Source organism: Chitinophaga niabensis (assembly GCF_039545795.1).
Taxonomy (GTDB): domain Bacteria; phylum Bacteroidota; class Bacteroidia; order Chitinophagales; family Chitinophagaceae; genus Chitinophaga; species Chitinophaga niabensis_B.
This window is the reverse complement of the sequence record NZ_CP154260.1, coordinates 2,311,860-2,369,530: the sequence shown is the minus strand read 5'-3', so window position 1 is coordinate 2,369,530 and position 57,671 is coordinate 2,311,860. Positions and strand designations below refer to the sequence as shown.

General features: G+C 46.6%; 41 protein-coding genes (2 of these 41 cut by a window edge). 20 read left to right on the top strand and 21 right to left on the bottom strand.

Translation table 11 applies throughout. From position 1 onward, the window contains the following. The 3 genes from AAHN97_RS09370 to AAHN97_RS09360 form a co-directional block, all read right to left on the bottom strand. Positions 1-1,399, bottom strand: the 5' end (the start) of a protein-coding gene (locus AAHN97_RS09370) for a SusC/RagA family TonB-linked outer membrane protein (RefSeq protein WP_343307325.1). 2,390 nt of this gene lie to the left of the window's left edge; only the first 1,399 of its 3,789 coding nucleotides appear in the window; the start codon lies at positions 1,397-1,399; its stop codon lies off the left edge, out of view. 197 nt (positions 1,400-1,596) lie between these two features. Then, positions 1,597-2,658, bottom strand: coding sequence for a FecR family protein (locus AAHN97_RS09365; RefSeq protein ID WP_343307324.1), 1,062 nt, complete (start codon positions 2,656-2,658; stop codon positions 1,597-1,599). A 70-nt stretch (positions 2,659-2,728) separates the two neighbouring features. Next, positions 2,729-3,292, bottom strand: a complete 564-nt coding sequence (locus AAHN97_RS09360) for an RNA polymerase sigma factor (RefSeq protein WP_343307323.1) — start codon at positions 3,290-3,292, stop codon at positions 2,729-2,731. Between the two features lie 135 nt (positions 3,293-3,427). Here AAHN97_RS09360 and AAHN97_RS09355 point away from each other — a divergent pair, with 135 nt between their 5' ends. From AAHN97_RS09355 to AAHN97_RS09340, 4 genes are all read left to right on the top strand, one after another. Beyond that, positions 3,428-3,982, top strand: coding sequence for an RNA polymerase sigma-70 factor (locus AAHN97_RS09355; protein WP_343307322.1), 555 nt, complete (start codon positions 3,428-3,430; stop codon positions 3,980-3,982). A gap of 87 nt (positions 3,983-4,069) precedes the next feature. Beyond that, positions 4,070-5,071 carry a FecR family protein gene (locus AAHN97_RS09350; protein WP_343307321.1) on the top strand — a complete coding sequence of 334 codons (1,002 nt, stop codon included), beginning with the start codon at positions 4,070-4,072 and terminating at the stop codon, positions 5,069-5,071. 110 nt (positions 5,072-5,181) lie between these two features. Continuing rightward, on the top strand, positions 5,182-8,463 hold the full coding sequence (locus AAHN97_RS09345) for a TonB-dependent receptor domain-containing protein (RefSeq protein ID WP_343307320.1): 3,282 nt from the start codon (positions 5,182-5,184) through the stop codon (positions 8,461-8,463). A 5-nt stretch (positions 8,464-8,468) separates the two neighbouring features. Next, on the top strand, positions 8,469-9,260 hold the full coding sequence (locus AAHN97_RS09340; RefSeq protein WP_343307319.1) for a hypothetical protein: 792 nt from the start codon (positions 8,469-8,471) through the stop codon (positions 9,258-9,260). A gap of 85 nt (positions 9,261-9,345) precedes the next feature. Here the strand turns inward: AAHN97_RS09340 and AAHN97_RS09335 are convergent, their stop codons facing one another. Genes AAHN97_RS09335 through AAHN97_RS09325 form a run of 3 tightly spaced genes read right to left on the bottom strand, consistent with a single transcriptional unit; the run spans position 9,346 to position 14,919 of the window. Next, positions 9,346-12,384 (bottom strand): glycosyl hydrolase, encoded by a 3,039-nt coding sequence (locus tag AAHN97_RS09335; protein ID WP_343307317.1) that lies wholly within the window; start codon positions 12,382-12,384, stop codon positions 9,346-9,348. Between the two features lie 48 nt (positions 12,385-12,432). Continuing rightward, positions 12,433-12,942, bottom strand: a complete 510-nt coding sequence (locus AAHN97_RS09330) for a GNAT family N-acetyltransferase (protein WP_343307316.1) — start codon at positions 12,940-12,942, stop codon at positions 12,433-12,435. 33 nt (positions 12,943-12,975) lie between these two features. After that, positions 12,976-14,919 (bottom strand): lectin-like domain-containing protein, encoded by a 1,944-nt coding sequence (locus tag AAHN97_RS09325; RefSeq protein ID WP_343307315.1) that lies wholly within the window; start codon positions 14,917-14,919, stop codon positions 12,976-12,978. Between the two features lie 113 nt (positions 14,920-15,032). On the opposite strand from AAHN97_RS09325, the gene AAHN97_RS09320 reads away from it, so the two are divergent. After that, positions 15,033-16,181: a putative sensor domain DACNV-containing protein gene (locus tag AAHN97_RS09320; RefSeq protein WP_343307314.1), complete on the top strand. Its 1,149-nt coding sequence runs from the start codon at positions 15,033-15,035 to the stop codon at positions 16,179-16,181. A gap of 196 nt (positions 16,182-16,377) precedes the next feature. Here the strand turns inward: AAHN97_RS09320 and AAHN97_RS09315 are convergent, their stop codons facing one another. Both AAHN97_RS09315 and AAHN97_RS09310 read right to left on the bottom strand, forming a co-directional pair. Then, complete coding sequence (locus tag AAHN97_RS09315) at positions 16,378-16,914, bottom strand: hypothetical protein (protein WP_343307313.1); 537 nt, start codon at positions 16,912-16,914, stop codon at positions 16,378-16,380. After that, positions 16,902-17,381: an RNA polymerase sigma factor gene (locus AAHN97_RS09310; protein ID WP_343307312.1), complete on the bottom strand. Its 480-nt coding sequence runs from the start codon at positions 17,379-17,381 to the stop codon at positions 16,902-16,904. The genes AAHN97_RS09315 and AAHN97_RS09310 overlap by 13 nt, the downstream gene beginning before the upstream one ends. A 75-nt stretch (positions 17,382-17,456) precedes the next feature. Here AAHN97_RS09310 and AAHN97_RS09305 point away from each other — a divergent pair, with 75 nt between their 5' ends. From AAHN97_RS09305 to AAHN97_RS09290, 4 genes are read left to right on the top strand one after another with little or no spacing between them, the layout of a single operon-like run. After that, positions 17,457-18,770 (top strand): AAA family ATPase, encoded by a 1,314-nt coding sequence (locus AAHN97_RS09305; RefSeq protein ID WP_343307310.1) that lies wholly within the window; start codon positions 17,457-17,459, stop codon positions 18,768-18,770. A 1-nt stretch (position 18,771) separates the two neighbouring features. Beyond that, positions 18,772-20,025 carry a tetratricopeptide repeat protein gene (locus AAHN97_RS09300; protein WP_343307309.1) on the top strand — a complete coding sequence of 418 codons (1,254 nt, stop codon included), beginning with the start codon at positions 18,772-18,774 and terminating at the stop codon, positions 20,023-20,025. After that, positions 20,026-20,346 carry a cupin domain-containing protein gene (locus AAHN97_RS09295; RefSeq protein ID WP_343307308.1) on the top strand — a complete coding sequence of 107 codons (321 nt, stop codon included), beginning with the start codon at positions 20,026-20,028 and terminating at the stop codon, positions 20,344-20,346. It begins immediately after the preceding gene. After that, a complete protein-coding gene (locus AAHN97_RS09290; protein WP_343307307.1) occupies positions 20,343-22,184 on the top strand; it encodes a PQQ-binding-like beta-propeller repeat protein in 1,842 nt (613 codons plus the stop codon). Before AAHN97_RS09295 ends, AAHN97_RS09290 begins: the two co-directional genes overlap by 4 nt. 178 nt (positions 22,185-22,362) lie before the next feature. Here AAHN97_RS09290 and AAHN97_RS09285 read toward each other — a convergent pair whose 3' ends face one another. Next, positions 22,363-23,982 carry a DUF4139 domain-containing protein gene (locus AAHN97_RS09285; RefSeq protein ID WP_343307306.1) on the bottom strand — a complete coding sequence of 540 codons (1,620 nt, stop codon included), beginning with the start codon at positions 23,980-23,982 and terminating at the stop codon, positions 22,363-22,365. A 97-nt stretch (positions 23,983-24,079) separates the two neighbouring features. Between AAHN97_RS09285 and AAHN97_RS09280 the strand changes: the two genes are divergently transcribed. After that, complete coding sequence (locus AAHN97_RS09280; protein ID WP_343307305.1) at positions 24,080-26,257, top strand: DUF5916 domain-containing protein; 2,178 nt, start codon at positions 24,080-24,082, stop codon at positions 26,255-26,257. Between the two features lie 66 nt (positions 26,258-26,323). Here the strand turns inward: AAHN97_RS09280 and AAHN97_RS09275 are convergent, their stop codons facing one another. Further along, entirely contained in the window at positions 26,324-27,769 is a 1,446-nt protein-coding gene (locus AAHN97_RS09275; protein WP_343307303.1) for a glycoside hydrolase family 30 protein, read from the bottom strand. 147 nt (positions 27,770-27,916) lie between these two features. On the opposite strand from AAHN97_RS09275, the gene AAHN97_RS09270 reads away from it, so the two are divergent. Together AAHN97_RS09270 and AAHN97_RS09265 are read left to right on the top strand one after the other, a co-directional pair. Beyond that, positions 27,917-28,903 (top strand): LLM class flavin-dependent oxidoreductase, encoded by a 987-nt coding sequence (locus AAHN97_RS09270; protein ID WP_343307302.1) that lies wholly within the window; start codon positions 27,917-27,919, stop codon positions 28,901-28,903. Positions 28,904-28,959: 56 nt separating this feature from the next. Next, positions 28,960-29,814, top strand: coding sequence for a DUF4349 domain-containing protein (locus tag AAHN97_RS09265; RefSeq protein ID WP_343307301.1), 855 nt, complete (start codon positions 28,960-28,962; stop codon positions 29,812-29,814). On the opposite strand, the gene AAHN97_RS09260 is transcribed toward AAHN97_RS09265, so the two are convergent. Next, positions 29,797-31,992: a glycosyl hydrolase family 95 catalytic domain-containing protein gene (locus AAHN97_RS09260; RefSeq protein WP_343307300.1), complete on the bottom strand. Its 2,196-nt coding sequence runs from the start codon at positions 31,990-31,992 to the stop codon at positions 29,797-29,799. The two genes, AAHN97_RS09265 and AAHN97_RS09260, sit on opposite strands and share 18 nt — an antisense overlap. A gap of 131 nt (positions 31,993-32,123) precedes the next feature. Here AAHN97_RS09260 and AAHN97_RS09255 point away from each other — a divergent pair, with 131 nt between their 5' ends. Then, positions 32,124-32,687, top strand: a complete 564-nt coding sequence (locus AAHN97_RS09255) for a hypothetical protein (protein ID WP_343307299.1) — start codon at positions 32,124-32,126, stop codon at positions 32,685-32,687. Between the two features lie 118 nt (positions 32,688-32,805). Next, positions 32,806-35,187: an ABC transporter permease gene (locus tag AAHN97_RS09250; protein WP_343307297.1), complete on the top strand. Its 2,382-nt coding sequence runs from the start codon at positions 32,806-32,808 to the stop codon at positions 35,185-35,187. 76 nt (positions 35,188-35,263) lie between these two features. On the opposite strand, the gene AAHN97_RS09245 is transcribed toward AAHN97_RS09250, so the two are convergent. The 5 genes from AAHN97_RS09245 to AAHN97_RS09225 form a co-directional block, all read right to left on the bottom strand. Then, positions 35,264-37,468 carry a hypothetical protein gene (locus AAHN97_RS09245; protein ID WP_343307296.1) on the bottom strand — a complete coding sequence of 735 codons (2,205 nt, stop codon included), beginning with the start codon at positions 37,466-37,468 and terminating at the stop codon, positions 35,264-35,266. A 331-nt stretch (positions 37,469-37,799) separates the two neighbouring features. Next, positions 37,800-38,045: a hypothetical protein gene (locus tag AAHN97_RS09240; protein WP_343307295.1), complete on the bottom strand. Its 246-nt coding sequence runs from the start codon at positions 38,043-38,045 to the stop codon at positions 37,800-37,802. Between the two features lie 97 nt (positions 38,046-38,142). Next, positions 38,143-38,589 (bottom strand): hypothetical protein, encoded by a 447-nt coding sequence (locus AAHN97_RS09235; protein ID WP_343307294.1) that lies wholly within the window; start codon positions 38,587-38,589, stop codon positions 38,143-38,145. 38 nt (positions 38,590-38,627) lie between these two features. Then, positions 38,628-40,946, bottom strand: a complete 2,319-nt coding sequence (locus tag AAHN97_RS09230; RefSeq protein ID WP_343307293.1) for an ABC transporter permease — start codon at positions 40,944-40,946, stop codon at positions 38,628-38,630. Between the two features lie 125 nt (positions 40,947-41,071). Next, positions 41,072-41,938 (bottom strand): helix-turn-helix domain-containing protein, encoded by an 867-nt coding sequence (locus AAHN97_RS09225; RefSeq protein WP_343307292.1) that lies wholly within the window; start codon positions 41,936-41,938, stop codon positions 41,072-41,074. 114 nt (positions 41,939-42,052) lie between these two features. Here AAHN97_RS09225 and AAHN97_RS09220 point away from each other — a divergent pair, with 114 nt between their 5' ends. Genes AAHN97_RS09220 through AAHN97_RS09210 form a run of 3 tightly spaced genes read left to right on the top strand, consistent with a single transcriptional unit; the run spans position 42,053 to position 47,977 of the window. Then, complete coding sequence (locus AAHN97_RS09220) at positions 42,053-45,235, top strand: DUF1553 domain-containing protein (RefSeq protein ID WP_343307291.1); 3,183 nt, start codon at positions 42,053-42,055, stop codon at positions 45,233-45,235. Positions 45,236-45,239: 4 nt separating this feature from the next. Beyond that, positions 45,240-46,730 (top strand): DUF1501 domain-containing protein, encoded by a 1,491-nt coding sequence (locus AAHN97_RS09215; RefSeq protein ID WP_343307290.1) that lies wholly within the window; start codon positions 45,240-45,242, stop codon positions 46,728-46,730. Next, positions 46,727-47,977 carry a c-type cytochrome domain-containing protein gene (locus AAHN97_RS09210; RefSeq protein ID WP_343307289.1) on the top strand — a complete coding sequence of 417 codons (1,251 nt, stop codon included), beginning with the start codon at positions 46,727-46,729 and terminating at the stop codon, positions 47,975-47,977. Before AAHN97_RS09215 ends, AAHN97_RS09210 begins: the two co-directional genes overlap by 4 nt. A gap of 35 nt (positions 47,978-48,012) precedes the next feature. On the opposite strand, the gene AAHN97_RS09205 is transcribed toward AAHN97_RS09210, so the two are convergent. Both AAHN97_RS09205 and AAHN97_RS09200 read right to left on the bottom strand, forming a co-directional pair. Continuing rightward, the gene (locus tag AAHN97_RS09205) at positions 48,013-49,974 is read right to left on the bottom strand and encodes a hypothetical protein (protein ID WP_343307288.1); all 1,962 of its coding nucleotides are present in this window, start codon (positions 49,972-49,974) and stop codon (positions 48,013-48,015) included. A gap of 20 nt (positions 49,975-49,994) precedes the next feature. Then, positions 49,995-51,836: a family 16 glycoside hydrolase gene (locus tag AAHN97_RS09200; RefSeq protein WP_343307287.1), complete on the bottom strand. Its 1,842-nt coding sequence runs from the start codon at positions 51,834-51,836 to the stop codon at positions 49,995-49,997. 292 nt (positions 51,837-52,128) lie between these two features. Between AAHN97_RS09200 and AAHN97_RS09195 the strand changes: the two genes are divergently transcribed. Continuing rightward, on the top strand, positions 52,129-52,764 hold the full coding sequence (locus AAHN97_RS09195) for a pseudouridine synthase (RefSeq protein WP_343307286.1): 636 nt from the start codon (positions 52,129-52,131) through the stop codon (positions 52,762-52,764). Here the strand turns inward: AAHN97_RS09195 and AAHN97_RS09190 are convergent. Next, the gene (locus tag AAHN97_RS09190; protein ID WP_343307285.1) at positions 52,664-53,878 is read right to left on the bottom strand and encodes an MFS transporter; all 1,215 of its coding nucleotides are present in this window, start codon (positions 53,876-53,878) and stop codon (positions 52,664-52,666) included. The two genes, AAHN97_RS09195 and AAHN97_RS09190, sit on opposite strands and share 101 nt — an antisense overlap. Continuing rightward, positions 53,878-55,047, bottom strand: coding sequence for an MFS transporter (locus AAHN97_RS09185; RefSeq protein WP_343307284.1), 1,170 nt, complete (start codon positions 55,045-55,047; stop codon positions 53,878-53,880). Before AAHN97_RS09185 ends, AAHN97_RS09190 begins: the two co-directional genes overlap by 1 nt. A gap of 96 nt (positions 55,048-55,143) precedes the next feature. On the opposite strand from AAHN97_RS09185, the gene AAHN97_RS09180 reads away from it, so the two are divergent. Beyond that, on the top strand, positions 55,144-55,980 hold the full coding sequence (locus AAHN97_RS09180; RefSeq protein ID WP_343307283.1) for an AraC family transcriptional regulator: 837 nt from the start codon (positions 55,144-55,146) through the stop codon (positions 55,978-55,980). Beyond that, positions 55,977-56,321: a DHCW motif cupin fold protein gene (locus tag AAHN97_RS09175; RefSeq protein ID WP_343307282.1), complete on the top strand. Its 345-nt coding sequence runs from the start codon at positions 55,977-55,979 to the stop codon at positions 56,319-56,321. Before AAHN97_RS09180 ends, AAHN97_RS09175 begins: the two co-directional genes overlap by 4 nt. Here the strand turns inward: AAHN97_RS09175 and AAHN97_RS09170 are convergent. Then, positions 56,313-57,671, bottom strand: the 3' portion of a protein-coding gene (locus AAHN97_RS09170) for an alpha-L-rhamnosidase (protein ID WP_343307281.1). It continues 1,269 nt past the right edge of the window; 1,359 of the gene's 2,628 nt are visible here — the last part of the coding sequence; its start codon lies beyond the right edge, outside the window — the gene reads right to left on this strand; its stop codon occupies positions 56,313-56,315. The two genes, AAHN97_RS09175 and AAHN97_RS09170, sit on opposite strands and share 9 nt — an antisense overlap.

The following is a 57,671-nucleotide window of genomic DNA, read 5'->3' as shown; positions in this document are numbered from 1 at the left end:
GGTCCCATGCCTGCGTGCTGTTATCATAAGGCAGCATGCCGTAAGCACCTGTTTTGTAATCACCTGCAGCATAACTGCCGGAATAAGTGCCTATCTGATAACGTTTACCAGCACCGTTCACAGGGAATTGTTTTCCCTGATCTGCTGTCCACAAAGCGCCCACCAGGCCGGAACCAAAGTCATTCTGGAAATCCAGGTATTCATACACTTTTGTTGCGCGGCTGGAATAAGAGTAATCCACGCCCAGGCCTTTTCTTCTCTCCCCTTTCTTACGGGTAACGAGGATCACACCGTTTGCACCCCTGGCGCCATACAAAGCAGCTGCTGCGGGTCCTTTCAACACCGTAACATTTTCAATATCTTCCGGGTTGATGAAATTCAGACCGGTACCCCAGTCGTTATAACCAGAGACGTCAGCACCCTGCTGGGTACCAACGGCTCCACCGCCACCATTGTTCGCATTGTTATTAACAGGGTCATTATTAAGTGCCACACCATCTACAATAATGAGTGCGCGGTTATCACCTGTAAGTGTAGTATTACCACGGATCACGAGACGGGAAGAACCGCCTTCCACCCCACCGGATGCCTGGCTGATATTCAGACCGGCTACTTTTCCCATCAGCCCCTGGGCAATGGTAGGTGCCTGTGCGATGGTAATGTTACTGCCATCCACTTTCTGTACCGAATAACCGAGTGAACGCGGGGAACGTTTAACGCCCATCGCCGTTACCACTACTTCGCTTAGAGCTTTTTCATCGGTTTCCAGTACCACGGAGTACGAGCTTTCGCTCCCAACTTTCATTTCAATGCGTTTAAAGCCTATAGCAGAGAATACCAGCACATCTCCTTCATTCGCCTCTATCTGAAAATCACCATTCCCATCTGTGTTAGTACCTTTTGTAGTTCCTTTAATGCTCACTGTTACACCAGGAATGGGGCTGCCGCTAACATCTTTGATGGTGCCTCTTACCTGTTTGAAATTGATCTCTGTGGCAATGCTTCCTTGTGCCTGGTTCATCAGTACACTCATGAGCTTTTGCTTCCGCAATACTACCTGGCTGCCAATGGCTTCAAAGTCGATATCGAAGGGATCAAACAGGTTGGTAAATACTTTCTCCAGGGTTTCATCTTTTGCCAGCACGCTTACTTTTTCCTTTTCAGGAAGTGTATTGCGTGTATAGGAAAATTTCACGCCGGCTTTGAGGCTTATTTTCTGTAATACGGTTTTGAAGGATTCGCGCTCCACAGTGATGGAGATGCGTTTATCCAGGATGCCCTGCCCGTTTGCAGGCGCGGCCTGTACCCCTACGAAGAATGCAAGGGTCAGGAAATAATGTATGAGGGCTGCTTTCATAAAAAAAGAAGCTGAGTAAGTACACAATCCAATTTTCTTCATAACATAAAACGATTTAGTAGCGTGATTTAATAAGGTGCGGGAACACCTATGGAATAGTGCATAGGAGGCCCTTTCAAGAGCGGGCGCCCTGATTTTGGTTGTTAATCCATACTTGTTGTTTAGTTTCTGAGTTTGTTAACGTTAGCTGTTACTGATGTTTAATAAACGTGCTCATTCCTGTCTGTAAAACTAAATTCTTAGCGGCATCCTTTTCCCTTTAACGTTATGCCATAGCCGCTGTAACTATAAGATGCGTCCACTGTTCTTGTAATAACTTTTAAGATCTCTTCGAGGCTTTCATCGCCCAATGATATTGTTATAAAGCAGCCTGCAAAGGTATCTGCATTATATTGTATGGGGATAGCATACATTTTCTCCAGGGTATTGATAACGGAGTCCAGCGGGGCATCTTCAAAATTATAGCTCCTGGCTTTTTCCAGCCCGCCGGCAATCTGCAATTTATCTGTAAATGTTTCTGTGATCAGTTCCTTACCGCTTCCCGGGTACCTGCATACCTGCTGTGGCAGTACAATCCGGGCGGCAGACTGCTCAAGGTCCTGCCCTTTGAGGTAAACGGATACTTTACCTGTTTTAACTGCTACTGACTCCTGGTTGCCGGATGCCGTTACTTTAAAACTGGTACCGAGTACCTTTACCACAACGTTCTGTGTATAGATATAAAAAGGTTGTTCTGCATTTTTAGCCACATCAAAGAATGCTTCGCCGGACAGGGTTACTTCCCTTTTGCTGCCATTCATGAGCATATTATAAGAGATCCTTGCGCCTTTTGCCAGCACTACTTTGGAACCATCCGGCAGAAAGAGCAGTTCATCTTCTTTGTTGCCATTGTACCGGATCACATCTGTGGAATAGGCCTCTTTTTTATCTGTGCCTGTGATGGTGTTCTGTTTGGGAGCATACATAAACAGGGTCAATGCAATGGCTCCTGCCAGCATAGCCGCGGCCATGTACCAGTATTTTGCGATGTTTCTCTTTTGAGGGGCCGGCCTTATCTCTTCACGGATACGGTCCAGCATTTGTTCCAGCTGTACCTCACTCAGTTCCTGCTGCCCCTCTTCTTCTGCCAGCCTCATTTCCAGGAGAAAATGTTTTGCTTCTTCCAGCAACCATGCATGTTCCGGGTCCGTTGCAGCCCAGTGCAGCCAGTAGCCGGCATAGGGGCTTTGCGGATTGATCACCCAGTCTACGAACCGGTTATCCAGTAATAATGCATGTATTTTCTCCTCCTGATGGTCCATGAAATAGCAAGGTCTATATAAGGTAATGTCTGTTTTCTTACCTGGATACTCACTTTTGGAAAAGTTTTTTTTAGTCTTTGGAGGAACGGGGGGTATATTCTTTCCTTAAAGCCCTCAGGGCCCGCTGCATGAGGTTTAAAACGGACTGGTAATTCATACTCATCAGTTCCGCAATGCGTTCGTAGGGGATGTTCTGGTAAAAGCGGAGATAAACGGCTTCCTGCTGCCGCTGGGGTAGTTTATGTAACAATTGTTTCAGGGCCTGCCGGTTCTCGGCCTCTGTTTCCCTGGCGGTGATGGTTAATTCCACATATTCTTCCAGGAGACTGTCTGAAGCAAGACGCAGCTCATTTTCGCTCACAAAGGATTGCTTTGTTTGCGCTTTGGATAGTTTGTTCCGTAAAGCCCTGAAAAGATAGAATTTAGGATGGGAAGTATCTGCGAGGTTCTCCCGGTTGCGCCAGATCTCCAGGAAGAGGTCCTGGATACTATCCCTGATCAGGTCAAGATCATGAGTGAGTTTTAAGCCATACCGCACCAACGATCTGATGTGAGCCCTGTAAATAGCTTCAAGGGCGGCTGGATCACCGTTTTTCATACGGCTCCATTCCATATCGTGTTCACTGTTGATCAAAAAGTTGGTATTTATTGATACAAGGTATAGTTTTCCTTAAATCCAACCAAATAGTATAATATCAGGATAACGTTCTTTTTTGCCAGGATATAATAAAAGTTCTTTTCTTTGCGCAGTTAATAGTGTAACCGCAATATGCTTCAAGAGGGTATTTCAGGTTTTGTTGAGCGATGGCTGCAAGGGGATGACACTGCTTTTGAAGCGGTGTTTTATTATTTCCAGCCAAGATTGCTGCGTTATACTTTCCGCTATCTCAAAAATGAAGCTGCAGCAGAAGATATTACCACAGAAGTGTTGGTAAAAGTCTGGCAAAACAAACGTTCCATTACTAACCCTGCCACGTTTGAAAATTACCTGTTTACCATTGCCCGTCACCGTTTGATAAAAGCCTGGTACAAAAAGATGGATGGTTTGCTTGGCCTGGATGCAGCGGGAGAACTCTCCGACCCAACCGGGGCTAATGATCCTGTTTTATACAAGGAATTAGTGCAGCATTACCAGGAAAGCCTCAGCAAGCTGCCGGAACAACGCCGCCGGATCTTCCTGCTCCACCGGGAGCAAAATCTTAGCTACCGGGAAATAGCCGAACAACTAAATATCTCCCCGAAAACAGTTGAAAACCAGATTGCCGCCACACTAAAACAATTACGCGCTCAACTCGCCCAATACCTGGCCTCCCTTATTTTATAACCGGTTCCGTATTAACAAATTGTTACGCCATAGGGGTGTTTTACAAAAACAGGATATGTATAGGTAAGTGTTATAAACTTTACCTGTATGCAATCATTACCTGTAGATAAACAATTACTCCGGTTATATGTAGACGGTCACTGCACCAAAGAGCAATTGGATCTTATCCGGCAGTATTTGCACAACCCTGCTTACCAGGAAAGTCTTGATGAGTGGCTTCATGCAGACTGGCAGCAGGTTTCCGCGGAAACCTTTGAACCGGAACCTGGAGCCGCCGGTAAATACCGGCAATTTCTGACACTCGTTCAGCCTGCTGCACCGGCTCCTGTAAAACGGATCATAAGCCCCCGCTGGTGGCAGGCAGCAGCTGCTGCTATATTCGTTGGGGCCATAGCCTGGGCAGGCTGGCAACACCAGCAACAGGTAAAGCTGGAAAATGAATGGGTGTACCTGCATAATGAAGCCGGGAAAAGAACGGAAATTGTATTGCCGGACAGCTCTCAGGTATACCTCAACGCAGCCAGCGATCTCCGGTACAATAAAAATTATGGTATTACTAACCGGAACATTATCCTGGAAGGTGAAGCCTATTTTATCGTAAAACACGGCGGAGCACATCCGTTCAATGTTCAGACCGGCTCCCTTACCACGGTGGATATAGGTACCGTGTTTAATGTCCGCTACCGTATCACTGAACCAGTTGTCAAAGTAGCTGTTGCCGAAGGAGCAGTAAATGTAGTAGAACATGACCATCCAAAGGATAGTGTTATCGCTTCCCTCACTCAGCAGCAGGAGTTAAACTTTACTATTGCTGACAAAAGATCAAACGTTCAAACGCTCCCTGATACAGCACCGATCGGTGGATGGCGGCAAGGCATCCTTACATTCCATAAGCAAAGGTTAGGAGATGTTGCAAGGGAGTTAGAGCAGTATTATGGCATCACCATCCGGTTTTCCCAACCACAAACAGCCGATATATTGATCACTACTGTTATCGATAATGCAACGGCAGCAGAAGCGCTGGACATTATTTCCATCACTGCGGGTGTTACGCTAAAAAATTCAGGAAAAGAAGTATTGATAAAATAAAAAATCCGCTCCTGTAACAGAAGCGGAAATAAAGTATGTATTAGATCAAAACCACCGGGGACGGGAATCCAAAGGTGGTTATTTCAATAACACAAACAACAATTAAAAGTATGAAAAAAAAGCGAAAGAGGTATTGTGGCATCCCATTGCCTGAAAAAATGATCTATGCCCTCTGCCTGGGATGTCTGCTGTTATTCAGCACTGGCCTCTGGGCGCAGCAAGTAAACAAAAAAATATCTGTACAATTTAAAAACACACCTCTCCGGGAAGCCTGCAACAGCATTGAAAAACAAACGGGCTTAAATTTTTCCTATTCAGAAAACACGCTACTGGCTTATGGTAAAAACATTACATTCTCCTTACAGGATGCTGCATTAACCACTGTGCTGAACCAGATCTTTGAGAAAAGCCCGCTGGTTTACAGCATCAAAGGAAACCTGATCTTTCTTTCTCTGCATCCGGATTATAAACCAGCCAGCTCCAGCCCTGCTCAAAAAAACGGCATGGTAACCGGTAAGATCATCGATGGAGAAAACGGACAGCCTGTTGCCGGCGCTACTGTAAGGATCGCTGACAAGGGAACCACTACAAACATAAACGGCGCTTTCACTGTTCCGCTTCCCGCAGGTAACTATACAGCTACTGTCAGTTACGTTGGATATGGCACCAAGGTGATCACGGATGTGGTAGTGAAGAGCAACCAGACCTTTCAGCTGAATGCCACGCTGGAATGGAAAAAAGGACAACTGGAAACCGTAGTGGTAACGGCCTCAGCCAAAAAGGAAAGCGCAACCGCCTTGTATCTCAGGCAGAAAAATAATGCTGCTGTGAGCGATGGCATCAGCGCCGAGCAGATCAGGGCTACACCGGATAACAACGCAGCGCAGGTATTGAAACGTGTAAGCGGCCTCACGGTGCAGGACGACAAATTCGTTACGGTGCGTGGCCTGAGTGAACGGTACAACAGCATGATCCTGAATGGATCCAACCTGCCCAGTACAGAACCCAACCGCAGAAACTTTTCATTCGACATTATTCCAAGCAGCCTTATCGACAACGTTATTGTAAATAAAACGGCTACCCCGGATATGCCGGCAGAATTTGCAGGAGGATTAGTACAGGTGAACACAAAAGATATTCCTGCAGAAAACTTTGCCACCATTACCGTAGGAAGTGGAATAAATACCAATAGTACGGGAAAGTCCCTGTATTCAACACAGAGAGGGAATAAAGAATATCTTGGCATGGACGACGGCAGGCGCACATGGTGGGAAAAAGACTGGTCCCGCGATGCGTACAGGAAAGCTTTTTCAGCAGGAGATAATGTGAGCACCAGCGCAATGAACGCCCGCATTCCCAATAACTGGGGATTGAATAAATATGGTTATTCTCCGGTACAGAACTACCAGCTGGCAATTGGCAGAAAGATCCATCTCAGGGATGCCGCTTCCCTGGGTGTGACATTGGCCGGGACTTACCGGCATGAGGAAAACGTAATAGACGATCAGCGCTATCAACCTTCTTATTACTATTATGACAGTGCGAATACATATACTTTTAATACCGCGGTAGGCGCCCTGGCAAACATAGGATTTCAAAACAAAAACCATAAAGTAGTGCTGAAGAATCTTTTTAACAGGAGATTCAGCCATGAATCTGCCGTCAGCTATGGAAAGGAATTCAACTTCAAGGTAACTACTAATATAGAAGGCGATGATGTATTGTATTATTCAGACATGGTGCTGATCAATGATCTGTGGCAGAGCAGGCTGGAAGGTGAACATCAGCTGCACAAGCACCTGAAAATGGATTGGTCTGCTGATTATATCTCCGTGCACAGGGACCAGCCGGATACCCGTTCCGTACTGGGATACCAGGCGTATGGCCCCAAAGGGTACCATGAGTATATGTTGAATGAAGTAACTGGTTTTATTAACAGGGGTAACGCAATCTTTAACTCCGCCCTTGAAGAAAAAAGACAAAACGTAGCAGCGAATTTTACGGTTCCGTTCAAGGTAGGAGAAGCCAGTCAGCTGATCAAAGCGGGTTATGCGGGCGCTTTCCGTAAGGCGGACTTCAAGTCCTTAGCCATGAGGATGTTCTATGATCAGAAGGGTAACAGAGCTGCTATTGATGAGGCGGTATTTGGAATGCCAGATTACGAACTACAAAGCTTACTGAAACCAGGGTACCTCACGTACCGTTTTGTTTCCATTAGCGCCGGCGATGACGGAGAGGATTACCAGGGTGATCAGCAGTTGCATGCCGCTTATGTAATGGCAGACATCAATTTCCTGAAAAAATTCCGCTTTATTGGTGGTTTGCGTATGGAAAATAATGCCATGGATGTGAACGGTATTTCTTACAATAAAGCAACAGGTAATCCGGTGGATACTTTGGTGAAATACCGTAAAACAGATTGGCTGCCCTCCTTCAACCTGGTCTATAGCCTCACTAAAAAAATGAACCTGAGAGCAGCATATTCAAACACAGTTGCCAGGTCTGATTTCAGGGAAAGAGCTCCTTTTATCTACTATGATTTCAGGGACAGAACTTCTTACAGGGGAGCGGGTAATTTAAAAGATGCCGGCATCACCAATATGGATATCAGGTATGAGTATTATCCAGGGCCTGGAGAGGTTATCTCCGTATCCGGATTCTACAAAAAATTCAAACATCCTGTAGAAGTAGTGGCTTCGCCTGCCGGGGGGCAATTAAACTTATTCTATTTCAACCTGGAAAAGTCAACGAACATAGGGGTTGAAGTAGACTTCAGGAAGTCGCTTGGTTTTATGAAGCCTTCCGCAGCCTGGTTAAAAAAGTTATATATCAGCGGGAATGGCTCATGGATGAAAGCGAATGTAGTGTATGATGCACAGTCTTTGTTAAAGGCCGCAGCAGATGCAGGGTCAGCTCCGGGGCAGGCACCATCGGGAAACCGCGACCGTCCGTTACAGGGGCTTTCTCCCTATGTCGTAAACGGAGGGATCGGTTATTTCGATAACCTGCTCAGTATAAATGTAACATACAACCGCTTCGGGAAGAGAATATCGAACGCCGGTTTTAATCCCTGGCAGGATCAGTACGAAAATGCACGCGATGTAATAGACCTGCAGTTAAGTACCACATTGCTGAAGAATAAAATGCAGATCAGGCTCAATATCAGTGATCTGCTTCAGCAGGACTTCATCATCTATCAAAACGTAAAAGCAACCCCATCAGCAGGTTACGAGGGAGGGCGTTTTCTGTTTGATTCCGCGGAAGATCAGGCAAAAAATCCAAACCCCAACCATGATCCCAAAGGAACGTCCTTCAATAAAGATCTGGACTTCGTTTATCATAAATGGTTCAAAGGCAGAAATGTGAGCTTAAACATCACTTACAATTTTTAATGATCATGAATAAGATATTTTTTACACTCTTCTTTTTCGCTTTTGTTGTCACGTCATTCTATGCATGTAAGAAAGATGGTGAGCTTACAATAGCTACAGCAGTAATTAACTTTACTATTACCAGCTTTTCCACGAATGCCGGATCCGCTTTTGAAGTTGTAGTGAATAATGACCTGGTGGAAGACAGTTTGTTCAACGGGAATACCGCTACAAAATTGATCCCAAAGGCGAAGGATATGCAGCATGTGCTGATAAAAGATCGTGCTACCGGTACCGTTCTTATAGATACTTTGCTGAACATGCCCGGAAAGAAAGCTGCGCTTACCCTGTTGCAGCTGGATGCGGATAGGGATCCTGTTCTGGTAGGGCAAACTGATGAAAATATCCCTGATAATCACCGCCTGCAAGCCTTTTTTCATACCAATGATGTATTACCTGATGCTATTGGCGTTCAGATATACGCATGTCATTACGATCCTGTTTCCTTTACACTGGTGAAAACCGATACACTGGCAACGTTCAAAAACATAAAGAAGGGAGTGCTTTCTGAATTTCTGCTGATAAAAGACAATGCTGACCCCGCAACCATAGTCTATTTTTATCAGCCCTTGGATGTGAATACCCTGCAGCCATTGGCGAATATGGGCAAGTCATTCGATCCGGCGAATTATTCAGGTTATCAGTTTTCCTTTGACCCTGGTTCTAAAGGGACAGAGAAACATTACATCAACAATTTTACGACATGGGGCAACCAGGATCTTTTTGACGTATTTTCTGACAGGTTAATTTCATACTGAGATATTTATACCGCTATACCTATGCAACAGCCCCGTGATATGTGTTATCCGGGGCTGTTTAACACTTTCACCTTCTTAGGCACTTTTAGTAAGGTATTGATTCCAGTTTCACCGGGCCTAAAAGACCGGCAGATTGATATTTACTTTCAGATTTATAAGGGTTTACATTAGACCAGTATTTCCGCTCTTTAACAGGGAGTTTACTATCTCCTATAAGGCCGTTCACCCAGGTGTTCACTACTTCCACTTCCAGTTTATTTTCACCTTTCTTCAGTGCCGCTGTTACGTCTACTTTCCAGGGGGCTGTCCAGAGCGTACCAAGGTCTTTGCCATTCAGTTTCACTTTCGCCATTACCATTACGAGGCCCAGGTTGATATAGTAACGTTCTTTGCCGGGTGCGGCAGAAAAGGTGGTGCTGTAATAAGCGGTGCCGGAGAAGTTCTTTATGCGTTCATCAGGGTGCTGGCTCCAGTCTGTTAAGGTATTAAATGTCCAGGTGGAATCGAATTCCACCTGCCAGGGGCCTTTGAGTTCCTGCAATGTTTGCGGCTGTGGAAAATTGCTGCGGCCAGATGGTGTTTTAGTGGCGGGCTTGCGGAATACAATGAATGCACTTTCATATGCTTCCAGCTGCAAAGGAACAGTAGTACCATTTGCAGTAAATGTAAAAGAAGGCAGATCTCTTATTTTACCTGTTACTGCATCCCATAGTTCCGGCTGTTTTTCTTTGATGCGAAATGCAGGAGAAATATTAACCGTTTTATCGGATTGATTGGAGAGGAAATAGTAATCTGCATCTTTAGCCGTACGGTGCGTGTATAACACATCCTTGTCCAGTTGTACATCAGGAGGGAACTTCAATACTTCTTCCATGCTCTTCCCGGATACTACATTGGGGAGCTTCCACATCTCTGCTGAAAGTTTTTGAACCTGTGCATCTGCTTCCGGAAAACCCTGCAAGCTGGGAGAACGTTTGGGAGCAGGGCCTAAGATCAGCCCTCCCTGTTTCGCTAAAGCAAATAATTTTTTCAGCAACTCCGGCCGCATGGTTTCCAGCTCTGGCAATACCAGCAGGCGGTAACGAACGCCATCCGGCAATACAAACGAGCCATCTTTAACGCTCAGCCTTTGAAGGATCACTTCTGCATTGATATAATCGTATGAATAACCATGCGGTAATTCAGGATTTCTGATACCCGTCATTTTAGGCGCATCTTCTCCTATAAAATAGGCGATATCGTTCACCGGTTTACCCTGCTGCAAAATGAAATTACATCTGCGGAGATAATCCACAAATGCCCTGCCCTGGTAAAACCAGGTATTCTTGCGGTTAAACTCTGTGCCGAAACCTACGTTCACACCGGGGTTACGGTCTTCATAAGGTTGATGGATGAATACATGCAACAAAGTATGATTGATACCTTCTGTGAAAGACCAGTCGCCCCGTTTTTTGAGTAATGCGGGGTAACGCACGTAAGCCTGTCCGCCTGCGGTAAAGGATTCTGCGGCCACCCTGTTCTTACCGTAGATATGTGCAGCAGAAGAAGCTGCGCGGCATTCAATATTACCCAGTGTTCCTTCATTCCAGAATTCGCCGCCTACTTCATCTGCCTGCCCGCCGTATTTGAGAAATTCAGAAGGGAAGCCCCAGTGGCCATAATTCTCCAGCCACAAGCGCATCCCGTCTTTATGACTGATATCCCGCAAACCAGCTACATATTCATATGCCACCCGGTCCGCCACCAGTCTCCGCAGGTCCCAGAGGAAGCGGTCGCTTTGATCTGCGGTGCCTACTACCCTGCCGGAAAGAACTGGCAGCCAGGGTAAGGGATCGTAGCCGTATTGTTTTGAAAAGGACGCTGCCATATCATCCGTCCAGTTCTGGGAACCTGTTTCATAGCTATCTGCCACTACCCATTTGAGTGCGCTGCGTTCATTAGCAGGAATGCTGCTGCGGATCTTCCCCACGAATGCATCATAGTGATGCTGCATGGGAACGCGGTTGATCTTATCCACTTCGAGGCCTGCTCCTTCTTTGGATGCGGGCGCATTCATCACACCAGTGGTGAGCATGCCGTAACGGGTGATGATCCAGTTGCCGGCGGGTACATTCCAGCGCAGGATGCCATCCTTCCCGAAATATTGTGTGATATCTTTTACCTGTGATGGAGGAATAGTAAGTGTTGTATCCGTTGCCGTGGGATGTTGCGGCCATTGGTATTCATTCCACAAAGGCAGTGGCTGCTGGAACATCTTGGACAATTGTTTCTCTTCATAACGCTCAATGCGCGGGGCTTTCAGCAGATGTACTTCTGTAAGTCCTTCTTTGGAATTATTCTTTAAAAGCAGGCGGAAGCTTTTGCCTTTTACCGGAGGAAAAGAAACACTGAAAGGTGCGAAAGGCCTGAAACCCACATTATCACTGGGATTGGTACGGTCCACCAGGAACGTTGTAATGGAGCGGTAAGTGTTTCCTTCTTTCACCTGTAGTTCACCCTCTGCGCGGAAACGCCCTTTCATATAGAGGATGAGGCTTCTTGCGGTATTTTCTGCCGGCAGTTCCAGGTCAATAGATGTTTCTACTGCTTTGATATTTACAGCAAGCAGCAGGTCTTCCGCAGGTGCAGGATAAGCGAGCACCACTACATCCTGAAAGTCTTTTCCGGCTTCTTTTAAAGGCAGGGAAATTTGTTGCGGGCCTTTTACCATTACTTCCTCCCCCGCGAGATAACGCATGGACTGTGCAGGTTTGATCCATGGACCACCGCTCTGGCTCCATCCGGGACTGTTGAACAATCCTATCTCAATGCCCTTTTCACCGGCAGTGCGGATAGCCGTACGCGTTACCTTCCACCATTCATCTGAAAACAGTTTCACTTTGCCGTAGGGTACTTCGTTTTCATTATACCCGATATTACCAATAAAGGCTCGGCCGATACCGATATCCGCCATGGCAGCCAGGTCTTTCTTTATACCTTCTTCGCTGATATTGTCACTCATCCAGTACCAGTACATACTGAGTTTAGTGCTATCAGGCAGTGTGGTAAAACCTTTCTGCACGGCAGTTTGCTGTGCGGATGCGGATAAAGAACAGACGCAGAACAGGGCAAGTAAATATCTCATATCTTCGTAAAATAAGGAGAATATCAACTCATAGCATCCTGTACCGTCCTACTTTACTTCCATTTCAAAAAAGGCCAGTGTAATGTCGCTGTAATGTTTGGGGAGCTGAGAGATATCATCTGGTGCAAATACACCGAGGAAATTAAAACCACAATTGGTGTAATATTCGATGAGGCGGGCATTATCGCCCCAGGTGTCCATCCGTATATAGGCATTGCCGGTTTCTTTTGCATGCTGCCGGGCCCATGCAACAATGGCTTTTACGTAGTTGCCGCCGCGGAAGTTGGGATTGGTAACAATACGGTGAATGTAAATAGCTTTGCCATGGCCACGCTCTCCCCAGATGAACGGATCACTGTAAGCAATCACGAAGATGCAGGCAACAGCTCCATCTTCAATGATCTTCCATTGACGGCCTTCTTTGATCTCTGCTATTACCATCTCCCTGTCGAACTGTTTCCAGTGTTTATTGGAAACAGTTTTCTGAAATGCAACAGCTTCATCATACAACCTGAAAATTTCCTCCAGGTCTTTTTCGGTGCTTTGAACGAATTCCATGATGCAAAGCAAAGGAATTTAAGGGGAATAATATCACCTGATCAAAGTAACCGTGCCCTGCCTGCTAAACAGCCTGCCTTTGTAATCCACGCCCTGTACCATCCATACATAGGTTCCCATGGAAGCAGGTTTTCCTTTAAAGGTACCATCCCATACATCTGAGAGCGAAGTAGTGGAGAAAAATTCATGGCCCCATCTGTCCCATACCTTAAAGAAATCCAGTTTAGGTACACCAGGTGCAATCACGCGGAAATAATCATTCATGCCATCGTTATTGGGCGTAAATCCGGTAGGCACATAAAATTCAGGCCCGGCATATACTTTTACATGCATGGTATCATCATCCATACATCCTTCAGGTGAGCTGACTACAAAGCGGAAGGTCTGGTCTTTCTGCAGGATAGCCACCGGATTGGGCAAATGCGCATCATTGAGCCCTGTAGCGGGCTCCCAGGCATAGGTGAGTCCTGTACCTGCAGCAAGCCCTTCCAGTTGCAGGGGTTGATCGCGGGCAATGAGCGTATCCCTTCCTGCATGTGCTTTCAGGTCTATCACTTCCACAGGTACATCAATAGGTTTAGCGGCACAGCCAAGATCAGTCACAGCATGCAATCTCGCAGGATACTTCCCGCCTGCGGCATAACGGTAACTGAGATTTTCCTGTGTACTGTTATCACCATTGCCCAGGTCCCAGTACCATTTATGAATAGGTAAATGCGGTGTTTCATTGGTGCCGGTGAATACATTGAGTTCACCGAAACAGGCATTTTTCCCCGTAGCCGAGATCACCGGTTGTTCTGCTATCTGTACCTGTGTTCCCCCTGTTGAGCTGCAGCCTTCTTTGGAGGTGACGGTCAGTTGCACATTGTAAAACCCGGGGGTAGTATAAGGTGCTATCGGATCTTTTACATTGGAAGTAATACCACCGCCCCAATCCCAGTTCCATTTCTCCAGCGTTCCTACTTCAATGGTAGTGGCATCTTTCACCTGCAGCGGCGTACCCAGGCAAAGGATGGGCGGTTCAAAATCCACTACGGGATAAGAACCAATGGTGACGGGTGCTTTGAGGGTATCTGAAATGCAGCCACTATTATCTTCTATCACCAGTTTCACTTCATAATGCCCTGCTTTGGGATAAATATGTGCCGGTGGCTGTAATGCGGTGGAAGTTGTGCCATCTCCCAGATCCCACCAGCGGCGGGTGATAACGCCGAATGAACTGGAATTATCATTCAACTGTACCGCAGTACCATCACATAAGATCTGTTGTGAATCGAAACGGAATTCCGGGCGCAGGGCAGCACAGAACTGCTGCAGGTTGGAAGAGCCGCCGGTAGAACCGGCAAAACCCCAGAATACCATGGGGTCTCCGCCGAAGATATCCGTCACCAGGTCTTTCTGGATGGAGAGCCGCACATTATTATCTACGCTCACTTCCAGTTGATGGGTAACGGCATCCCATTTAATACGGAACAGGTGCCAGTTACAATCTTCTATATTCTCCTGCCCGTCCAGCAACATAACAGGCCCCGCCAGGTTGCCGGAGCTGCTGTGATCAGATAAACCATTCATCTGGATGGCCAGGTGATCATATCCCGGATCATTTTCATTGTCGTTCTGATAAGTATCGATCAGCACACCCAGTGAAGGAGATATTCCTTTGAAACCCAGGCCCTGGCCGGTAGCGCCGAGATTGGTGCCTTTGGTTTGCAGGATGAAGCCAATGCCATCGGCCCCGCTGCCGTCTTTGCAGCCAAGGTTCACATCAAATGCATAATCGAAAGACTGGGTGAGATCTATTTTGTTCTTATTCCAGGCAGTGCCGCTGAGGTTCTGCTGATCTGGTGTAAGTACATAGCAATTACAGGTCCGCTGCGTAGCAGAACCGTTCAGAATGTAAGGCTGTAAATTTTGCTGTGCATTTACTATTCCATGGAGGCATAGTATGCTGCTTAACAGGCATATTAGTCTTTTCATGGAAAGGAATAGTAGTTGGAACGTAATGGCAAATTAATACTTCTGCAGGGATTATCCTATATAAAAAGGGATCGGTGTATCTTTGGCGGGAAGAATAGAAACCAACAGCATTTATGGAATTGACGCATGAATCAACCTACCAGGCAGCCACAAAGGTCTGCGGCATTGTTGCCGCTCATTTCGACAAACACCTGGCCTGCGCACAAAAAAACGGAGAAGAAGAACTGGCCACCGCCCCTTCAGAGAAAGCAATAGAGATCATCATTGATGTTGCATTCTGGGCCAGCCTGCGCAAGGAAGAAGGTTATGTAACCCGTATTTCCCTGGCTTTTCTGCAGCCGCAGCAGGCAGGTAAACCCCTGCTGTTTGAACACCGCATTCCGCTTACAGCCAAAACATTAACCAAACTGGCGCCGGGCGTAGAGCGGCCGGGCGTGCATGTTGGGATCTGGTATGATGAAGATGGATTGTATATCTGGGGCACAACGATCAAATTGCCTAATTATTGTTTTGTACTGGATGTTTCTGAACCCGGATTGCTGGTGATCAAACACCGCCGTCTTTCAGGATTGGGAAAATTCACCAATGTGGCCATGCTCAAGGGCGACCAGGTGCGGGTAGTGAATGAGGATATCGGTCAGCAGCCAGACAGTCCTGAGATCCTGACCAACCTTCTGGGACTGAATGCTTCTGTGGTGTGGAATGAGCCGGTGAACGTGCTCATACAGATGGCGGTTTCCATGCGCGCGCATAAACGTGGCGGCATTTTACTGGTAGTGCCTTCTGCGCACGACAACTGGCGGGAATCGATCATACATCCCCTGCAATATCCCGTATCACCTTCATTTTCCGGTGTGGCAGACCTGATCCGGAAAGATGGGAATATTGTGAGTGAAATATACTGGCAGAATGCATTGCGGCGCGAAGTAGAAAATGTAACAGGGCTTACTGCTGTAGATGGTGCCACGGTGATCAACGATGAGCATGAATTAATGGCCTTCGGTGCAAAGATCACCCGTGCTAACCGCTCTACCCCTGTGGAACTGATCCGTATGTCTGAACCGGTGATGGGTGGAAACACAGTGATCTTACATCCTTCCGGTATAGGCGGTACGCGGCATCTTTCTGCCGCACAGTTTGTTCATGATCAAAGGGATGCATTAGCGCTGGTAGCCAGTCAGGACGGCAATTTCACGGTATTCTCCTGGTCTCCGGAAGCAGAAATGGTGCAGGCCCACCGTATTGATATCCTGCTTTTGTAAAATATCATTATATGTTTTAACAAACAAATAACGGTATGTAAAGAGATATTTTGCAAAATTCGTAATGTGAAATGAATTATTCGTGTTCACCTCTTTTTGCAAAACCCTCCGTATACGCATACATTAGACATCAATATTAAAACGGGTTTTGACATTGTCTCCCCTATACTTGCATCACACCATTGGGGGAGCTTCATCACTCCCCCTCTTTTAATGATCCTACTGTTGTATTGATCGCCCGTATCCTGTTCTTCCACATAATTGCCACAATAATCACCTGTACAATCACTAAAGCCAGCAAAACAAGCACTGGCCATAACCTGATATTGAAAGGCCATGCAAAATAGATGGTTAATCCGGCAGTATAAATTACCCGGGAAAAAATGGATACTATTGCAAATGTCTTCAGATCCTGTTCATATTTTTCAAGAGAAACACGCAGGTTATCTCCTCTCACAGATCTTCTCGCGTTAAAATAACCGATCAAATTGTGGAAGATCACCAACAGCAGGGAGGCCACCAGTATAATAATTGCATACAATGGTTTTTTATGCCCATCAAAGAAATCATAAAAGACCAATCCAAATACAGTGAGCCCAATGATCTCTACGATCATTTGCCTTCTTATCTTTTTGAGCACCGGGTGTTTATTTTCTTTTAACATTTCCTTAATATCTGCGGTGCTTTTTGTGGTATTTCCTGCGCCTTTCCAGGCTTCTTTTAATGGGTCCATGTTTGTAAGATTTTAACGATCCTGTTCCTGATACGGGTTAATTTCACCCCTACATAATTTTCACTGATGCCGGTGATCTCTGCTATTTCCTCATAGCTCAGATCCTCCAGGTATAAAGCCATGAGGGCTTTATCCGCATCATCCAGCTGTTTCAAAGCCGCAAACAGCTGCTGGCGCCGCTGATCTTCTTCTTCCGTTTGCGGAAGGTCCGGGAGTTCCGGTGTGTAGATAATGGAGGGTTTCTTTTTACGGAAAGTGGCCATGGCAGTACTCAGGGCCACTCTGTACATCCAGGAACTGAACTTTGCTTTTCCCTGGAAAGTGTGTTTTGTTTTCCATAGCTGGAACACTATTTCCTGGAAAAGGTCTTCCCGGTCTTCCGGGCTATCCCGGTAAAGCCGGCAGATCTTATGAATGATCCCCTGGTGCTGGTCTATCTGCTGTAAAAATGCTGCTTCCTCCATCATGCGGTTTAAAGGTAAGTTGTACTTTTCTACAAAAACTTACAGCTGGCTTCAAAATTATCTATCTTAGTAACTGATATGACACAAAGTACTATAGACAGCTTAAGAGAAGCATTGAAATTCTCGCCTGAGAATGTGCCACTAAGACTTCACCTTGCAGAAACCCTGTACCAGCTGAACAGGTTAGACGAGGCAGAACAGGAATACCTGGCTGCACTGGGCATCGAAAATAATGAAAAAGGCCTCATAGGCCTGGCCAATGTATACTTCAAAAAGGAGGCTTACGCCACCTGTAATGTGATCCTCGAAGATCTGCTCAAAAATCATCCTGACAATCCGGAAATACTGTTATTATACGCCAAATCCTCCCTGCGTGAGAATGCCTGGGATAATGCGCGTGAAGCTTACCAGAAAATACTGGAAAACAATCCGAATTTTTCTGATGAGGAACTGGATGCCAAACTGAGGGTACGGCAGCAATTCCAGGCGGAAGAAAATGATGATGACGAGGATGGCATTTCTCTTTTTATGCAGAAGCCGGACATTGATTTCTCTGATGTGAGCGGCATGCAGCAGGTAAAGAAAGAAATTGAAATAAAGATCATCCAGCCCCTGAAACATCCTGATCTGTATAAAGCATATGGCAAAAAAACAGGTGGCAGTATTCTGCTTTACGGCCCTCCGGGTTGTGGAAAAACAATGATCGCCAAAGCCACTGCCGGCCAGGTGAATGCCCGTTTTATCAACGTAGGGCTGAATGATATACTGGATATGTGGATGGGGAACAGCGAAAAGAACCTCCACCGCATTTTTGAATATGCCAGGAAAAATACACCCTGTGTATTGTTCTTTGATGAAATAGATGCACTGGGCGCCAGCAGAAGTGATATGAAACAATCTTCCGGCAGACACCTTATCAACCAGTTCTTACAGGAGCTGGATGGTGTGGAGAATTCAAATGAAGGCGTACTGATACTGGGTGCCACCAATATTCCCTGGCACCTGGACCCTGCATTCCGCCGCCCCGGCCGGTTCGACAGGATCATATTTGTACCACCGCCAGACCAGGAAGCCCGTGCAGCCATGCTGCAACTGAAACTGAAAGGCAAACCGGCTGAAAAAATAGATTACGAAGGATTGAGTAAAAATATACCGGAGTTTTCCGGTGCGGATATCGGCGCTATTATTGATATGGCCATAGAAGAAAAACTGGAAGCCTCTTTCCAGAACGGCATTCCGCTTCCGCTGAGTACAAAAGACCTGCTGCAGGCGGCAAAGAAACACAAAGCCAGTACAAAGGAATGGTTTGCCATTGCGAAGAATTTTGCATTGTATGCCAACGATGCCGGCTTGTACGATGATATCCTTCACTATATGAAAATTAAAAAGTAAGATGTCTGATCAAATGATACAACGCGCTATCCTGCTTTTGCAACAGCGCAAGTACAAGGAGGCGGAGAACATCCTGAACAGTCTTTTTGCGCAGGACCCGAATGATGTGAATGTGATCAGCATCATTTGTGAAGTAAAGATCCAGCAGAATAAATACACAGAGGCTTTAAACCTGGTGAACACTGCAATCGGTTTAAACCCGGCACTGAGCCATCTCTTTTATGTGCGCGCACGCATTTATGTGCATGAAGATAAATACGACCTGGCAGAGAAAGACCTTCAACAGGCTATCACACTTGATCCGGACGATGCGGATTATTTTGCTTTATATGCTTTGCTGAAGCTGGACAGGAAACAGTTTGAAGCCGCGCTGCAACTGGCGGATGCTGCATTGGAACGTGACCCTGAAAACATCAATGCCCTCAATGCCCGCAGCACGGCCTTACTGAAACTGAACCGCAAAGAAGAATCCTTCAGCAGTATAGAAGGCTCCCTGCGGCAGGACCCGCACAATGCCTACACGCATGCGAATTACGGCTGGGGTTTGCTGGAAAAAGGCTCCCCGAAAGAGGCGCTGTATCATTTCACGGAAGCATTACGCATTGATCCCAGCCTGCAACTGGCACAGTCCGGCATGATAGAAGCACTGAAAGCAAAGTATTTCCTGTACAGGATCTTTTTGAAATATGCATTCTGGATGGGCAACCTCACAGCGAAGTATCAATGGGGTGTGATCATCGGTATCTTTATCGCCTCCCGTGCCCTGCGTTTTATTGCAGGCAGCTACCCGGCGTTTGAACCTTTCCTGTATCCCGTTATCATCCTCATTGCCATCTTTGCTTTCTCTACCTGGATCATTACACCACTGAGCAATCTTTTCCTGCGGTTGAATAAATACGGCAAACATCTGCTGGACAGAGATGAGATCATCTCTTCCAATTTTGTAGGCGTGAGTGCTGTAACGGCCATAGCAGGCGGCGCATTATACCTCGCCACCGGGCAGGAACATATGCTTACGATCGTGATAGTGGGTGTTTCCATGATGGTGCCCCTCAGTTCCATGTTCAATTCCGTAAAGAACAGAACACTGCTGATCGTTTATACCAGCGTACTCGCGGTATTGGGTATAGCAGGCATCATCACCGGTTTCCTCAGTAAAGAACTGATCAACGGATTCACACTGGCTTATGTTGTGGGTGTGATGTTATTTTCCTGGCTGGCAAATTATTTAGTCATAAAAGAACAAAACAGATAAATGAAACCTGTATCCTTCCAAGACCTTCCTTCCCGCCAAACATTACCGGGCATGACAGGCAGATTCATGCATGGAGAAAAACATACACTGGCCTACTGGGAGGCGAAAGCAGGCACTTTGCTGCCGGTACACCAGCATCCGCATGAGCAGATGACCTACTTACTTTCCGGCACGCTGGAAATGGAGCTGGATGGTGTTGTACATACGCTGCAGGCGCATGATGTGGTATTGATCCCTTCCCATGTGGCACATGGCGGAAAAGCCATTACTGATTGCCGTTTAATTGATTCTTTCAGTCCTGTCAGAGAAGATTACAAATGAAACATTGTCTTTTAATACTCATCTGTGCAAGCCTGGGCTTTACTGCAAAAGCACAGGACACCCTCTTCCGTTTTGCATTGGTATCGGATACGCATGTTGGAACTGAAACCGGTGCAGAAGACCTGGAACGTACGGTAGCAGATATCAACCAGCAGGCAGATATTGCATTCGTGATCTTTTCAGGAGATATAACGGAGTTTGGCTCTGATGAAGAGCTAAAACTGTCCAAAAGCATTATCAGCAAGCTCAGCAAGCCCTGGCATATCATCCCGGGCAACCATGATACCAAATGGTCTGAAAGCGGCTGTAATTCTTTCCGTACTGTTTACGGCGATGAAACCTTCTGCTTTGAGCACAAAGGTTACCTGTTCTTAGGTACCAATTGCGGGCCTAATATGCGCATGGGGCCAGGCCAGGTACCCAGGGAAAATATCGTGTGGCTGGAGGAGCAATTGAAAAAGCAAAAGAACAAACAACAGCCCATCATCTATGTGAACCATTATCCGCAGGACAGTGGATTGAATAACTGGTACGATGTGCTGGACCGCCTCCGCAGCGTGAATGTAAAAGCCATGCTTTGCGGTCACGGGCATTCCAACAGGGCATATAGCTGGGAAGGCAAACCCGGTATCATGTGCCGCTCCAACCTTCGGGCCAAAGCAGCGATCGGCGGTTACAATATTATTTCCGTAACGACAGATTCCCTGCATTTCAATGAACGCACACCGGGTATGGAAACACGCAAAGCCTGGACGCATGTAGCATTGAATGGCCAAGCCTGGATGCAAAACCCGCCCCGCCCCTCTTACAGTGTGAACAACACCTATCCTTCTGTAAAAGTGAAATGGATGGTGCAGGAAGCAGGTGATATGGGCAGTGCTGTAGCGGTTGCCGATGGGAAAGTGATCTATACCAATACCAATGGAGATATTAAAGCGGTAAACCTGCAAACAGGCAAAGCCGCCTGGAAATATCACACCCAGGGAAAAATATACGCCACACCGTTAGTGTATGAAAAATATGTGGTAGTACCTTCTACAGATGGTAAAGTGTACTGCCTGAATATACAAACGGGTAAACTGGCCTGGCAGCAGGAAACCGGCAAAGCCATTGTTTCATCCGCCGCATTATCCGGCAAACTGGCTATCATTGCCGGTTCTGACGGGCATTGCAGGGCATGGGATATTCCTACCGGTAAAGTGCAATGGGACTATGATAGTGTGAAAGGTTTTGTAGAAACGAAACCGATGGTGTACGAAGGGAAAGTATATTTCGGCTCCTGGGGAAATAAGTTCTATGCGCTGGATGCCGCTACCGGCCAGCCTGCATGGACCTGGAGCAATGGTGCCAATAACAGGATGTTCTCCCCTGCTGCCATGTGGCCTGTAGCCATTGATCAGAAAGCTTATCTCGTTTCGCCGGACAGGTATATGACGGTGTTGAACACCAATACCGGCCTAGAGTTATGGCGCTTCAGGGATACCGCCAACTGGGTGCGTGAAGCAATTGGTATTTCAGCAGACAGTAACCGGGTATATGCCAAAACAATGCAGGGGAATGTGATGGCCTTTAATGCAAGGAGCGCTGCAAGAGAGGTAGTATGGAAGTCTCCTGTGGAAATGGGTTATGAGATCTGCCCTTCTCCTATCAATGAATTTAATGGCGTGGTGTATGTAGCAGGGCAATCCGGCGTGGTGCATGCATTATCTGCTAAAGATGGTTCACTGATCTGGCAGCATAAGTTCTCTAATTGTTTAGTGAACACGGTGCAGCCGGTGAATGATAAGATGCTGATTGCTTCTTCGATGGATGGGAAGTTGTTGTGCTTAGAATATTGATGCTATATTAACCGATAGGTCAGTACAAGGTGAAGACAACCTGAACACAAGGAGAAGACAAGGTGAAGCCTATGTGAAGGAAGGTGAAAATAGTATTTAAAACTATGGGGAGGTATACCCAAAGATACGAAAAAGGGGGGTTGAAAAAGTATTGCTGCTTTTCAGCCCCCTTTTTTATTTACAGATTAGCAATGACTTTATCTTTTGGATACTTCACGGAATAACTTAACCGCACTTTCTTCGTTTCTCCCGGCTCAATGCTCAGCTTCCAGGTCAACACACCCGTTTCTGTATTCACGGCTGCATCGGAGGATTCCAGTAACTCCACTTCCATATTCTTATCCGTAGAAACGGGATACTGATCTTTCAGCAGGAGATTCACAGGTTCTTTCTTGGCGTTGCGCACACGGATCTCATAAGTGAATGTTTGTTTCTTTTGACTGCCAAGGAATTTAACACCAGCGGCTACATCCGTGATCTTCTCTCTTTTCACGATCACTTTTTTATCACGGCCCACACTGAGGTTGAGGGTATCTGATGTAGCGTTGGGATCGATGAATGATTTACCTACGTACATGTTTTCAAATATGATGTTGGCTTCTCCGGGCAAAAAGTTAAACTTCTCATAATCCGTGATCTCTGCCATCAGGAAGGCATCCGGGTCTGCTTTAGGTACTGCATAGTATTTGTAACGTGCAGGAAGCGTGTATTCTTTAAGCGTTACACTGTGTTGTTTGCCGGTGGGGGCAATATCGTATGGGATATCAATATCAAAGGTGGCGCTGAGTTGGTTTTCATTGGCTGTGGTATAAGAATCAACACCATTTGCATAACCAACGACTACGGCGTCAGCAGCAGAAGGAGGAGGTGCAGCCCGCTCCTCTAATGTTTGTATCCTGTTCTGCAACTGCGCTCCGGTTATGCGGCTACGGATCTGAGCTTCTGTTCCATAACGAAGGAACCAGGCTGATAATACCGGTGCCGTACCATTCTGTGAAGGATTCCCGGTGGACAAAGTGAGTTTTACTTTCTTCCAGTCTATTCCCGTGGATTGCATCACATTAGCTTTGTAAATGATCTTCAGCGGCTCAGTGGTTTTATCTGAACGCAGATCATAGTATACGGTCCAGTATGCATTGGGGGTGAGATAGCTGATGGAAATATCTGCGGTGGCGGCATTCTCTGCCATCACCTGTAATACCAACTGCCCGCCATTCTTATCAGGATTGGCATTCAGTTCTTCCATCTGCTGCTGGATCTTTGTCACCTGCTTTTCCTGTACCACTTCTTTCTCCTTCAATTGGGCAATACTGTTCCGGAGTTCTAATTGTTTGGTTTTATAGTAATCAGCCAGCTTGATCAGTTCAGCTACAGAAGCAGAGTTACCATGCAAGCTCTGGTTCTTATCCAGCAGCACCAGGGTATTTTCTTCCGAAGTGCGGATATTACGGGTTTTGGTCAGTTCCCGGTTGGCTGATTTCAGGCTGTCTTCCAGCTTCAGGTAGGCAGGGCTTTTATTTTCATTTTTCAGGAAGTCCCTTTCAAAAGTGGCAGACATGATGGTTACATTGGTACCCGCCGCTATCTGGAGACTGTTTTCATCCAACACATTGGCTACATTGCTGATCAGCAGCTCGCTTCTACCCTTAGGCAGGCTGATACGGGCTTTGTGATTCAATTCCGCCCCTACCCGGTAAACGGTTGCGGATTCAAGGCTGGCTTGCCCTGTCAGCGGGCTTTGGGCTAATACGCTGATACTCATCAGGCACAAAGAGAAAGAGGTCCATAAGACTTTCATAAACACGGTATTTTTGGTAAAGATGCAGTTTTCTTCATAATTGCATAAATGAAGTGATTTCTGTATTTTGTACGCTTAATCCGGAAACTACTCTAGCGTGCGATTTTACTCTTGTCTCCTTTTCTGTTGTCTGTTCAGCCTGCCCATCTTTGCGCAAAAGAAGAATGACGCCTACCAGTTACATATCCGCAGGGCCACTTCTCCCGTCAAAATTGACGGCATCGTGGATGAACCTGCCTGGGCAGCATCGGACACGGCTACCAACTTTTATATGATCCTGCCCATGGACACGAGTTATGCAAAAGTGCGTACGGATGTACAAATGACCTATGATGATAAGAACATCTACCTGCTGGTAGTGAATTATAACGGCGCGCCCGGTCCTTATATGGTAGAATCCCTCCGCCGCGACTTCGCCTTCCTGAAGAATGATAACTTCCTGCTTTTCATGGACCCTTTCGATGATCAGACGAATGGTTTCTCCTTTGGCGCCAATGCTGCAGGCGCTCAGTGGGATGGATTGATGTATGATGGCGGGAAGGTAGACCTCAGCTGGGAAAACAAATGGAGTTCGGTTGTAAAGAACTACCCTGATAAATGGATCTTTGAAGCAGCCATCCCTTTCAAATCCATCCGGTATAAAAAAGGCATTACGCAATGGGGCATCAACTTCGGCAGAAATGATCTGAAAACAACAGAGAAAAGCAGCTGGGCACCGGTACCCCGGCAATTTCCTTCTGCTTCGCTAGCCTATACTGGCGTACTCGTTTGGGATGTGCCACCACCTGATCCGGGTGTGAATGTATCACTGATCCCTTACCTGCTGGGTGGCGTGAATAAGAACTATGCGAATGGGAAAGACGCCACATTCCGCGGAGATGCAGGGCTGGATGCCAAGATTGGGATCACTTCCTCTCTCAACCTGGACCTTACCGTGAACCCTGATTTCTCGCAGGTGGATGTAGATAAACAGGTCACTAACTTAGACCGTTTTGAATTGTTCTTTCCGGAAAGAAGGCAGTTCTTCCTGGAGAATGGGGATCAGTTCACCAACTTTGGTTATTCCACTATCCGTCCTTTCTTTTCGCGGCGTATAGGCCTTGGCGTGCCTATTCATTTTGGAGCGCGGCTAAGCGGTAAACTGAATAAGGACTGGCGTTTAGGGGTGATGAATATGCAAACCGGGAAACAAACGGCTACTGCTTTACCAGCGCAGAACTTTACAGTAGCCGCCCTGCAAAGGCGTATGTTTGCACGTTCCAATGTGGGCTTCATCTTTATCAATAAGGAATCATTGAACTACAATCCGGACAAAGCATTACCGGGCCAGCCTGCTTATAATCGCTATAACCGTAACTACGGGCTGGAATACAACCTGGCCTCTGCTAATAATTTCTGGACGGGGAAAGCCATGGTATTGAAATCCAATACACCGGGCAGGTCCGGGAAAGACTGGGTGCATGCGGCCAACCTGCAATATACCAGCCGTGTATGGAATATCAGCTGGCAGCATGAATACGTGGGCAACAATTATAATGCGGAAGTAGGTTATGTTCCCAGGAAGGGCTATATCAAACTGAATCCCCAGATCACGCGGCTCTTTTTCCCGAAGAAGGGTGCGCTGCTGAGTCATGGGCCACAACTGAGCACTACCAATTTCTTTGATGAAAAAATGAAACGTACGGATAATGAAGTATTGTTATCCTACGGTATGGTGTTCCGTCAGCGCAATACTTTTACGTTGTGGAGTTCTACCAGTTACATCAAATTACTGCAGCCTTTTGATCCGGTGAATATTGGGAAGGATAGTCTTGCTGCAGGTTCACAGCATAGCTGGAATACCATCGGCGCGGATTATGTATCTAAACCGCAAAGTCTTTTTACGTATGCATTATCCACCCGTTACGGCGGTTATTATGCAGATGGTAAACGTTTCACTTTTACGGGTGAACTGGGTTACCGTTTTCAGCCTTATGTGAGCCTTGCTTTGAGTGCGAACTATAATGATATCCGTTTACCGCAACCATGGGGTAACCAGGCATTCTGGCTGGTGGGGCCACGTGTGGATGTGACCATGACGAATACGCTTTTCTTCACGGGTTTTATGCAATACAATGAACAGATGAAGAATGTGAACCTGAATACGCGTTTGCAATGGCGTTACCGGCCCGCTTCAGACCTGTTCATTGTATATACAGACAATTACCTTCCGGAACCTTACTACGTAAAGAACAGGGCGCTGGTGCTTAAACTGGTGTATTGGTTAAACTTGTAGTTCACTATACACAAGCTGGCGTACTGGTTAAACCTTTAGTTTACCGTACCGGTTAAGCCCTCTGGCTTACCATACATAAGTTCCCACCGCACCATTCACCAGTTCCGTGGTGACTGTTTTTCCATTAAAACGGATGTTAAACGATTGCGGAGCATTCCCGTTATTCAGCACGATCAGTACTTTTTTTCCATCCGGCGTTTTGAATGCCACATTTTCCAGGTTACCCGAAATGTCTGATGCAATGCGTACTGAGCCCGGCCTTACGAATTTAGATGCGTGTGCGATGATGTAGTAAGCTACATTCCTTGATACATCTGTACCAATAGTGAGGGCACCGAGGCAGGTCGTGCATCCTCCTTCCGTATGTGGTTTATAATTGGCATCTGCAGCGAGGTTCCATTCCAGTACATTGCGGCTCCAGTTACGGGTAGCGCCGATAATGAGGGTACCTACATGCCATTGCAGATCACCGGCAAAGTTTCCGGGGCCGCCCACCCACTGCTCCGTGAAGTAGATATGCTTATCGGGGAAAGCATTGTGCAGCTGGGTTAAAGCAGTAATAGAACCACCATAAAGATGAAAAGCCGAACCGTCCACAAATTGCCTGGCTCCAGGATCCTTAAGGATATCAGCAGGATAATCAGGGCGATCTGCATTGTGATCATAAGTAATGATTTTGGTTGTGATATTTGCCGCCCGGAAGGCCGGCCCCAGGTGGTCCCTGATGAATGCCGCCTGTTCAGCAGCCTGCATCACCATACTGGGATTATTTCCGCCATGCAAGGGTTCATTCTGAGGGGTGATAGCATCAATCGTAATACCTTCCGCTTTCATGGCCTGAATGTATTTTACGAAATATTTTGCATACACACCATAAAATTCCGGCTTCAGGCTGCCTCCTTTAAAATCATTATTGGTTTTCATCCAGGTAGGTGCGCTCCAGGGCGAACCCAGTATTTTGATATGGGGATTCAGGGCCACAATCTTTTTCAATACAGGGATCAGGTCCGTTTGCTCTTTACTGATACTGAACTGCAGCAAGTTTGGATCTGTTTGCCCTGCAGGCAGGTCGTTGTACGAGAAAGTACCGGCGCTCAGGTCTGAGGCACCAATACTTACACGGAGGTAACTAACACCAATGAAAGTACTGTCCCACAGGAATAATTCTTTCAGGAGCGCATCCTGTTTAGCGGGAGATAATGAATTGATGAGGGTGGCGCTTCCTCCCGTGAGGGTATAGCCAAACCCATCAATGCCCTGGAAGGATTGTGTATCGTCTACCGTGATGGTGGGGAATGCATTCGCTGCATCCTTAAACACCAGGTTTACATGTTGTTTTTTGAATAATACAGACTTATCCGGTTTGGTTAACCAGAAGGCCACATCAGAGGCTACCGGTCCCGGAGGGCCGGGTGACGGGCCTATAGGACCGGGGGCATCAGTTCCGTTCCCTTTGCAATAGATGGCGCTAAAGGCGCAGACAATCAGTGTCAGAAAGATTCTTTGCTTCATGCTTCATGAATTTATAACGGCCGGCAGCAAGAATTTTTGCGAACCGTGTATTGTGTAAACCTAAGGGAAAATACTATACTCAAGGTAACTGGTTACTAAAAAGTACCTACTTGTTGCAGAGTACCATTGTACCTACCTTTGATCCTTATGGAAAAGATCAGATTAAGTATCCTGGACCAATCTCATGTTAGGCTGGGCAGCACCACCGCCAATGCCATGCAGGAAACCCTGGCCCTGGCTAAACTGGCGGACGAACTGGGTTATTACCGGTACTGGGTATCGGAACATCATAATATTGCGAATATAGCAGGCTCTACGCCGGAAGTGTTGTTAGGATTCCTGGGCGGGCAGACCAAACAGATCAGGCTGGGTGCCGCAGGCATTATGCTTCCCAATCACAGTGCTTTAAAAGTAGCGGAGAACTTCCGGATGCTGGAAGCTTTATTCCCCGGCAGAGTGGACCTGGGGATTGGCCGTGCGCCGGGAGGCGACAGGGTAACGGCGCGTTTACTGAATCCCACCAATACTTTCAGTGAAGCAGAGTTTGTGCAGCAGATCGTGGACCTGCAGCATTTTCTTACAGATAAACATCAGCAGGTGAAGGCCATGCCCAAAGCGGAAACGGTTCCTCCTTTGTGGATGCTCACTTCCAGCGGCGGCAGTGCCAGCCTTGCAGCACATTTCGGGTCTGCACTTTCTTTTGCACAATTCATCAATCCCACAGGCGGGCCAGAAGTAGTTGCACAATACCGCAAACATTTCAAGCCTTCCGCTACCCTCAAAGCACCGGAAGCTAACTTCGGCATCTTTGCCTTTTGTTCAGAAGATGAAGAAGCCATTGAGAGATGGCAGACCGTATTTGACTACCGTATCCTGCATATTGAAAGAGGAAGGGATACCCCGCTTCCTTCTTATGAAGAGATCGCCGACATGGAATATATGCCGGAGGAACAATTACGGATCAATTATAACCGTGGGCGCATGATATCCGGCACTCCTAAAAGAATGCGGCAACAGATAGAAACACTTTGCGCACAATATGGTGTGAATGAAGTGGTGTTAGCTACCATTTCCGAAAACGCGGAAGAAAGGGTTAATTCGTTTAAATTGCTGGCCAAGGAATTCGGAATTTAACGTTTCTATAAGGTTACTTTTTGAAGGACTGCGTATAAACAGGAAATCTATTTCCTATGCGCAGTTCCTCTATCTATTGGGTAGCTATACCCATGGTGACTTTGTTTGCCTGCGGCAATGTTCACTACGATCAAAAAGCAGAAGCTGTTACGGAAAATGCTGCACCCGCTGCAGATACCACCTCTCTTCAATCATCTTCCCGCAAAAGAATTAAAACAGCAGATATCCGTTGCCGTGTGCAGGATGTAACTGCGGCTACCACAAAGCTGGAAAAACTTGTAACATCACTGGATGGTATTGTAGTAGAAAGCGTCCTGCGCAACGATGCACAGGAGCAGCATGAATACCCTTACAGCGCAGATTCCATTAGACGGGTACAGCTCTATACACCTGTATCTACCCTCACACTGAAAGTTCCTGTCACACATCTTGATTCCGTTGTGCACACCATCACAGCGATGGCCGGTTACATTGATCAGCGCACGCTGCGCGACAATGATGTTACCCTGCAATACCTGGGTAATGAACTAAGGAATGCAGCGGTGATCAAAGATGAACGTACAACTGATCACACTAAAAAAGACAGTGAACTGGATGTACGCCAGTACAGTGAAGACAAGAAATCAGCTTTCATTGAACGCAAGATCGCCAACCTGGGCATCCTGGAAAATGTGGCTTATTCTACTATCACTGTACAGTTATTTCAACCGCAGGTAGCAGATGTACAGATCGCACTCAACCCTGCCAGCATTACGCGTGCCGGGTTTGGTACAGAAACAGCAACCGCGTTCCGCACAGGTGTGAATGTAACACGCAGCATTTTCATTTTCTTCCTTCAGCTCTGGCCATTATGGATCATAGCCATCCTGCTCTGGTTTGGCTATAAGCGTTTGTTATTCAAGCGGGCTTAATTCAATCGATTCGTTCTTGCTGGTTTTAAAAGTAAAGGTCCTGCCTGTTAAGATGGAGGATGCAGGTTTGTTATTGCGTGTAAGTTTCACTGCTTTACCCGGCCATGGATTCTCCATCTCACAGTCACGGCCTTTTTCGCTTTGCAGTTTCACGTATTCAACACGACCATTCTTCAAACTGCTGCTGATCACAAAAGCGCCATATGCCCGCAGGTTATTGAACTTTGCATCTCTTTTGTGATTCCAGTTAGGAAAAATGCGAACGCGGCCTTCATAACTTTGCAGCAGCATTTCATTGATGGTGAGCGGTACGGCAGATAGTGTTTCCGTTCCTCCTCCAGCTGCAGTGATCCAGCCATTGCGGTTGGATTGCGCATAGATCCTTGCTTTCAATTGTTTAATGATCTCATCTGCATCGTAACCTACACGCACGGCTGCCGGGAAACAGGTTTCAATACCATTGCCGAACGTATTACCCCAGCTGCCGGGTCCCTGCATCTTGTCTTTCCAATGTGAAACATCACTCAGTAAAATGGCGTTGAATGCGGAATCCGTAACAGGGCCGCACACTTCTCCGGGAAGGATCAATCCATGAATGGAAACCCTGGCCAGGCCCATTGCTCCGCTGTGCCAGGGAGAAGGACTTTTCTCTACGCTTTTTAAACGCACCCTGCCCTCTACCTCCTGTGTGGGAAATGGACTCAGGTGTGTGAGGATGTGTTGCCATTTGGCCTGCCTGGCTGCATCTTTGTTCAGGTAAGTGCTTACATTGATCATGCCTTTGAACAGCATTTTTACCAGACCCAGTGAAAGAGTGGAATTGTAATCTCCCAGCATGTGCCGCCACTGGCCTTTGTTTTTCAGGTTGGGCATTACTTCTCCGTAGTGATCATTTTCAATTACGTAACGGCCATTGGTGTATTTGAGATAGTCTTCCCAGAAGTCTGCACAGGCTAACAGGTAAGGGTATATTTTTTCCGCATACTGTTCATCATAAGTACTATAAAAACGCATCAGCATATTGGCGGCACCAAAAACGGCATTGATCTTCTGGCCCAGGAATTTATAGCCATGGTCGATGGTGTTTTCGCGGGTGCCGTAACGGACTTCCATTTCATCGGGCGTGAGCGGCCATAGTGTGGTGCATAATCCCCTTGGCCCGATACCTACCGGGAAATAGATGCCGCGCATATTCAGGAGGTCTTTTGCATGCCATCTCCCCTTTTCCATGTAATCCAGCAGTGGTTGATCATAGTTGTCCGTGAGGTCTATGTAGTTAGAGGAAAAGGCAGCCCAGTAGGGTGCCTGGTAATTATAGTTAAGGTGATAATCACCGCCCCATGCAGAAGAATCTTTGGTAATGAAAGGACCCCAGATGCCGGGGGCGTATTTCCCTTCGCGGGAAGAGGAAGCGAAAAGGTACTGGGAGTTAGTGTAGTATTTTTCCAGCATGGTATCGTTGATCTGTATGCCGGAACGTTGCCAGAATTTATCCCACCATTGCTGGTGAGCGGCTTTCATTTCTGCTATGTTCTCTTCAGGGGTTTTCCCAAAGGTTACCGTGATCGTCAGCTTTTTACCGGGCTGTAATTGCTGATCTCCGTATACTTTCATTGTGAGTGTAACTTCGCTGGGCCATTCCAGCAAGGGAGTGCCGGAGAAGGAACGGGATACCCAGCCGGGGCCTTTTTTCACAACGGAAGTGTTGCCTTCGGGTGCCCAGAGGTTCAGGTCTACCTTGCAGGTTTTGTTGGCCGTGATCTCCGTGATCACGGTGTTATGCATGGCGGTCACCAAAGTATTCATTTCTGCTTTTAAATCGTCTTTTGTAAAAACAGCATGGATGGAACCTTTGGTGGGGAGCTGTTCCGCGTAGTAGGTTGCTCCTTTCAAGCTGTTGATTGTTATATCCAGGCCACCGGGGAAGGCAATACCGCCACCGGGGTATACGGGATAAGCACGCCAGAAATCATTCTTTCCAAAATAGAGTTTCAGATGCTCTGGTGTTCCGCCAAATGTAAGGCCTATATCACCATTACCTGCCAGGGGGGCATCCGGTACTTTTGCAGTGGGAACATCTTTCGGTATTGACGTATAGACAAAGCTATAGTTACCCGGCGTTTGTGCGGCAGCTTGTGTAATAAAACACAGGCCGAGTAACAGGCGGCTAATTTTCATGCGGTGGAATTTGTTATCTTAGCCTAATGTACAAAAAAATCCTATTCCTATGCTGTTTTTATCAGACTGCAACCGCTCAGTCTGAGACCCTTATCACTGTAGATGTTAACCTGCACCGTAATGCTATGAAAATGAATTTTACAACATTTCATCTCAGGTGTTACCAGGAATACATCTTTGAAATGGTTCCCAGGATCGATACGAAAAAGTATATAAAGCCGGATGATATAAAACCGCCTTTCTACAATGACAGCAGTTATAATTTTATCAATACCGCGCTGCATAAATTTATAGAATTTAATGCTTTTACAGTTTCGGCAAAACCAACTGCAGCACAGGATCTGTCAATTAAACCGCTTGGCATCAGGATAATGGAGATCCCTGCGCTGGACAGCGCTGTGCGGATAGCGGATACCAGCATACGTGATATTAACTATATCCGTTACCGGGGTACGAGAGCTGGTAAAAATGGGATCAGGATTGTAACAGCCTATCTGCTTCCCGGAGAAAACACTACCCCCTACTCTTATCACCGGGGTACTGAGCAGGCTGCTCATAGTACGATTACGTGGGTAGAGGATATGGACCCGGTTACCGGCGCCATGTATGAAACACGGTTTAAGTATGAAAGCAGGAAGATCCCGGCACAGGACTGGAAGGTGATGCAGAGCTGGATAGACAGAACGGCGTGGTGATCACCTGCGGACATTGACTGTCCGGATACGGACAGGTATTTAAGTTTAGATAATTGATCCCCAATAACTTAACCCATGGCATAATTCCTGTTGCTGCTATTGCCATAAATAACCCGTTATGTTCAGGAACAATTTCAAGATCGCATATAGAAGTATCTGGAAAGACAGGGTGTACAGTGCCATCAATATCCTTGGCCTGGCACTGGCCACTGCCATTTTCCTGCTGATCATTCATTATGTAAGGTTTGAGTATAGTTACGAAAATGTACATGCCAAAGCGGATAACATTTATCGCGTAACGCTGGACCTGTATAACGGCGGAGAATTGGTGACTACAGATTGTGAAACCTATCCGCAACTGGGCCCTACCCTGCAAAAGGATTTCCCCGAAGTAAAGAATTATGCCCGGATAGAACATGTGGGCCACACTGAAGTAAAGTATAACAACAAAGGCTTTATTATAGACAGGGTATATGCTGCGGATTCCCAGTATTTTTCGATCTTCAATATAGACTTTACACTGGGAGATAAAAGCAGGGCATTGACAAATCCGAATGAGACCCTGCTCAGCGAAACCTCCGCTCAAAAGATCTTTGGAACAGAGAACCCCATGGGAAAGGTTTTAAAGGTGGGCGAATATACCTTAACGGTTGCCGGCGTGTTTAAAGACATACCGGAAAACACCCACCTCAAATTCGATCTTCTCATTCCTTTTTCCATTGAAACTAAAACAGACCTCAATGCAAAATGGCAAAGCAACAACAACTTCACCTATGCAGAATTAGTGCCGGGTTCCAGCGCGGAAACCTTTAATCAAAAGCTCTACAAGTTATCCCGGGAGCGTACGAAAGACGAAATAATGGTCGCAGGGCCAATTAAAGATATCCATCTGTATTCAAAACGCGCTTACGAACCGGAACCGGCGGGGAATGCCAATACGGTTAAATTCCTGCTCATTATTGCCATCCTCATTCTTATTATTGGCGCTGTTAATTATGTGAACCTCACTACCGCCCGTTCTTCAGAAAGGCTAAAAGAAGCAGGCATCCGGAAGATCTTAGGCTCCAGCCGCACCGGGCTGATCCGTCAATTTTTCCTGGAATCCCTGATCATTAACCTGCTGGCCTTTGTACTGGCACTGACATTGGTATATACATTCGCACCCTTTTACCTGCAACTGACAGGCAAAGCACTGGGCACACAGCTCTTTAATTCTTATTCTTTCTGGATCACCTGCGCACTTCTGTTCGGGTTGAATTGTTTATTGTCCGGCCTGCAACCGGCTTTTATACTTTCTTCTGTAAAGCCGGTTGTGGTAATGAACAGATCATCCGGTAAGGGTGGCGCTAAAGGCAGTGCATTAAGAAGGATACTGGTAGTAGGCCAGTTTGCAGTAGCGGTAGTGGTAATAGCTTTCACTATTGTCATTTACCGGCAATTGCAGTTTATGCGGCAGCAGGATAAAGGAATGAATCTGGAACAGATCCTGGTGATCAATGACCTGGAAGATGGAAAGAATGATTCCATTCGCGTAAGTATTCACAATGCACTCCGGAATGACCTGCTCAAAGTACCCGGGGTAGAAAACGTTTCGGTAAACGGTTCTTTACCGGGAGTAGACAAAAATTATATGAACACCACCAATAACATCAGGCTTTCCGGTGGGGAAAAAAATAGTTATACTTTTTCAACGTATGCTGTAGATGCCAACTTTGTGCCCCTGATGAAAATGCAACTGCTGGCAGGCAGAAACCTCAGGGATAACGCCACGAATGTTCGTGAAGTATTGGTGAATGAGGAAACCTGCCGTTTACTTGGCTTTAGTTCTCCTGAAAAAGCGATTGGCCGGAATATTACTTATAATATCGAATCTACGATAGTAGGTGTTCTGAAGAATTACGACCAGACGTCCAAGAAAGAAGCTCCCCTGCCAATGATCAATTATTACAATCCCAGGAATGGTAAATACATTGCCATTAAGATCAATACTCATCAGCCCGGCAAAATAATTGAAGCGGCTGAAAAGGCATGGTTAGCACATTCTCCGGGCAGAGCTTTTGATTACTTCTTCCTGGATCAGCTTTATAACCAGCAATACAGAGCAGATATACAATTCGGTAAGATCATTTCTATTTTTTCCATCCTCACTATTTTCATTACCTGCCTTGGCCTGCTTGGGCTTACCGCACATAATATCGCACGCCGTACAAAAGAGATCGGTATCAGAAAGGTGCTGGGCGCCAGTGTGACCGGGATTGTTCAGCTCTTTGCGAAGGACTATGTTAAGCTGATGCTGATAGCGATGGTGATAGGAGTGCCGGTTGCGATATGGGCCGGGCAGAAATGGCTACAGGATTTTGCGTTGCGGGCTTCCATGCCATGGTGGATCTTTGCACTGGCCGGGATGGTCACGCTGGTGATTGCGTTACTGACGGTTAGTTTGCAGTCAGTGAAAGCCGCGCTGGTGAACCCGGTGGATAGCCTGGCGAATGGGGATTAAAGGTAATTCGGGTGAATCCTTTGGTAGATGATATTGAATAAGCGCCCCGCTTTTACACGAGGCGCTATTTTTGGGGTTAAGTATTCGGACATTTATCCGTAACAGAGAATCCTACTGCTTTGATACCATACCATGGGAATACCGTTGAACTATCCCTGATCACACGACTACGTGCAGCCAGGCTTACTGTATATCCGCAATTATCCATGGCGGATACATCTACACTCCATGGTGCATTTTCATCGCCATCATCCGTATTATCCGCAAGGTTACCTACATCACCGGCATCCGGCAATGCATCATAATAACGGCTGGAAGGAGTTGGTACTGTTCCATGCGTATGGGAAGACGGTTGCAGGTCCAGGCTCCATAATGCGAAGTAAGGATGTACTGCTCTCAGGTGACCGCTCACGGTATGATTGGTAGCCGTTTTATCATAGCAATGGCAATCACCGCCATCAATCACCAGGTCAAGCGTTTTAGTGAGGTCAACAGATACGTTAGCAGTTGTGCTAATGGTCATGTGTACATTGTTGATCACTACTGAGAACAGATCAGCTACCTGCTCAATACCCAATGCATCTGTATGGGTAAAGCGGATGGTGTAATTACCATCAGCTAAACCATTCGTACTCCAGCCCGCGAGGTAATGTGTTTGATTGTACAAACCGATAGCGGGGTTTTCTTTGTAGATGAACCAGCCATCAGCAGGTGTTTGCGTATCGCTGAACTCGAGATTCGGGTCCGGTGCAAAATCAATCATAGAGAATGTTTCGGCTGTGGACACGGATGCATAGGTACTATCCGGCGCACCATATTTCTTGTACTCGATCTTGTATTTGATAATGCCATTGAAACCTGCACGGTTAATGATACCATGGAAACTTACCCATCCGCCATATGGACGGTTGTTGTGAGAAGTGGGGTTAGTTGTATCTGAGTTCACCAGGAAAGTTACCGGGTGTATCAGGTCGCGGTCCACTCCTCCTACATGCGTTAATTCCGCTTCTACTTTCGCAGCCTGGCTTGGGCGGATCTGTACAACTGCATCTACCCGGTTACCCCAGGTATTGAGATCATTAGGGTCTGTGGTAGAAGGTAATGAAGACCAGGAAAGCACAGCCCTCACCCTGATGATATTGGGCTGGGCACAGGTGCGGATGCGGTTGGTGAGATTGATGGGCAGGTCTACATTGTAGTATAAACCGTCTGCAGGGATATTGTCAATATCATGCACGGTGATACTGGCAGTGCCGAGGTATTCATCAAAGATGCCATTGTTATTCCAGTCTGCCCAGAAGGCCACGTGTTCCTGTGAGCCATTGTGACAAAGGTCACCACTGAAACCGCTGCTTTTCTTTAGTTTGATTACAGCACCGAGGGTGTCCAGGGGCGTATTTAAGCCCACGCACATCAATTCCTCGAAAGATACATCTGCCTGGCCAACGGGTTTAAGGATGAGGTCCGTAATGGCCTTTACGTCTATTTTCAGCTTCTGTACTTCAAAGAGGTTGTAACTGCTGAGGGTTTTGAACTTCTTCGCATTGGTGAGCAGGGGTGCTACGGTGGAATAGAAAGTTCTGTGATCGGGTACTTTCGCACGTTTGTAAGCAGCGTAGAAAGTTTCCAGCGGCGGGTTCGGCGGCTGCGGGATGTGAATTTCCTCGTTGACATTAATGTGGGCCAGGAAGTCCGGCTTGATCTTTACGTCCAGGGCCTGGAAGATATCTCCCCAGAAGAAACGTCTTTTGCGTTTCAGCTGGATGTCCACATCCTTTACGTTTCCGTAATGCGGGGTGGCATTGGGGTCTGTGGAGGGTACCACATTCCAGGATAATACGGCGCGGACGGTGGGGATCACAGCAGTTCCACAGGTCAGGAACTTACGGTACTTTTCATCATCGATGAAAAGATGCGTCATGTACTTGAGGGGGTGCTGGGGGCCTGCGGGGGCTTCGGAAATGTCTGCTACCTTGAAGCTGGAATAGCCCATGTCCTGGAAGCCGCTACCGTCTTTAAAGTCTACGAAGAAACGCACGTACTCTTTGGAGCCGTTGGAGCAAAGGCCGCCGCTGTAACCCGAGGCCAGTTTGACGCTTACAATGGCTTCCAGTTTTGCTTTTTCCGGGTTAAAACCTACACAGGTGATCTCTTCCCATTGTGTGATGCTGGCTGCCTTAAGGCCCTGCAGGAAGAATTTGTTAAGCAGGAAGGTCTGGCGATTGTACAATAGCTCTGATAGCTGCGCCGCCGACACATTAGGAATTTTGAGTTTTTCCATGATCGTTAATTTTTGGGGTGTATTATTTGGGGTGTTTCGAAATACTTATCTGGGGCTAATGGAGAAAGACCGGGTATAAAGTTAGGAGGGTTATACGGGAAAGGGATGCGTATTAATACGGGACTTATGAGGAGCGTTTAGGTTGATACCGGGGAATGCGAAAGGAATACCTGTGATGCGGGGAGAGCGTCCAGGTTCTTTTGAAGGTGTTGGGTTTTTCAGCCGGGAATGGTTTGGGCTTTAATATGTGCTTCTTCACTGGCATATTCCCAATTTACGAAAAGCCGGAGTCACATAATAAATAGAATATATTTATATATTAAAGGAATTTTTACTTCATGCGAAGGTCGTCTGTATCGTCTGCGTATTCGTTATCATCGTCCAGGGTTATTGTGCTCTGTGTTTTATCCATGGCGGCGAATACGCGTTCCAGCATATTGTCCTCTTTTACTTCGAATACTTCCTGGATCCAGTTGGCGATTTCCGGGCGTGGCATGGGGAGGCCTTTTCTATCGAGGAGATCGATGATTTCGTTGAAGTTTTCGGGGGTGGTGATTGTACCTAATTTCCGCTGCATTGTCTTTTTGTGTAAAGGTAGTAGCTGCGGAGGTTTTGCAATGCTAAGAGATTATTAAGTTTAGAGGAGCTGCAGTGTTCTTTTTGTAATGGCAACACTACCCCCGGTTAGTTGCGTGGATGATATCATCAAAAACAGGTCCCCTTAATTCGTCCTGTTCGAATTGCTTTATCTGTAAGCTGCCCTGGAAATAAACAGCCAGGTAAATAGTTTTACTTTTATTGAAAAGCGTGGTTTTCTTTTTGAATCTAAAATCTGTGGGACTACCACTTAGTGATCTGCTTTTGCCTTTATCATCATACTGAATTACCAGGTTATCATCATTTATGGTGATGGCTATGATACGATAGCGTTCTCTTCCGATCAATTTAAAATACTGCACCAGGAAAACAATGAGCGCCACTCCCAGCGCAATGGTGACCGGAGTGATCAACAGCCCGGCAATGAGGATCACGCAGGTTATAATGGCGGTAAAACGGAAGGTATTGCTGCGCCTTTTAACATAGGTGTTTTTTTCAGTGATGCTGAATTGGAAGAATGGCATAGTGTAGCAATATATAAAAAAGAATACACAGATTTCCCTCATTCTGCTTTCAAACTATTCACCGGGTTGGCCAACGCAGACCGGATGGCCTGGTATCCTACCGTCAGCAAAGTGATCAGTATAATAGCACAGCCGGTTGCCACGAAAACTGACATGCCCAGCGGAACGTGATAAGCAAAATCGTTCAGCCATTGCGTCATTGCCCACCATGCAAGCGGGAAAGCGATCAGTATGGCTATCAGCACCAGTTGCAGAAAATCCTTTGATAACATCAACACAAAGTTACCAACGGTGGCGCCCAGTACTTTTCGTATACCAATCTCTTTCCGGCGGCGTTCCGCAGTGAAGGCCGCAAGGCCAAAGAGGCCCAGGCAGGAGATGATAATGGCCAATCCGGCAAAATACCGGGAAATGGTGGCCACCAGTTTTTCTGAAGCATATTGCACCTGGTAGTCGTTATCCAGGAAGCGGTAGTCAAAGAAAAATCCGGGATTGAAAGTATTCCACAATCCGTTGATGCGGGCAATGGTTGCCTTTTCCTGACCGGCTTTGATCTTAGCCATCACCAGCATGGTTTCCTGTGGTGCCAGCTTGAAAATAAATGGCCTGATGGCTTCGTGCAGGGAGTTGAAATGGAAATCTTTCACTACGCCAACGATCCGTTTTTCCCGCTGACCAAGACTGATTGTTTTACCAATGGGATCTTTGATATCCATTGCTTTAATAGCGGTTTCGTTGAGGATCACGGCGCCTGTGTCTGAAGCATAGTTCCTTGAAAAAGACCGGCCTTCCATCATTTGCATGTCCAGCGTTTCTATCAGATCGTAGTTTACCGGCATCTGGTTAAAACGGATCTTACCGTCCTGGTTCTTTCCTTCCCATCTTACACTTCCATCAGGCACAAAACTGGGTAAAATGATCTGTTGCTCTATGCTGGATACATTTACTACTCCCGGAATATCTTTTACTTCAGCCAGGAAGGCAGCAGCCTTCTCTGCAGCCCTGCCCTGCAGCTCAAAACAAAGCACATTGTCTTTGTTATAACCGGGCGATTTCGTTTCTACATAACTGATCTGGTTGTATACCACCAAAACTGCTATGATAAATACTGCGGATACCGTGAACTGGAAAGTAACAAGCCCTTTCCTGGCCCAGAGTTCTCCCGCAGAGCGATGGATGGCGCCTTTAAGTGCCTGAAAGCGCGAAAGGTAAAATGCAGGATAACTCCCTGCCACCAGGCCGGTCAATAAGGTAATGCCCAGCACAGCCAGCAGCAATGCGGGATCGAACACAAACACTTTACCCGTAAGCTGTCTGAATTGCGGCAATAATGCCCATACAATAAGCAAAGCTATCAGTAAGGCTGCCAGGCTCATCAATACAGACTCTCCCAGGAATTGCCGCACCAGCGAAAACCTGCCGGCACCTAAAGATTTTTTAACACTGATCTCCTTTATCCGCCGGGAAGCCTTGGCGGTAGAGAGGTTCATAAAATTAATGCAGGCGATCAGCAGGATGAAAATGGCGATAACAGTAAACAGTTTTACATACCCTATCCTTCCTCCGGCCTGCACACCGTTTTCATACTTACCATACAAATAGCCATCTGCATAAGACCGCAGGAAAGGTTTTGTTATGGTATCATTGAAATTTGCATGCAACAGATCTGTGATCTGCTTACCCGGTATTTCCCTGGCTGATACGATATACGTATTAAAGGGACCGGTAAGTGTATTGGATGAAGGAACGATATCGTACCAGGCTTCCAAGGGTAATACAAAATCGTATTGTGCAGTGGAGTTAACAGGAAAGTCTTTGAAAACACCAGACACGATGCAGGGTTTTCCAAAGGTCAGCCACTTCCAGGATAACTCTTTTCCTATTGCACTATCCACAGAATGAAATAATTTTTTTGCCAGTTGTGCTGATATCACAATACTGTTTTTGTTTTCCAGCACCCTGTCTCCCTGCAACAACTCATAGGAAAAAACAGAGAAGAAGCCTTTGCTCACAAAGTTGCCTTTTGCACTGAGGGTGTTTTCTTTCCGGGACAGGTTGAAGTTCCTGAACCAGGCCGCAGGTGTGGTGGTTGCCGTGTACTCCACTTCAGGCATGCTTTTCAGGAGAACGTCTCCCACGGTGTTGCCGGTACCTTCCCTGGTGGCAATACGGTCTCCTGCGTTTTCATTCAGCATTACCTGGTATACATTCCTGCGGTGGAATTTATCTATGTTCAATTCATCGTGTATCCATAAGCCAATCAGTAATGCACACGCTAAGCCCGTAGAAAGGCCTGCAAGATTAAGGATAGTGAATTGACGGTCTTTGATCAGGTGGCGCCAGGTTGTTTTAAGCATCTTTAACAGGTTATTGCGCATTCAGGTACTAAAAGAATGCCTGAAAGTAAAAAGGTTTTATTCAGTATTATACATATTTATATTTTCAATACCTGTCCGTTTTTGATACATGAGGTGTTCGGTTATTAACCCGATTGGCTGATTAAATTCTGCCGCTTATAATCACTCAGTGTTTGCCCTGTATGATTCCTGAATACGCGTGATAAATAAGAAAGACTTTCAAAACCTGTTTCTTCGGCTATTTTATAAAAAGGAAGATCAGTAGTAATGAGTAACAACTGCACCCGTTCCACTCTTTTTAATTGCACATAAGCCAATGGCCGCTCCCCGGTGTTCTTTAGGAAAAGCCTCGAAAAGTAATCGGGATGCTGATTGGCTCTTTGTGCCAATCCTTCCACAGTGATATTAGTGAGCAGGTTGCTTTGAATAAAGTTGATGGCATCCATTACTTTTGGATGGATCATGGTCCTCTCTGCGATCCGAAAGTTTTCCGGAGCCATGAACCGTGAAAGCAACTGCAATATTAACCCGCAGGTTTCCATAAATACTGCCGGTGGTATGAGGTTATTCATGTCCTGGTAACTCCTGAGGATGTCACTCTTTTCGTAGTCCCTGGGGTTATAGGACGTCTTGATGGCACGGTTGGGATTTAGTGACAGGATGCGTTTTACGCAGTTAATATCTTCTGCACTGGCGGATTGTTTAAAGATCTTCCTGTTAGCGGCAAACAGGGAAATACCATCTGCAGATTCTTCCATGAATGACACATAATATTGACTCAGTTCGTTCCTGCATTCATAATTGCAGGTAGTAAAACTGGGAATAAGATATAGATAGCCATCTTCCAGTGTTACGGCCCCTTCATCATTATACAGCTTCCCCTCCCCTCCGTCTATATAATATAACCGGTAGAAAATGCTTTTTATGTTATTGTAATGCCAGCTTTTGTTCAACTGTACGTAGTCCGTGTTCAGTAACGTAAAGGAATTCATAAAGTCGGATTTGTACAAATATAAGTTGTGTTTGTGTATTGCTGTTACAATAAGGGTTTATTAAATTTATGGACAACCAAATAAGTCGCTTTTATCCACGTAAAACATCTTTTAATGCGGCGGATCATTATTATACTACTGTTGCTTGCATTCGTGATCGGGATGAGTGTGTTTGTATTTTCTTCCACGACACCGGATATGCCGGATGATGTACAGGCTGCCTATGATGCCCTGAACGGGCCATTGGATTATAATATCGATGTAAAGCCCATCCTGTCTGACAAATGTTTTGCCTGCCACGGGCCGGATAAAGCAAAACAAAAAGCAGGCCTGCGGCTGGACATAGCTGACCATGCCTATGCTGACCTTCCGGAGAATAAAGGGAAAGTGGCCATTACTCCCGGCAACCTCCATAAAAGCGAACTGTTCCACCGGATCATTTCTACTGACCCAAAGTATTTAATGCCCACGCCGGAGTCCCACCTGAGCCTCACAGCTACAGAAAAAGCCATCCTGATAAAATGGATCGAAGACGGAGCGAAATATAAAACACACTGGGCCTTTGTTAAACCAGAGAAATCAAAAGTGCCTCGGGTTAAGGGCGTACAGGTAAATCCCATAGATAACTTCATCCAGGCTAAACTGCAAAAAGAAGACTTACTGCCGGCAGCGGAGGCTGATAAAGAGTTATTATTAAGACGGGTATCACTGGACCTTACAGGTTTACCACCCACCTTAAAAGAGATCAATGACTTTATCCGGGATACTTCTCCCAATGCATATGAAAAGCAGGTGGACCGCTTACTCAACTCTCCCCATTTTGGTGAAAAGATGGCAGTGGACTGGCTGGATGCTGCGCGGTTTGCAGACACACATGGTTATTCGATCGATGATGAAAGGGATATGTCTCCCTACCGTGATTGGGTGATCAAAGCATTTAATACCAACCTTCCTTATGATAAATTCCTGCAATGGCAACTGGCAGGTGACCTGTTCCCACAAGCCAGCAGGGAGATGATCATCGCTACAGCCTTTAACCGTAATCACCAGCAGAATATGGAAGGCGGGGTTGTGGAAGAAGAATTCCAAACGGAATATGTGGTAGACAGAACAAATACATTTGGCGATGCCATGTTAGGATTATCTATCGGCTGTGCCAAATGCCATGATCACAAATACGATCCCATCACCCAAAAGAACTATTACGAACTGTTCAGTTTCTTTAACAACGTAAAGGAGGCCGGGCAGATCTCATTTGATGGCGCCATGCCTACTCCTACCTTGCTGCTGACTACAGCAGAAAAAGAACGGGCTATGCAATCTATTAAAGACAGTATTGCACAGATAAAGGTCCCAACCAACGGCTTTGAACAATGGATGAATAGTAAAACCTATCAGCAGCTGGTTGCCTATAAGATACCCTCAGACAACTTACAGGCTTTGTTCTCATTTGATCAGGCTGATTTTAAAAATACGGTAAATAAAAAACAGGAAGGTGTGATCAGAGGGATGAAGAATGATCCCGGCAAGGGAAGTGATTTTGCAGCAAACGGTACCGGAAAAGCCATGAAATTAAATGGTGATAACTGGCTGGATGTGAAACCCATTGGCATGTTCCGTAAATCACAACCTTTTAGTATCGGATTATGGGTGAACATTCCCAACGCATTAACACAGGGTGTGATCTTTCATAAAGGAGACAGGGAACGTTTGTATAACTTCAGAGGGTATCATTTGTATCTGAAGGATAATAAACTGGAGATCATGATGGCACATACGGCACCTTCAGATGCCATTACCAGGATCAGTAAAGATGCTATGCCGCGTGATAAATGGATACAACTCACCGTAACCTATGATGGTTCTTCCACCGCAGCAGGTTTTAATCTTTACCTGGATGGTGCGCCCATGCCCATGGAAACCACCATGGACCAGCTCAGAAAGGATATCAACTTCGGGAATGGCCCCCATGAAGCAGGATTGCAAATTGGTGGCTGGGACCGCGGCTTTGGTATTACCAATGCATTGGTAGATGACCTTGTGGTATATAACCGCAACATTACGCCACTGGAAATAAGCATCCTGGCAAAGAAAACATCCTGGGCTGCGATTGCAGCCAAACCTGATCCGGTGGCTTTAAAACAATACTACCTGTCTGTTGCTGATACTGCTCAGCAAAAGGAACGCATACGGTTACGCAACAAACTGGCGGATACCGTGGCCACCATAAAAGAATTAATGGTGATGCAGGAAATGCCTGTTCCTAAAAAAACATACTTACTCAAACGCGGCAATTATGATATGCCGGGAGAACAGGTGTTCCCTAATACACCGGCCAGTTTATTACCTTATCCAAAGGACCTTCCTAAAAACAGGTACGGTCTTGCGCAATGGGTCACTCATCCTGATAATCCTTTAACTGCAAGAGTAACAGTGAACCGGTATTGGCAGAATTTCTTTGGCACCGGACTGGTGAAAACATCAGAGGATTTTGGCAACCAGGGTGAAATACCCAGTCATCCTGCATTGCTGGACTGGCTTGCCGTTACCTTTATAGACTCAGGGTGGAACGTAAAAGCGATCAATAAACTCATTGTAATGTCTGCCACATACCGCCAGGATTCCCGGGCAGGAAAAGCGGCGAAGGAAAAAGACCCGGATAACCGTTTACTGTCACACGGCCCTGCGTATCGTATGTCCGCAGAAATGGTGCGGGATAATGCGTTGCAGGCAAGTGGATTGCTGAACCCTGAAGTGGGTGGCAGAAGTATTAAACCTTACCAGCCAAACGGGCTATGGGAAATCAACAGCAAAACGTATCACCAGGATACGGGTAACCTCGTGTATAAACGCAGTTTGTATGTATTCGTAAAAAGATCTGTGCCCAACCCCACACTGGCCACCTTCGATGCGCCTTCCCGGAGTTATTGCATGGTGAGGCGGCAGAAAACAAATACACCCCTACAGGCACTGGTTACCCTGAATGATCCTACTTACCTGGAGGCTGCAAAAGTAATGGGGGAACAGATGGCAAAGGAAGCCGATAACAAACAGGCTATTACGCTTACGTTCAAGAAATTAACGGGCCGTTCACCGCAAGCGGCAGAGATGGAATTGCTATTACAACTACAACAGAAAGAACTGGCAAAATTCAGACAACACCCACAAAAACAAAGAGGCTGGCTGTATGCCGGGCAATATAAATTCAGCGGGCCCATAGATAGTGCCCTGGTAGCTGCGAACACTGTAGTGGCCAGTACTATCTTAAACGCTGATGCATCACTGATAAAAAGATAAACACATGTGCGATCATCATAAAGAAACTTTCAGGATCAACACACCTGATTTCAACAAGCTGAACAAGCAGTTGGGCCGCCGTGATTTCCTTACCAAAACTTCCATGGGTATTGGAGCTTTGGCATTGAGTTCTTTATTGGGGAACAAGTTGTTCAGCAACGCCACTACGGAGGAAGAAATACTGAAGGCCATTCCTCATTTTGCCCCCAAAGCAAAAAGAGTGGTATATCTTTTTATGGCAGGCGGGCCATCACAGTTTGAAACGTTTGATTACAAACCTGTATTGGAAAAGCTGAGAGGACAAAACCTCCCGGACTCTGTCCGGAATGGTCAACGCCTTACCGGCATGAGTTCCGGACAGGCTTTGCTGCCTGTTGTACCTTCTGCTTTCAAATTCAATCAGCATGGCGAAAGCCGTACATGGATCAGTGAACTGTTACCATATACTGCCAAAGTAGTAGATGAATTGTGTATTATAAGATCCATCCATTCCGAGGCAATCAATCATGATCCCGCCATTACCTTTTTACAAACAGGGAATCAGCTTCCCGGCCGGCCATCCATTGGTTCCTGGTTAAGTTATGGATTAGGGTCAGATAACGAAAACCTGCCCACTTTTATCGTACTGGTTTCTAAAGATGCTTCCAAAGACCAGCCCTTATATGCCAGGTTGTGGGGCAATGGATTTTTACCTTCGGAATACCAGGGCGTACAGTTCAGATCAGGCAAGGACCCTGTGCTGTTCCTCAATAACCCGGAAGGTTATGATGGCGCAGACCGGAAGGAAATGCTCGAATATCTTTCCAAACTCAATCAGCTGCAGAACAACACGTATGGTGATCCGGAAATAGATGCCCGCATTGCGCAATATGAAATGGCTTTCCGCATGCAAACATCCGTTCCTGATGTAATTGATGTAAAGGATGAACCCGATGAAATATTTGATCTGTACGGCCCCGGCTCAAGGGACTCAGGTACTTATGCCGCAAATTGCCTGCTGGCACGTAAACTGCTGGAAAAGGATGTGAAGTTTGTGCAATTGTATCACCAGGGCTGGGACCATCACGGCAGCCTGCCGGCCGGTATGCCTAAACAATGTCTGTCCATTGACCAGGCTACCGGTGCATTGATCACTGATCTCAAACGCAGGGGGTTACTGGAAGATACGCTGGTGATATGGGGTGGTGAATTTGGGCGTACCGTTTATTCACAAGGCAAACTCACGCCTGCCGATTATGGCCGTGATCATCATCCACGTTGTTTCACCATGTGGATGGCAGGCGCAGGTGTAAAACCCGGCATTTCTTTCGGGGAAACAGACGACTTCAGTTACAACATTGTGAAAGACCCGGTGCACGTGCATGACTTCCAGGCTACCCTGCTGCACCTGATGGGAATCGATCACGAAAGACTCACGTATAAATTCCAGGGAAGACGTTTCAGGCTAACAGATGTAGAAGGAAAAGTAGTAAAGGACATATTAACCAACGCATGAAATTATTAGACATCTTTACATTTTCAGGCCATCTGCATCCGCTGATCGTTCATTTGCCGATAGGCTTCATTCTGCTGGCCACCCTCTTTAACCTGCTGTCTTACGCAAAGCGGTTCAGTTATCTGAAACAAGCAGTGCCCATCACCTTACTGGCAGGTTTCATGGCAGCGGTATTAGCCTGTATCTTTGGCTACCTGCTTTCTTTAAAAGGAGATTATGATACAGATGCGTTAAGTAAACATAAACTGTCCGGCATTTCGCTGGCAGCTATTGCAGGCCTGCTATATTTCACCACTACTAAATTCTTTCTGAAAGAGATTCCCCTTCCCCGCCCCCTATTTTCTTTATTGCTTACAGGACTCGTGGTGCTCATGAGCTATAGCGGACACCAGGGAGCCAGTCTTACACATGGCAGTGATTACCTCACGATGCAGGTGCTATTGCATCAAGAACGTATGAAACCTTCAAGGGTTGAGGATGCGTTGTTATTTGAAGATGTGATACAACCCATTTTACAAAACAAATGTGTGCAATGCCACCGGGATGGAAAGAGCAAAGGGGATTTATCGCTTGAAACACTGGAAGACATTTTAAAAGGCGGTAAAAGCGGCCCTGCCATTGTTCCCGGCAAACCGGATTCGAGTGAGCTGATCCGGCGCATTCTGCTGGATGAAGATCATAAGGATTTTATGCCGGCAGACGGGAAACCACCGCTTACTAAAAATGAATTACAGCTTATACAGTTGTGGGCAACGGAAGGGAAAGCGGATAGTTCACTCATAGCACAGTATTTAGGAATAGATATCACTGAAAATATCATTTCAGTATCGGTATCTGTGGACACATCGCTGTTAGATAACCTCCGGAAAACAGGCTTTCAGGTACGGCTGATGCAACTGCAGCCATTAATGCTGGATGTTACCCTGCCAGCAGGTTCTGGTGTGAAAGCAGCGCTTATAAAACCTGTAATACACCCGCTCGCCAAACATATCGTTTGGCTAAATCTATCCGGCAATGACTTTACAAACGATGATCTGGATTTTCTACCTGCACTTATTAATCTTGAGAAGCTACGCCTGGACAAGAACCCTGTAACAGACAAGATCAGTGATCAGCTGATGGAGCTAAAACACCTCGAAGCTGTAAATCTCAATGAAACAAACATCACTGCAGCAGCTATTGATCAGCTGAAGAAAAACACAGCGATCAAAAGGGTATATAGCTGGAATAACAAAGGCCTCCCATAGCGGAAGGCCTTCGCCTATATAAGTTCTCTTTTATCTTACTTCAACGAATTGATCCAGCCGGCGATCTTCAGGGCATCTGCCTTTGGAACCTGTGGCATGGGAGGCATCTCTGTTGCATAACCAGGCCAGTTCTCCGGGTTAGGATTGTAGATCAGTTTCACCACCATCTCATTGCTGTAATGCTTTTTGGCAATATCCTTAAACGCAGGGCCAACCTGTTTCTTGTCAGGATTGTGGCAGGCGGCGCAGGTATATTTCAGCAGCAATGGTTTCACTTCTTCGTAAGTAGCTACTTTAGGTTTAGCAGCAACAGGAGTTGCTTCAGCTGGTTTGGCACCAGGCTTAACAGCAGCTGCAGGTTTTGCTTTCTCCGCAACAGCCGCTTTAGCAGCCGCTTCCTTAGCAGAGTTACGGGTGCTCACTCCACTCATCGCCAGTTTGTTACCCTCAGGGATATTGTTCAGTGTGTAATAACCCGTTGGGTGCACCAGTGAATAGAAATTATCTTTTGAACGCACACCTTCGAGTGTGATATTATGGATATAGTACTGACGCAGGTTATCTACGATCACCCGTACTTTCAGTCCATCATCGGATACCTTCACACCTTTCACTTCACATTTCTCCATGTTCACGGTAGGGCTGCCATAAACAGGATGATATTTGTAGATAAAGCTTTCCACCGCATAAGAAGCCAGGTCTTCTGCTGATTTCTTATCAACCGGTAAAGTGAATTCAATTTCAAAACCATCAGGCATAGCCTTTACGGTTTGCATTTCGAAAGGTATGCGGTTGTTCCATACAAGGCGTTGTAAACCTTCGTTGGCATCACCTGCAGAACCCCATCCGCGGTTGGTTTCTCCTACAAAGAGAGAACCGTCATGGCCCCATGCCATGCGTAATACGCCGGATTGGAATCCACTGCGGAAGTCGAATGCCACACCCTGGTATTCCCCTTTCACTTTTTCCATCACCACACGCATGATCTTACTTTGCCCCTGGTCGCCCACAAGCGTTTGACCGGCAAAGGGACCGAATGCACCTTCAGGGATCTTTACCATTTCAGAGTTGGAGATACCTAATACACCGTGTGGTAACCATACAGCAGGCAGTCTTAATTCAGGAATGGTTTTCTTTGCTTCGAACATGGTGATGAATTTCTCATCTATCACGTTCTCCGGTTTGATCATTCTGCCCTGCGCATTCCTCACTTTACGTTCGTCCACTACGGCATTAAATTGCGTTGCGGTGAGTTTGAGCGGGGAATTAGCTTCACCGGTCCAGCGGAGACCTGCAGGATGACCAACAAAGTCGCCTTTCTTTACACGCCATATACCACCGGAGCCCATATAGTCTCCCTGGTTCTCTGTGTAGAACAATTCGCCATCCACCATGCTGATACCGCAAGGGGAACGCATACCTGTTGCCCAGGGTTCCATTTTGCTGCCATCTGCAGAGATATGCATGATCCATCCTCTCCAGGGAACACGGCTTTCACCACGCCACCATTCTTCATCGCCGAACGCTACGTTGGCAGATACAAAGAAGGAACCATCCGGTGCTAATTTAGGACCAAAGGAATATTCATGATAGTGACCTGAAATAGGCCATGCGTATACAGTTTCATATACATCTGCCTTACCGTCCATATTCGAGTCTACCAGTTTGGTGAGTTCACCTCTTTGCGCACAATAGAGGGCGCCGTCTTTCCAGGCAAGACCCAGGATCTCATGCAGACCGGTGGCAAACTTGCGGAAGAATGGTCTTCTGCTGGTTGGGTTTTCCACGATGTACACATCACCACGGCGGGTAGATACAGCCAGGTCACCATTTGGCAGAACGGTAAGACCGCCTACTTCCAGCAGGGTGCCTTCCGGCGAGCTCACTTTATTTATCCTGAAGTAATCTTCTTCCTTCGGCGTTTCCTGTGCAAATGCTGAAACAGCAGCGCAGAAAGGAAGTAAGTATAATGCAGCTTTCTTTATAATATTTTTCATTGCGTCAGTTCTGTAAATGTTTAGAAAAGGATGGAATAGCTCAACTTGCCTTTCACCGGTATGATCAACTCTTTGCGGTTACCGGCATCACGTACTACAGGTTTGGCGCCACCGGCATCCAGTAACTGCAGGTAATACTGCTTCCCATCTATTACATACTGATCTTTTTCCCCTGCCTCTATCTGCGTGCCTTCTGCCAGTTTAGCGTAAAGGTCGCCTGCAGGTTCAGTCACTGTGATCTCGCGGGAGATACCATGCCCGTCTTCAGACACACGGATAACATCTGTTACGTTTGAACCGAAGATCTGGTATTTGAATGTTGGCCTGTCCTTTTCATCCAGTACATATCCTTTCGGGCGGTAGCTGGTGCCTGCGGAATCAGTTTTCCATGCATCCTGCTGGCTGGCTAACCTGCCTAAAGTGAAATAAGGCATGCCGAAAAGTTGTTTGACGCCTTGTGCGCGGGCGGTACCATTTCCTCTTTCATGCCACATAGGTGTGGTTTCCAGGAAATCGCCCCTCCACAATTGTACGATCATTCCTTTATCCAGGTCATACGTGTAATGCAGTTTTTCAGGGCTGCCTACAGATACGGCGTGTACCACTCTTGTACGGTTGCCGATATCCATGAAACTGCGCAGGATCGTGTTTGTTTCTGCGGTTACAAGGATGGGATCGGTATCATCAGGCGTGATGGCATCTCCGGTGTAGAATTCACGGATGCCGGGGCCTGCAATGGAAATGCCCAAAGCGGGGTTCCCCCTGTCTCCTTCTCTGCCATAAATGATCTCTACGGGCAGATCGCCTGCGGATAAGTTAGCTTTTCCTCCTCTTTGACCAAATGGTACCACCACCTGGTTATTGATCTTCACAAGGGCAGCGCCGCCTTGTCCGTTCAGGACAAAGGTATATTCACCTGCCGCTTTCACTTTGAGGGTGCCTTTATACAAGATCTGGTATTCCTGGCTTAAAGGGCCTGCATTAGCGGTAAGTTTTGCTACGGAGCCCTGTGCCTCCGCTTTTTGCGCGGCGAGGTTCACATTGGCGTCGTAGCGGCCTTTATATACGCTGTATTGCAGATTGCTGAGTTCAGGAATGGGCTGATCAAATTGTTTGATCTGGATATTCTTAAATGCCACGGCACCATGATCCCCCTGGATACGCAATGGCCCGGTAGCTTTTTCATCGCCGCCGCCAATGGAACCACGGGTGGGGCCCATTAATTCTAGGTTTTCGTGGATCACCACACCATTCAGTTCAGCGCGGATAATGCGGGCATTTTCTGTTTTTTTGCCGCTTGCGTCAAAACGGGGTGCCTGGAAGGACACTTTCAGATGCTGCCATAACCCAGGCGCTTTGCTGCTGTTCTGGCGGGGGGCATAACCCTGGTAGCCTTTCTGACCTTCAGGTTTGCTATCGTCCCAGCGTTCATAGATACCACCATTGTCCCCTGGTTTGGGAGATCTTACGCCCCAGCTGTCCAGCAACTGGAATTCGTACCTGCCCTGGAAATAGATACCGGAGTTGGAGCCTGATGCCATCATGTAATCCAGCTCAAGGTCCATATCCCCATGTTCCAGGTTGGAATAGAGGTCTTCCCCATGTGCCTTTTTACCGGGCATATTCACAAGGATACCGGTTCCCTTGGCAGTGTTGAGCACATTGGGCTTCAACAGGCTGGCGGACACATCTCCTGCTATCTGCCAGCTGCTCGAGGGATTCTTAAAAGAAGAAAAGTCCTGCAGCGGGATCTGGCCAGACTGGCTGAAGGCCGGCTGTGTAATGGTCAGCCCGGCACCGCATACATATAAAAAGCCGATCCATGACCGGCTTAAAAAACTGTTTTTCGATCTTAGTACCATGGTCGCAAAATATAAATAGTTTTTTTCCGGTTCAAATTATTCTTGAGGAATGGTAAGCCCGGCAAACGTTTGGCTAAACGATTGGCTAAATAAAAAGAAGCATGCAGCGGGGTTCACTGCATGCTTCCGCGATAAAAACTTGGTTCACTTTACCAACCTTCGTTTTGCTTCAGATTGGGATTCCTCAGGGTTTCATCGGTATGAATGGGAATAAGGTACATGGCGTTCTTCCATAAACGAATATGCGTAAAGCATTACGCATCCTCCGCGCCTCTATAGGAAATGATATGGCATGGCTGTTGTACTTTTATTTCCTTTCTTTGCAGGCATGAACCGTTACTTTATTATTCACAAACCTTTCAACATGCTCTCCCAGTTTACGGGCGGGCGGCAGACTGAAAGGCAGATCGGCGAACTGGATTATGATTTTCCGGAAGGCATACATGCTGTAGGCAGGCTGGATAATCATTCAGAAGGTTTGCTGATACTTACCACCAATAAAAAAGTAACACGCCTGCTTTTCCAGGGCGAGCAGCCTCATGGCAGAACTTACCTGGTAAGGATAAAGAATGTAATAAAGCCGGTGGACCTGGAGCGCCTGCGTACAGGAGTTCCTATCATCATAGCTGGCGGAGAACGGTACATTACACCTCCCTGCAAAGTGGAAATAGTGCAGAAGCCGGCCAACTTAGCAGACCGTGTTGGCGAATTAAGCGATGATTATCCGCATACCTGGCTGCTCATTACTTTAACAGAAGGAAAATATCACCAGGTGCGCAAGATGGTAAAATCAATACATCATCCCTGCCAGCGGCTGATCAGGGTATCTATTGAAGATCTGGAACTGGGCGATCTTCCACCGGGCGCTGTGCAGGAAATACCGGAAGCGGAGTTTTTTGAGAAGCTGAAGATCGCGAACTGGAACTGATGATGATCAAAGCGGTGATCACTAATCCAAACAGGGCCATTAAAGCAAAGGTCCATCTCAGGCCCGCTGCCTCTGCCATAAAACCGAACACCGGCGGCACCAATAAGAAACCAAGATAACCGATCGTAGAAACAGCTGCAATAGCAGGGCCATTAGCCATTGTAGTGGATTTACCTGCCATACTGAAAACCAGCGGCACTACGCAGGAAACACCTACCCCCGTCATCATAAAACCAATACCTGCAGGAATGGGATACGGCATCAGGGCTGCGAGTAATAAACCGGCAAAGATGAGTAATCCGCTGTATTTGATCATGGCTACAATACCTATTTTATGCAGGAGTTTATCTCCGCTGAAACGCCCTGTGGCCATGGCTGCCATGTACACAACAAAGCCAGCGGTCACCATTTCTTCCGATGCTTTCACGGCCTCTTTAAAATAGATAGCGCTCCAATCGATCATGGTGCCTTCGCAGGACATGACGGCAAAACAGATCAGGCCATATTTCAGCAGTCCTTTATCCGGTAATGCAAAACGCCTTCTCCCACTGGTAGCAGGTGGTTGTTTTAAACTGCCGGGATATGCAACGAAACCCAGTATCACCATCAGTATACCCACGATCAGAAAATGCCATGCTGTTCCTATTCTGAAATATACCATCACACCACCTAAACCTGCACCACAAAAACTGGCTACACTCCAGATGCCATGAAAGGTAGTTATGATAGACCTTTGATATAAAGCCTGTACACCTACTGATTGTGCATTCATGGAAATGTTAAGCAGGTTGCGGGATACACCGAAGCAGAATAAGCCTATCACCAATTGCCACACGGATGTTACAAATCCCAGTATACTTAACATACCGTTAAATGCCAGCGCGCCAATGAACATGATCCTGCTGCTGCTGTAACGTTGCAATAGCACACCTGTTACCGGCATAGTACATAATAAGCCCAAAGGCAATGCAAACAATACAACACCTAATTCTGCATTATTCAGTTGCAGCCGGTGCTGAATATCCGGGATACGGGAAGCCCAGGAAGAAAATCCGAAACCGGAAAGAAAGAAAAACAGTGCAATGGCTATACGCGCCCGCCTCGGTGAATTCATTACTCCTCGTTTTTAATACTGCCTGCCAGTAAGGTAGTGCCTAATCCTAATACAGCGATCATGGTCAGTGACCACCTGAGTCCAAACGCTTCTGCCACAAAACCTATCAGCGGCGGACCCAGCAGGAAACCCAGGAACCCGATGGTTGATACCATGGCCAATGCCACACCCGGTTGAATAGTACGGGAACGGCCTGCAATACTATACGTCATGGGTACAACGGAAGCCACTCCCAATCCCACCAGTAAAAATCCGATGGTAGTAGGTACAATGGCAGGGAATATAGCAGCGGTGAGTAAACCAATGAAGATAGTGACGCCGCTGATGCGCAGTAACCGTTTTACCCCAAATTTTGTAATGAAATAATCTGCAGCAAAACGCCCTCCTGCCATGGTGCTCATGAAGGCGGGAAACCCAAGGCCGATCAACTGAGCCGGCGCATGCACCACCTGCTGAAAATACACACCGCTCCATTCAAACATAGTACCCTCGCAGATCATACAGGCAAAGGTGATCAAACCCAATACAACAATATTCCTGTTAGGCTTTACAAAAATGGATGCCTGCTTATTCTTACGGGAAGCGTCCCTCGGCAGCAGGTAAGGCCCTGCTATGAGCGCCAGCACCATGGTAAGCCCGAAAATGATACAGTAATGCACAAAAGGCACATGCCTGTGCGCGGCCATAAAACCACCGATCAATCCCCCTGTAAGCCCCGCAAGGCTCCACAGGCCATGAAAACTGGCCATGATACTTTTACGGTACAACGCTTCCACACTAATGGCCTGGGTGTTAGCTGCGATATTGATGAGATTGGCACAAAGGCCGAAAAAGACTAATGCTGCTACCAGTAAAACTATTGTAGGCGCTACCCCTAACAGCACCAATGTGCCGGGATAGATCACTACGCCGATCAATAACATCAAACGGCTCCCGAACCTGGAAACGAGATAACCTGAAAGTACCATGCCCAACATTTGCCCTGCAGGCAATGCAAACAGCAGGCTGCCCAGCTCTGCATCGTTCAGGCCGAATTTTAGTTTTATATCCGGGATGCGGCTGGCCCAACTGGCAAAAACCAGCCCCTGTATGAAAAAGAAGATACTTAAGGCTATCCGGTAGATCCTCGGAACAGGTAATGATAACGGTAAGGTGTTCGAGATTTGCATTGGACACAAAATTATTACAAGACCTTACGTTCAACTACTCCTATAATGATCAATATTTGCACTCCATTGATCCTAAAATGCCTTAATTTTGCCCCTATGAGCAAAATTCAACTGGAAGAGATAAAGCCGGATTCCGGTAAGTCCTTCAAACTGAATACTTCCTGCTTCAAAAAGAGCTTTTTCTGGCATTTTCACCCGGAGTATGAAATTGTGTACGTGGAAGGTGGTTCCGGCACGCGCCACGTAGGGCAGCATTTATCCGGCTACGTGGATAACGACCTGATTTTCATAGGGCCTGATGTGCCTCATTTAAATTTTGATTACGGGCTGGGTTATGAGATCAACCAGATAGTGGTACAGCTGAAAGAGGACTTCCTGGGCCATGCTTTCCTGAATGCCCCGGAATTATCGGCTATTAAAGCCCTTTTTCAGAAAGCAAAATATGGCCTGTCGTTCACCGGGCAAACAAAAGCAACTGTTGCGGAGAAACTGAAGGCCATGCAAACGAAAGATCATTTCGGGCAGTTAATGGCCTTACTGGAGATCTTCCAGATCATGGCTACCAGTAAGGAAGTGGTGCAGCTGAATGAGGAAGTGAACCAGCAGCATAAAGAGAAAGAGCGCATGTCTGCCATTTACGATTATGTGGACACGAATTATCACCTGAAACCGGATGTGAATTTCATTGCGAAAGAAGTACACATGACAACAGCTGCCTTCTGCCGCTATTTCAAAAAACAAACAGGCTTAACCTTTACAGATTTTGTGAACCGCTGCAGGATCAACCAGGCGAAGAACTTGTTACTGCAGGACAGGTCAGTTGGCGAAGCCTGCTTCAGTACAGGGTTTGAGCAGCTTTCTTATTTCAATAAAGTATTTAAGAAACTGGAAGGAGAAAATCCGAGTGAGTTTAAAAAACATTACATCAAATGAACATCGACTTTCACACAACAGACTGGGATGCAATAACGCCCACCATACATCAAGGAGAAACCGGAGAAGCTTACTGGCGCACCATACAACTTGGCGATCTGCGCATTCGTGTAGTGGAATATTCCAAAGGATATAAAGCAGATCATTGGTGCAAAAAAGGGCATATCATTTATTGCCTGGAAGGAGAAATGACCACAGAACTGGCCGATGGCAGTTTGCATTCCATGAAAAAAGGAATGAGCTACCAGGTAACGGATGATCTTAGCTCCCACCGTTCTTTCACGGATACGGGCGCAAAATTATTCATTATTGATGGCTCATTCCTCCAAAAGTCACTTTAATATAAACTGGTGCTGCCCCGCGGCCAATGCCACTATATCCTTCACAGGCGCACCATTGAGGGTAATACTTTTACCTTTATCGAAACGAACGGTAGCAGTGGTATTGGCAGGAACAGTTACATTGTAAACAATACTATTGCCATCCCGTTTCCAGGAGGAAACCAATTGATGATGCCTTGCTTCAAACTGCGCTAAGCCTTCCACAAAATGCGGTTCTAAAATAGCATTCCTGAAACCCGGTGCCTGCTCATCCGGTTTGATACCTGCAAGGCCTTTGTACAGCCATGCCCCGATCTCCCCGAACATGATATGATTCCGTGAATTATCGTTCTTGCTTTCTATGCGCCAGTTCTCGGGTAAAGTGGTAGCGCCGTTCACAATCCACCATCCCCAGGAAGGGAAGGTTTCCTGGCTGGCTATTTTGTACGCTGCGTTTGCATACCCATTATCGCTTAATGCACTCAGGATCGCTTTTGTGCCCAGCAAACCAACGTCCAGGTGGAAATTATCTGCTTCTACCCTTTTGGCGAGATTCGCCGCTACCCTGGCTTTCAGCTCTTCGGGTACCAATCCCCAATATAAAGGAACACTCATGGCTGTTTGCACGCCTTCTCCATAAATAGCGGTTTGTTTATTCAGGTACTTTGCATTAAAAGCAGTTTTGATCTTCTCTGCCAGCGCCTTGTAATGCTGATGATCAGCCGTTTTATTCAGCAGTTTTGCTGCTTTATAGAGAATGGTTACATCCGCGAAATAATACGCCGTAGAAGTAAGCTCTACAGGTGTTTTGGATTTAACCGGCACCCAGTCTCCCAGCCCCCAGGTGGTAAGGCCGGATGGGTAATCTGTATCAATACGGTCTACATAACGTTTGATGTTATCATAACAGGCGCCAAGCAAAGTGGTATCGCCATAGAAGAGATAGATGTTCCAGGGAATGATGGCGATAGTGCTCGTCCAATCTGGTCCGTTACCCCATTCGTAGCCCCATCCGCCGGTGGGAATGATGGAAGGCAGTACACCATTGGGCTGTTGTTCATCCCGGTGATCTGCAAGCCATTTTTCGTACACCGTAATACCATCAAAACTATAGAGGCCTGTTTCGCTGGCAATGTGTGCATCACCCGTCCAGCCATTCTTTTCCCGCTGCGGGCAATCTGTAGGATAGCCGAAGAGGTTGGAGAGATACGCGTTGTTGGTAGCAGTCCACAATTTATTGATCATGGGATTGGAAGAAGCTATGCTTCCCACAACAGGCACATGGCTGTGCATGAAATAACCCACCAGGCTTTCCTTAGTAAGCGAAACAGGTTTACTGCTGGTTACTTCTACATACTGAAAACCTTTATA

Coding starts and splice junctions, on each gene's coding strand:
- AAHN97_RS09365 (WP_343307324.1), bottom strand. CDS start 2,658: ATGGACCATCAGGAGGAGAAAATACATGCATTATTACTGGATAACCGG.
- AAHN97_RS09355 (WP_343307322.1), top strand. CDS start 3,428: ATGCTTCAAGAGGGTATTTCAGGTTTTGTTGAGCGATGGCTGCAAGGG.
- AAHN97_RS09350 (WP_343307321.1), top strand. CDS start 4,070: ATGCAATCATTACCTGTAGATAAACAATTACTCCGGTTATATGTAGAC.
- AAHN97_RS09345 (WP_343307320.1), top strand. CDS start 5,182: ATGAAAAAAAAGCGAAAGAGGTATTGTGGCATCCCATTGCCTGAAAAA.
- AAHN97_RS09340 (WP_343307319.1), top strand. CDS start 8,469: ATGAATAAGATATTTTTTACACTCTTCTTTTTCGCTTTTGTTGTCACG.
- AAHN97_RS09335 (WP_343307317.1), bottom strand. CDS start 12,384: ATGAGATATTTACTTGCCCTGTTCTGCGTCTGTTCTTTATCCGCATCC.
- AAHN97_RS09330 (WP_343307316.1), bottom strand. CDS start 12,942: ATGGAATTCGTTCAAAGCACCGAAAAAGACCTGGAGGAAATTTTCAGG.
- AAHN97_RS09325 (WP_343307315.1), bottom strand. CDS start 14,919: ATGAAAAGACTAATATGCCTGTTAAGCAGCATACTATGCCTCCATGGA.
- AAHN97_RS09320 (WP_343307314.1), top strand. CDS start 15,033: ATGGAATTGACGCATGAATCAACCTACCAGGCAGCCACAAAGGTCTGC.
- AAHN97_RS09315 (WP_343307313.1), bottom strand. CDS start 16,914: ATGGACCCATTAAAAGAAGCCTGGAAAGGCGCAGGAAATACCACAAAA.
- AAHN97_RS09310 (WP_343307312.1), bottom strand. CDS start 17,381: ATGATGGAGGAAGCAGCATTTTTACAGCAGATAGACCAGCACCAGGGG.
- AAHN97_RS09305 (WP_343307310.1), top strand. CDS start 17,457: ATGACACAAAGTACTATAGACAGCTTAAGAGAAGCATTGAAATTCTCG.
- AAHN97_RS09300 (WP_343307309.1), top strand. CDS start 18,772: ATGTCTGATCAAATGATACAACGCGCTATCCTGCTTTTGCAACAGCGC.
- AAHN97_RS09295 (WP_343307308.1), top strand. CDS start 20,026: ATGAAACCTGTATCCTTCCAAGACCTTCCTTCCCGCCAAACATTACCG.
- AAHN97_RS09290 (WP_343307307.1), top strand. CDS start 20,343: ATGAAACATTGTCTTTTAATACTCATCTGTGCAAGCCTGGGCTTTACT.
- AAHN97_RS09285 (WP_343307306.1), bottom strand. CDS start 23,982: ATGAAAGTCTTATGGACCTCTTTCTCTTTGTGCCTGATGAGTATCAGC.
- AAHN97_RS09275 (WP_343307303.1), bottom strand. CDS start 27,769: ATGAAGCAAAGAATCTTTCTGACACTGATTGTCTGCGCCTTTAGCGCC.
- AAHN97_RS09270 (WP_343307302.1), top strand. CDS start 27,917: ATGGAAAAGATCAGATTAAGTATCCTGGACCAATCTCATGTTAGGCTG.
- AAHN97_RS09265 (WP_343307301.1), top strand. CDS start 28,960: ATGCGCAGTTCCTCTATCTATTGGGTAGCTATACCCATGGTGACTTTG.
- AAHN97_RS09260 (WP_343307300.1), bottom strand. CDS start 31,992: ATGAAAATTAGCCGCCTGTTACTCGGCCTGTGTTTTATTACACAAGCT.
- AAHN97_RS09255 (WP_343307299.1), top strand. CDS start 32,124: ATGAATTTTACAACATTTCATCTCAGGTGTTACCAGGAATACATCTTT.
- AAHN97_RS09250 (WP_343307297.1), top strand. CDS start 32,806: ATGTTCAGGAACAATTTCAAGATCGCATATAGAAGTATCTGGAAAGAC.
- AAHN97_RS09245 (WP_343307296.1), bottom strand. CDS start 37,468: ATGGAAAAACTCAAAATTCCTAATGTGTCGGCGGCGCAGCTATCAGAG.
- AAHN97_RS09240 (WP_343307295.1), bottom strand. CDS start 38,045: ATGCAGCGGAAATTAGGTACAATCACCACCCCCGAAAACTTCAACGAA.
- AAHN97_RS09235 (WP_343307294.1), bottom strand. CDS start 38,589: ATGCCATTCTTCCAATTCAGCATCACTGAAAAAAACACCTATGTTAAA.
- AAHN97_RS09230 (WP_343307293.1), bottom strand. CDS start 40,946: ATGCTTAAAACAACCTGGCGCCACCTGATCAAAGACCGTCAATTCACT.
- AAHN97_RS09225 (WP_343307292.1), bottom strand. CDS start 41,938: ATGAATTCCTTTACGTTACTGAACACGGACTACGTACAGTTGAACAAA.
- AAHN97_RS09220 (WP_343307291.1), top strand. CDS start 42,053: ATGCGGCGGATCATTATTATACTACTGTTGCTTGCATTCGTGATCGGG.
- AAHN97_RS09215 (WP_343307290.1), top strand. CDS start 45,240: ATGTGCGATCATCATAAAGAAACTTTCAGGATCAACACACCTGATTTC.
- AAHN97_RS09210 (WP_343307289.1), top strand. CDS start 46,727: ATGAAATTATTAGACATCTTTACATTTTCAGGCCATCTGCATCCGCTG.
- AAHN97_RS09205 (WP_343307288.1), bottom strand. CDS start 49,974: ATGAAAAATATTATAAAGAAAGCTGCATTATACTTACTTCCTTTCTGC.
- AAHN97_RS09200 (WP_343307287.1), bottom strand. CDS start 51,836: ATGGTACTAAGATCGAAAAACAGTTTTTTAAGCCGGTCATGGATCGGC.
- AAHN97_RS09195 (WP_343307286.1), top strand. CDS start 52,129: ATGGCTGTTGTACTTTTATTTCCTTTCTTTGCAGGCATGAACCGTTAC.
- AAHN97_RS09190 (WP_343307285.1), bottom strand. CDS start 53,878: ATGAATTCACCGAGGCGGGCGCGTATAGCCATTGCACTGTTTTTCTTT.
- AAHN97_RS09185 (WP_343307284.1), bottom strand. CDS start 55,047: ATGCAAATCTCGAACACCTTACCGTTATCATTACCTGTTCCGAGGATC.
- AAHN97_RS09180 (WP_343307283.1), top strand. CDS start 55,144: ATGAGCAAAATTCAACTGGAAGAGATAAAGCCGGATTCCGGTAAGTCC.
- AAHN97_RS09175 (WP_343307282.1), top strand. CDS start 55,977: ATGAACATCGACTTTCACACAACAGACTGGGATGCAATAACGCCCACC.